Here is a 57,671-nt window from a genome sequence, read left to right as displayed (position 1 = left end):
GTGCAGGTGTTGTATTCTGCGCAGTAAAGACAAGCCACGACAGAGCAGCACCGATCCAGAAGCACTGCGTGACGATGCTTGCCATACCAACTTTGGCATACCACGGCCTGAGCTTTGCTGGAATGTGGTCCGCGTGCATCGGCATCACAGACAGCATCACCACTCCGAGCACCCAAAGCACCGAAGTAGCAACATACACCCCAGCGATGACTGGCTCTTCGGTCAGTGCGTACCCGGTCGAATCCATCACGCGAACAACAAGCGGGAGCATTGTCAACAACGGCACCGCAATCGCCATCATCGTCAGACCATTCCGAAGCACCTTCAACCGAGACTTTGGATACTCAAGCAACCGCTCGTGTTTCGAACGTGCGTGCGGGGTAGACGAGGTGCTTGCTCCGCTGGAGATTGACTGAATTGAGGTGCCGCACTCCGGACAAACCCCATCAACCTGAAGACCGATCAGGTCATACCCGCACTCACGACACGGACGATGATCGTCAATCGTCATCGCAGGGACACCGGCAGTCGCCGCCATGCGCTTCAGTTCTGCATCTGACAATGGGCTCACAACTCACTCCTTTGCGATTGTGATACTCCGCCACACTGTGCGGGTTCCATCCATCAGCACGCCTGCTGCGCTACGCCATTGTCTCGTACGGCATGCTCCGCAGCATATCTGACAGCGTTTCGAAATGATGCCAGCCCGGGTGCTTCGGTTGCAAGAAGTGACTGTGGCAGACGTGTCCAGTATGGATGGCGGGTCCACTCAAGAAACCGATCGGGATGCGGCATCAGCCCAAGCACAAGCCCCGATGGATCGCACAATCCTGCAATCGCACCATCCGAACCATTAAAGTTGTCCTCATACCGAATCACACCAAGATTTGCCGACTCAATCGCATCGAGAACCTTCCGATCATGTGCAACAAACCGTCCCTCGCCATGCGCAACCGGGAGCAGCCGTGCATCGTCACCCAGCGAGTCAAGCCCTTGTGTCCACACGCAATGTGTGTTTGGCTGATATGTCACACGCACCCACGAGTCAACAAAGTGCCCGCAGGCGTTGTCTGTCAGACCAGCCCCACGCTCGACACCCACACTGTCGTCTGATTCAAATCCCGGGAGTAAGCCACACTGCACCAATACCTGAAACCCATTGCAGATCCCAAGCATCGGGCACTTGCGATCAAGAGCAGCACGCAGCGCCGGGAGTAATGCACGCCGAACCTTCATTGCGAAGATCCGGCCCGATGCAACATCATCACCGTAACTGAACCCACCAGGAAACCCGATCAGATCGAACCCGTCGAGCATCGCTGGCTGTGCGCACACTTTTTCAAGATGGACCAGAGACACGTCGGCACCCGCAGCCGAAAACCCACGAGCCATCTCGCGATCACAGTTGATACCTGCGGTACGGATAACAACGGCGCGGGGTGCAGCTTGCCCATTTGATGCTGACGTAATGCCCATAACAAGAGTATATGGATGTCTGCGGACATCGTCACAAATGAGCACATGACTCGCCCCAAATATGAACTGGCCCATCTGTACCAGTTGTGAGGGATGCAGGCGCAAAGACAGCAGGAAATTCGCCCACCCGGTTTCGCATAAAGGCCACCCCAAACCGACAATGAACAATGCTTGACCCACCCACACTGGTCAGGCTGGCAAGTCCACAGGGACGTGAATGTGAGGTGTCGGATGCTTCGTGCCGCAGCAGTTTCGTACGCCAAGGGATTGGGATTGCTCTCGATCGCCCTCTGGGTTCTCCTGTCAGGGGCAGCAGGGCTGACAATCTATCAGGCGTATTCCGCCGAAATGCTGACACCCGATCTGCTCGAAAAGACCCTGCTGCGTATGGGATGGATCGCAGCGGCGTCTGGACTCGTCGCATGTGTGCTGGGTTTCAAAATAGTCAATATCGCACCATGGGTCTTCCTTGCATGGTTTGCAACGTTCGGAGTTTGGTTCCCCGCACTCAACATCGCAATCAAACCCCATCTTGGCGATGCCATACAGAAGTATCTCAGTTTCGCAAAGGGCATGACCGCATCGATTGAAATCGCGCTCACCATCCTTATCGCTGGGCTGACATCTTCGCTGCTACTGCTGATAGCAACCAGAAGGCAGAAGTCCTTCCAGCAGATGGCACTGCTGACCCTGCTCGTCTCCGTGGCCACACTCATCCCAGCATACAGCATGGAGATCCTCGCGATCAGCGCATTTGTATGGCTCTCAGGTGCAATCGCGTGCGTGCTGATGTGGGGCGTGAGCAGCGCAGAAGCACGGATGGGCCTCTCGTGCATGAACTGCGGCCTGTCGATGCGGGGTATCTCCGGCGAGCACTGCCCCGGTTGCGGCTGGAGTTCAAAGCGTCACCAGTCGCCGAGCTTCAAGAAACTCTCCAAACTGCAAGCCGAGGTGAAATCTGCGAAGAAGCAGGCAGCCTGACTTACGCATCGACTAAGTGCTCGACTGAAGGAACCTCGGATTCGATGCAAACTCCCTCCGGCAGATACGGGAGCAACTCTGTCGGAAGCCTTTTTAGCCCCCGACGCACAGCCTTCGCAACCGCGTAACGCATTGAGTCCTGCACCCGTTTCTCGACGCGAGCCGTGATGTTCAGCTCCCACGCGTGCATCTGTTCCAGAGAGAACATCCAGGCGTGGTACTCCTCAAGGCAACGAAGCTTGTACGTCCCGAACCCGATTGCGTGATGACCGACCTCGTGTAGGAACACCGCTGCAGAAACCGGCCCGCGCGGCTTCGGTGATTCGATCAATCGTGCCACCGTCCCATCAGCGTAAAATACCTGCCACGCAACACCAGACGTGCTTTGGCGCCACTTCCGCACACGGATCTCATAACGAGCAAGCATCTCCCGCTGCATCGTCTCATATCGCACCAGCGATGGCGACGCGCGAGACTGTTTCCGGGTGTGATCAACCGATTGTTGCTTTGTCTCAGGTTTTTTTCTGGCCCGAAACTTTGCAACAGGACCGCGTACACGCTCAACCATGTCCCACAATGTCAGCACTGGCTGGCTCGACCGTTTCACACGCGCTCCGAACATTACGACTTGATTGGCTGAACTGACACGAGCGTTTCACACGCCGATAGAGGGTATCCGCGTGCAAAGTCTTCCCAGTTCATCACGTGTTTCCCTGTCGGCTGCACCTGCAGCATCACAAGATCTCTGAAATCTCCGCAACGAACTCGACCTCGAACCACGTCAACCAGCTGTCCTGATGCTGCCTGAGGCATGATATCTGCATCCGCAGTGACACTGCGCACGACCTTAAACTCTATCCTGCCGCATCGAACAGCAACACCCGGCGATGGACTCAGCCCGTTGATTCTGCGTCTGCATTCATCCGAAGATCTTCCAAAGTCAATCCACGCATCCTCTCGGTGGATTTTGCGTGCATAAAACACATGCGCATCATTCTGCACATGACCAGCAATAGACAGCTGAGCACCGATCGCGTCAAGAACCTTGCGAACACACGCAGGGCCTTGCCTGGCAAGTTCATCGTGCAACTCGCTTGTCGTCCATCCTTGATCAATATGAAGAGTCGATGCCGTAATCACATTGCCTGCATCCATCTTTTCAACAACGTGAATCACACACACGCCGGTATGTGTGTCACCTCCAAGAATCGCGCGATGGATCGGCGCAGCCCCACGCCACTTTGGCAGGACCGAACCGTGCAGATTGATGCACGGACTGCTCTCGTAGATGCTCGCCGGAATCTTCTGTCCGTACGCGATCACAACGATGACATCCGCCCCTTGCGCGAGAACATCTTCCACAGCGTTCTTTGTACTGATCAATTCCGGTGTCACAACGGGCGTATCCGAGGCATTCTCAACAATCCATTGAGCTACAGGCGTGGATGTCAGTTTCTTGCCTCGGCCGGCTGGCCTTGCTGGCTGCGATACGACAAGCGACAGGTCATGATTGTCTCGCAGCATCTCCAGTGTCGGAAGACCGAACGCACCAGAACCAAAGAACACCACGCGCAATCGACGACTCCGCTCTGCGTCTGCCATCACCACTCCCCTGCTGCACGCTTAAGTGACTTGATTGCTGACCTGTTCTTCAGCCGGGAGAGTTGTGTGAACTTGTCGATAATCAGCACGCCATCCAGATGATCTGTTTCATGTTGGATACAGCGCGCGAGTAACCCCATCGCTCCCATTTCAAATGGCTCACCTGAAACATCCTGCGCTCTCACACGGATCAGTTCGGGTCGGAGCACATCCCCCCTGATCTCAGGCAAGCTCAAACATCCCTCCTCATAGGGAACCACAGGCACTCTCATGTGTTCGATCTGAGGGTTCACAAACACCACGGGCTTGGCCGTCGCACCGGGTGGATCGGTTGATACCAGTCTGTCCTCGTCCTCAGGATCCTCAGGAACATGGGCAACAAACATCCGTATACCGAGCCCAACCTGGGGAGCAGCAAGCCCGATGCCCCGCTGCTCAAACATCATTTCGATCATCCGATCTGCAACCGCAGCAAGATTTGCGTCGAACTCCGTGACAGCAACCGCCTTCTGCCGAAGACAGGGGTCCGGAAACAGGCGAAGCAGAAGAGTTGAGGGGTCAGCTATCACAGCCGATGATAGCGAGGGCGGCTGTAAAATCAGGTTCCACAGCCAACGACGGGCTGTCGGACCGCTTAGAATCCACCCCCGACCCATAGGCCCATCCGTTGCAAGCAGGGCCAAGGCAGTACATCGAGAGGCTACAACACACCGCGAAGGAGGTAGTGGTTGGCATTGTTCAAGAAAAAGACCGGCGAAGCATCGGAAGCAGACACATCGAAGCTGACGAATGCAGAAGCACAGGATGTCGGGGATGAGGCTGAGGTAGACGACGGCCCGATCACACCCGTCCAGTCAGAGCCTGACAAAGCAGCACGGTTCTTTGAACACGCAAAGACCAGCCATGAAGCGGGCAACTACGAGTATGCAATGCAGCTCTGGTTACGCGGGATGTCATTCGATCCAAGTGATATGAATGCCTTGGAATCATTCTTCAAGGCTGCGGCAGCGTTTCTGCGTTCCGGCAAGAAGGGTGTCAGCAAAGAAACGACCAAAGTCCTTGATGGCAAGGGGCCAACCAACAAGTTCACACTTGCCCTGCTCCAATGGGGCATCAAACCTGAGAGCGCCAGCTCAGCCGTCAGGGCCACAGATCTCTCATCAAAGCTCGGACTCCCCGAAACAACGTACTGGCTCGGTGAGCGTGCGGTCAATGCCGTCATACGGGACAAACGCCCGAGCGTGTCGCGATTGAAAACACTTGTAGCCAGCTTTGGTCGTGTTGGTGCATACGACAAGGCAGTGGAAACACTCGGACTCGCTGCACAACTCGATCCGAACGATTCCTCGCTCCAGAATGACATGCGCAATCTGGCGGCGCAGGCTGCAATGTCCAGCGGCGGGTACGAAGACTCCGACAAGGAGGGTGGATTCCGCAAAAACATCCGGAATCTGGATGAACAGCGTGCAATGGAAGAAGCCGACAAGCTCACCAAGACCGAAGACTCACTTGATCGTCTTGTCGGCATGACCGCGAGCAAGTACCAGGAAAACCCCGACGACCTTCCAGCCGCAACAAACTACGCCAAGCGCCTCATTGAGCGAGGCACCGAAGAGGACGAGGCAAACGCATTCCGTGTGCTATCGCGCGCGTACGAACAATCAAAGGAGTTCCGGTTCCGCCAGATGGCAGGAGATCTCAAGCTCAAGCGTGCCCGTCGCAAGCTCAGCGACTACAGAACCGCAGCCGAAGCGCCAAACGCATCGGATCAGGAAAAGCTCTACTACGCCAAGGCCCAGCGGAAATATGTCGAGATGGAGGCCGAGGAGTTCCAGCTTCGCGTCGAAGCGTACTCATCTGATCTCACACTCAAATACGAGCTCGGCAAACGCTATGTCGAACTCAGCCAATGGAACGATGCAATCCCACTGTTCCAGGCTTCACAGCGGGATCCCAAGGTGCGCATCTCATCAATGATGCTGCTTGGACGCTGTTTCTTCGAGATTGACTGGCTGGACGAGGCGATCCAGGCTTTCGAGGAGGCAAACGAAAACCACAAATCCACAACAGACGAACTGAGCACGGAGATCAGGTACAACCTGCTCATCGCACTCCAGAAGAAGGCGTCCGATACGCGCGATGTGAATGTTGCAGAACGTGCAGACAAAATAGCCTCATCTATCGCACTCCAGCAGTTTGACTATCGAGATATCCGCGAGCGCCGCAACGTGATCAAAGCACTCATCAAGGATCTCCGAGCAGCCTGATGATGCGCGCGGTCATCATTCCCGCTCGTCTCGGCTCTACGCGGTTCCCTGCGAAGGTGCTCGCATCCGATACGGGCAAGCCGCTTCTTGCGCATGTGATCGAGTCGGCGAGGCGAGTTCCAAACGTCGATGTGCTTGCTGTCGCAACAGACAACGAGCAGGTTGCAGATGCTGCTGCCATCGCCGGCGCGCAGGCGATTATGACTGACACATCACATCCCAACGGCACATCGCGCATCGCGCAGGCGTGCGATCTGCTTGGTCTCCCGCACGATGCAATCATAATTAACGTACAAGGCGATGAGCCGGAACTGGAACCAGAGATACCGATCAGTGCAGTCGATGCGTTGACAAGCTCAGATGCTCCAATGGCAACAGTCGCAGTCCCGATCACACGCGACGAAGACTACACCAATCCTAATGTTGTCAAGGTTGTTGTTGGCGTAAGCGGAAACGCGCTCTACTTCTCCCGTGCGTCAGTTCCTCATCATCGCGATGCTTCATCGAGCGGAGACGTGCTCGGCTATCGCCATATCGGTGTGTACGTGTATCGCCGGTCGTTCCTGCCGACTTATGTCGCGCTGAAACCAACCCCACTCGAACAGACTGAGTCACTCGAACAACTCCGCGTGCTGGAACACGGGTACAACATCGCAGTTGGCATCACAGACCACGATGCCCCAACCGGCATCGATACACCCGAGCAGTACCACGCCTTTGTCCGGCGCGTCATCGGACGTTAGCTGGCACTTGCTTGCAACGCGAGAACCCCCAAAGCTCCTTGAATCACATCGATTCTCTACGTCTGACCAAACCGACACTTGTGAAACTTCGCATATCGTGATACGATATTCGATGCCCCCCCAGAACAAACATGGCGATGACAGGTTCGCATCCATGACTCGCGATGAGACCGCGGACATGCTGGCTGCGACTGCGCACGCCACCGAAGAGTCTGAGTTCTACTCACCCATCCCACCGGGCTACAAGCGCGGGTTCCACAAGTACGTCGTTGTCTTTGGCACCGTCATGTCGGGGCTCGGCAAGGGCATCTTCGCTTCCAGCATCGCCAAGCTGCTCAAGGACAAGGGGCTCGTCGTTGCGCCGATCAAGATGGAGGGATACCTCAACATCGACTCGGGCACACTCAACCCGTATCGCCATGGCGAGGTGTTCGTGCTGGAGGACGGCACCGAGTGCGACATGGATCTCGGTACATACGAGCGCATGCTCGATCAAGACCTCACCACACACAACTTTACAACATCCGGCAGGCTCTTCTCCGAGATTCTGGAGCGGGAACGACTCGGTCGCTATCTTGGTCGCGATGTTCAGATGATCCCGCACGTCACCGGCGAAGTGAAACGCAAGATACGCCAGCTTGCGGTTGCTGGCGATGGGAACAAGCCAGCAGATGTTGTTATCGTCGAGGTTGGCGGCACTGTCGGCGACTATGAGAACGGGTTCTACATCGAAGCACTTCGCGAACTCGCATTCGAGGAAGGTCCTGAGTCCACCGCGTTTGTGGCACTCACATACATCATTGAGCCGAACGCGCTCGGCGAACAAAAGTCAAAGGCTGCCCAACTCGGCATCAAACGCCTCATGGAAGCGGGCATCCAGCCGCACCTCATCGGCTGCCGCGCCACCAACCCCGTGACAACGAAGGTCATGGAAAAAATCGCGATGTTCTCGAACGTCCCCATGAAGCGAGTTTTCTCAATGCACGATCGCAAGAGCATCTACACCATCCCCGAAGAGATGCGTCGCGACAGCCTTGACCGCGAAATTATCTCCATCATCGACGTGCATGATCGTGTGAGTATCGCAAAGGAAGACCACGCCCGCGAGCAATGGACCTCGTTTGTGTCCAAACTTGTCAGCCCGAAGAAACGCCACGTCACGATCGCGATCACTGGCAAATACGCTGCGCTGCGTGACGCATACGCCTCGATCGATAAAGCTGTCGAACACTGCGCCGCGCATCTCCGCACACGCGTTGATCTGCGCTGGACCGAGACAAGCGAGATCAATGAAACAAATGTTGCCGATCGACTTGAAGGTGTCGATGGCGTGATCGTCCCGGGTGGGTTCGGGTCGCGGGGTGTCGAGGGGAAGATCGAGTGCGTGAGGTACTGCCGCGAGAACGGTGTGCCGTATCTTGGCATCTGCCTTGGATTTCAGGTCGCGGTCATTGAGTTTGCTCGCAACGTGCTTGGATTGAAAGATGCTGGATCAACAGAGTTCGACCCAGATTGCGCAAACCCCGTGATTTCGGAACTTCCAGAACAGCGAAAGATCTGGGGACTTGGCGGCACCATGCGTCTGGGCGCTCAGGATGTTTCGCTCACACCCGGATCGCTCGCGCATTTTCTTTACGGCAAGTCGCCAACCATCCACGAGCGGTTCCGCCATCGATATGAGGTCGAGCCCGAGTTCATCGAGCGGTTCGAGCAGGCGGGCCTGCACTTCTCAGGTCGCCATCCAGGGCAGCCAATCATGCAGGTGCTCGAACTCTCGCCTGGTCAGACAAACGACGAAGGGCCGCGTGTGACCCATCCATACTTCATCGGCGCTCAGTTCCACCCGGAACTGACCGGTCGCCCGCTGCGTCCGCAGCCCATGTTTATGGGCCTGATCGCAGCCGCAGCGCGCAGACGCAACGCGATCGACGGCAAGGACGATCCCAAAGCACTCCTGACCGACCCCGATCTGGCACGCTGGTTCTACACACCGGAAATCACCGAACACTCGCACTGAGCATGTGTAGTGATTCTGCCGCATCGATCAGCAGCGCAGCTGCGCGATGATCGATCAGTCCGTGCGCATCCATTGAACTGACAACCGCATTGTGCAGAATCGTCTCAACGTGCATCGCTGCGGTTGTTGTCATCTCTTCGTTTTTCATCTGCTGAGCAACACATGACGCATATGCAAAAGTGTGACACGCCCACGGGATGTTTGTCGCGTTGTCTGGCTGGATCTCACGCACATGCCAACACGCAGCACGGTACAACCGGGCGAGCACGGATTCGTCCCTCCTTTGTATCGCAATGGTCGTCACAGCGTGAAGTACCGCGAGTTCGCGTTCGGTCCATTGCTCAATTGGATCGGTATCGAAGCCCTGTGTGAGCGGCTTTTCACGCAATGCTAGATCACACACATCAACAACTGCCCGAGAGATCAGATTCTCATTATTTGCTGCCAGTGCTTCCCACACCGTGACAGATGCTGCTCCTGATTGATCGACACTTTGCGACACTTTGAGCACGTGTGCCAGCACTGGACCATCGGTTGATCGCCGATGCTGGTAGTGATCCCTGTAGGCGTTGATCCATGCGATGCGATCAGCTTCCGGCTGAGTGCGCATCCCGACCAGTTCATGCCCAGCCTGACCAGCTGTGTGTGTGAGCAGGTCAGCCCAGTCTGTCAGCGTTCGTGTGCGCACCTCGGCTCCACTCTTTACGTCCAAAATAACTGTCCAATATGAACTGATCTGTATCAATACGACTGACGAACTGTCCGATGCAAGCCCCGACGATCGATACAAACACGACGAACCACGCAATCGTCATAAACCGACAGGTGGGCATGCATGGGTATTGCATATTCAGGATCACGACAGGGCAGGGACTGGAGTGAGTACGCCGATGTCGCACCCCCGCCGCGTCCACCGGAAGTCCGGACGTCGCTGGCCGGACGAATCCAGGACAGTGCCTCATCCAAACGACCACCCTCAAATCAGTCGTTGGACATCGGAATTCCAACAATTAACAACCGCAACGCTCCAGCTGGTAAACCGTTCACAGCAGAGCTGGACGTGTGCGAACTCGACGATCAGGGACGCCCTGGTCAAACGTGGACCTGCCGCGGACTCACACTGTCGCGATCCAGCATCTCGCTGCGGAGCCGTCGTATGTGCCACGCGGGCAGGCGTCTCCTGATTGCAATCCATCTCGTCGACGATAAGCCGATCGTGCTCCACGGTCAGGTCACCAACTGCGACTATGACACCAATAGCCAGCACACTGTGTCGATCGATCTGGAACCGATTCCGAACACCTCCGATGTTCGCAAGTGGATCCGCAAGATGACTTGACTTTCCGGCTTCTCCCCACCAGCCTTTGTACATGCGGATTGTCCACAGCCTCGCTGATCACGACCCGTCACACGGGTTTGTGTTCGTCCCGACGATGGGCGCGCTCCATCGCGGGCACGCAGCACTAATCCGGCAGGGATCAAAGCTCGCCCAGGAACGAGGATTTCACGGCGGCTGTCTCGTCAGCGTGTTTGTGAATCCGACGCAGTTTGATGAGAAAACAGACTACACACGCTATCCACGCACACTCGAGCGTGATGCCCAGATGTGCCGCGACTGCGGCGCAACGGTTGTGTGGGCACCCGATGCTGAAGAGATCTACCCCGCTGGCACTCCAAAGGAGTATGACGGGTTCCTGCCGCCACAAGCACAACACAAGGGGCTGGAAGATACCGCACGTCCCGGCCATCTTGAGGGTGTCGTACAGGTTGTCACGCGCCTGTTTGAACTCGTCCAGCCACGTGCAGCAATCTTCGGCGAAAAGGACTGGCAGCAGCTCCAGATGATTACTCAGCTCGCGCACCAGCTTCGCGAAACAAACGGCTGGGAGATCGATATTGTGCCGGGGCCAACTGTCCGTGAAGGAGACGGGCTTGCGATGTCGAGCCGGAATGTGTTCCTTGGACAGGTCGATCGAGTGAGAGCTGCTGGTCTCAGGCGTGCGCTTCTCAAAGCTGGCACCACGCATGATCCCATAGAAGCCGAGGCACTACTGCGGGACGAGATAGCATCTGCTGGGATTGATATCGATTATGTAGCTATCCGCGATGCGCACACCCTCGAACCAATCACATCGCACGATCCATCCAGAGCCGGACGGGCACTCGCTGCGGGCAGACTTGGAAACACGCGGATTCTGGACAACTGCCCGTGGCCGCTTGCCTGATCGGTCTCGTGCGCTGACGATTCAACTTACCCGACCATTCACACCTGATCCATTCAGGAGACCCAGATGCACACCACCCCGCTCCGCTCGTTCCATCTCGATCACCACGGAAAGATGGTCGACTTCACCGGGTGGGAGATGCCCATGATGTACACGGGCATCCACGAGGAGCACCACCAGGTCCGCACATCCGGTGGGTTCTTCGATGTCTCGCACATGGGGCGTGTGGTGTTCTCGGGTCGGCACGCTCGCCGACTGCTCGAACGCGTCTGCACGCGGTCCATCAGTTCCATGCAGATCGGGCAGTGCAGATACTCGCTCGTCTGCAACGAGCATGGCGGCGTGAAGGACGACGTGATCGTGATGCGCCGTGACGACGACGAGTTCCTCGTGGTCATCAACGCGTCTAACCGCGAAAAGATCATCAAGCACATTGAAGATGTGCGCGATACGAATGACTGGAAGTGCAAAGTTGATGACCAGACCTTCAAGACCGCGATGATCGCGATCCAAGGCCCGAAGGTCATGGATCTCATCGGCAAGGTCAGCAAGGAAGTGCCGACACTCAAACGCTATCGGTTCACAGTCAAGAACCTGCTCGTAATGAAGCTCATTGTCTCACGAACCGGGTACACAGGCGAGGACGGCGTTGAGATCATCCTCCCCTCGTCCGCGGTCGGGATGGCAATGAAGATGCTTCTGAAAGACATCGACATGAGTAAGGACGACGCGCTTATCAAGCCAGCAGGTCTTGGCGCACGCGACTCACTGCGACTGGAAGCGGGCATGCCGCTCTATGGCCACGAGTTGGGCGAAGACATCTGTGCACTGTCATGCGGCGTTGACTTTGCACTGTCCATGGAAAAAGACCAGGAAGAACGCGGCGAAGCGTTCATCGGCATGGACGCGCTGAAAAAGATCCGTGACAACGGCGGCCCTGACACACAGCTTGTTGGTCTCACACTTGACGGCAAGCGCACCGCTCGCCAGGGACACCAGATCAAACAGGGTGATGATGTTGTCGGCACCATCACCAGTGCGTGTATGAGCCCGACACTTGGTGTGCCAATCGCAATGGGGTTCGTCAAACGTGAGTGTGCTGAAGAGGGAACAACCCTCTCGATTGATCTGGGTCGTGCAGCGGTCGATGCAAAGGTCACAAAGCTGCCGTTCTACAAAGCACCGAAAATCTGACGCCTGTTATGAGATGAGCTGGCTATTCTCGACACCGAGGTTGCGATACACCTCGCGTGTTGCTGTAGACTTGTTCAGCGTGTAAAAGTGCAAACCCGCCACATCATGGTCGAGCAGATCGCGGCTCTGCTCTGTTGCCCAGTGGATACCAACCCGGCGGATCGCAGCAGCAGTATCTCGCGGGCTGGCGCTGATTGCACGCTGGACTGATCTGAGCAACGCTGCGGGGTATCGCATGCCAGCAGCGAGTTCTGCCATCCGCTCCATCCCAGCAACGGACGACACCGGCATCACGCCAGCAAGGATCGGGACTTTGATACCCGCTAATCTGCATCGATCGCGGAAGTCGTAGAAATCACGATTGTCGAAGAACATCTGCGTCACAATGAAATCTGCACCCGCATCAACCTTTGCTTTGAGCAGATCCATCTCGCGCATCCGATTCGGCATCGCGGGATGCCCCTCCGGATACCCAGCAACACCAATCGCAAACTGTTTTCTGTCGGTTGCGCGCGAATGTTCGTCGTTGAATGCACGAACAAACGACACGAGATCGGCTGCAAACTTGAAGTCCTTCCACGGCTCAACCATCTCGGTGTTGCCATTGGTTGGCACATCTCCACGCAACGCCATGATGCCGCTGATGCCAGCCTGTGCGTACTGATCAAGAACTCCACGGATCTCATCTCGTGTGTGTCCTACGCACGTGAGATGCGGGATCGGCTCCAGAGGCGAATCTTTTTTCAAACGGACAACAAGATCGTGTGTGCGCTCGCGGGTAGACCCACCCGCACCATAAGTGACAGACACGAACGATGGCCTGAGCGATTCGAGTTCCTTGATCGAATCGAACAGCGACGCAAAGCCGGATTCGTCCTTCGGCGGAAAGAACTCGAACGAGAACGTGGTCCTCGATCGTTCAAATGCTTCCGCCACTTGCATATATCGGTCCCTGTTCGTGAATACCCTCGTAGTGCTGTAAAGCGTAGAGCCATAGGCCCCGCGAGGACAGCAGCCACGGAGAACCATCGGCATGACAGCCCTAAGCCATGCAGTGAGAGTGCCCATCCTGACAGCACTAGCCTCCCTATGCCTCGCATCAGCGAACTCGCATGCGCAGAATGCCACCCCCTCTCTTGTCATCGACCCTGCGTCTATCACCGGCACGAGTTTCCAGGGCATTCTCCTGCCCGCATCTGAGATTCGGGGCATCATCGCCCTCAGCGCACAGACTGCGCATGTCTGGAACGAGCCGGACCCCATTGGTGGCGGCACCGTTCATCGCATCACGCTCGTCCGCGACGTGAAGATCGAGATCGGCTCGTATCTGTTTGACGCCGAGCGTGCGAGCCTCTGGCTGCAACCTATCGAAACCTCTAGCGAAGTGACGAGGTATCAGGTCTTCTGCTATCTTGATCGTGTGCGCACACCCCGTGCAAGCGCGGACGTTGCCGTCACAGCTGACAGGCTGCCAATCGAGGCTGTGGTTCTCGCACCAGAACCTGTCAAGCTGCGTGTGGGATTGCGCGAAACCGGACAACCCGAAGACGTGCGCACACTCGCATTCGTCCGTGAATCTGAGCGCGCACTTGCGAGCTACCTTCGGAGCATTCTCTCGAATGAACTTCCGGAGTATGTCAATGACCCGCTGCCGCCGGGGCTTGATCGCACTGGCATGCCAATGTCGCCGGAGTACCGCCACACGGACGAGATCCCGATCAAAGAGATTGCGGATGCTCTCCAGCCCTCATACGTGGACGATCCGATTCTGCCGCAGGATTCGATTGTCAGCGTTCAGGCGGGCAACGTCGAGCTGCGCGGCGGCGCCGATGAACGGGTTGCGGTCATCTCAGATGGTTTATACCTGCAGTACACAGATCTTAAAAAGAACTCAACTGTCAGCTTGTCCGCGCAGCGTGCGGTGCTGTTCATGACACCCGGCACGCTTGCAGATCTTGCATCGCTCGGCTCCGGCTCGTCGAACCTAGCGATGAAAGAGGTGACAGGAATCTACCTTGAGGGTGATGTCATCGCAGATACGCAGGACGATGATGGTCGAAAGTCGCGGTTCCGCGCTCCAAAGGTCTACTACGACCTGCAGCGGGATAGATCGCTACTGATTGATGCGGTGTACTGGGCAGTTGACGATGAGCGTGGTGTGCCGATCAACCTGCGTGCCGATGTCATCCGGCGTGAAGCAGCCAACCGGTTTGCAGCGGAGAACGTCACACTCACCAACACAGGATTTCGTGAGCCCATGCTGTCGCTTGCAGCGAGCAGCGTCACCGTTACAAGAACCCCCAATCCGGAAACGGGTCGCACAAGAACCGTCACAGACGCACGCAACGTCAAACTGAAACTTGGATCCATTCCATTCATGTATGTGCCGCGATATGTTGGCGATCCTCGTGATATCCCGCTTCGCCAACTCGCCTTTGAAAACTCATCTGGCTCGGGCAGCGCAATTAAGACCGCTTGGGATCTGCCGGGGCTTACGGGCATGCAACTGCCCGACGGTGTGAACGCAGATTTGCTTGTTGACGGATACTTCCAGCGAGGGTTCGCACTCGGTCTGGATGCGGACTGGCGCACCGACATTGGCAGAGGCAGCGGGTTTGCGTACACGTTGTTCAGCGATCAGGGAAAGGACCAACTCGCATCCGGCAGACGTATCTCAAACGATGGCGATCTTCGCGGCGTGTACATGCTTGAGCACATGCATCAGCTCAACGAGGAGTGGTCGCTCTGGATGGAGATGAACTTTCTGTCAGACCCAACTGTGATCGATGCGCTCTTCGATTCGTGGGCCCGCACGCGACGCGAGTTTGCAAACAGACTCACGCTGGAACGAATCGACCAGCAGACGCGGTTCAGCGCAAACATCAGCGGTTCATTCAACGATTTCACACCAAACCAGTACATCCTGCAGTCTGCTGGCGCCACAACAACAACCATGCCCGAGTTCCGGTACGATCGGGTTGGCGACACCCTCTCGTGGCTCTACGACAACTCATGGCTCACGTACACATCTTCGTATCGTGTTGGGGAAATCGGTCTCAACATGACCGAAGTTCCTGCAAGCGAGCTTGGGTACGCGGGTAATGTTGCAGCACAGCGTGCACTCGGTGTGAACGCAAACCAGAGTCCGGGGGACGGGTTAAGGTCACAGGGATTCAAGGAAGCCTACGTCACACGCTTTGACACAAGGCACGAGGTCTCGCTTGATCTGGGCAATCAGTTTGCCTCCTTCATTCCGTTCATTGCAGGCAGACTCACCGCATATGACGATGCGTTCATCGGCGTTGATCCGAATGAAACAGAACGCACTCGCTTCTGGGGTGGCATCGGTTTCAGACTTGCAACCGCATTTACTCGTGTGAACAACTCGTTCACCTCATCGGTCCTGGACATCTACAGACTGCGGCACATTGTCGAACCCAGTCTGCAGGTCATGATTGCCGGTACAAATATCGATCAGTCAAGCCTTCCTGTGTACGACCACGAGGTGGAGCGTCTGGCAGATGGCACCATTGTCAACTTCGGTATCAACCAAACGATTCAGACCCAACGAGGTGGACCTGGAAGATGGCGGACTGTCGATCTGCTCAAGGTGAATGCTGACATTACGTTGACGTCTGACGATAGTGACGTGAATCAGTCGACTGTCGGACGGTACTTTGATTTCAGACCCGAACTTGGCATGCTCGGTGATTTCGGCCGGTTTGATGCGGCATGGCAACTGACCGATGCAACAAGCTTTGTCTTTGATACAACGTATTCGTTCGACAACAGCCAAGCGGCGACAACAGCCGCAGGATTCGCTGTGTCGCACGGCGATTACTTCAGTATGCTCGCAGAAATGCGATTCGTGAATGCAGAGGATGCCACGTTCCTGAATCTCGACTCGCGATACCGCCTCACCGAGAAGTACTCAATGCGTACCGGGCTTACGTACGACACCGATCGCGGCGACTTCCAGCGCATCTCTACCGAGCTTGTCCGCAAGTTCCAGAGTGCAGAACTCGGGTTCGGATTTGCTGTCAACAACATCACGGACGAGACAGGTATCCTCTTCTCGATCGTTCCGACTGGATTTGACAGTCGGGTGCTGCGAGTCCGAGGTCTTGGAAGCAATGACAGATATCAGCAGGACACACGCTTTGGCGGCTGAACCATCGCGAGTTATCTCAAATCAAACGAGATGCCGGCTGTCGCGAGGATCGTCTGAAAGCTCTCGCCAAACACAAAGTTGTGCTCAGGAAACTGTTCGCCAGCCATGTTCTTATCGAGGTGGCTGAACACGAGATCAACCGTGCCTATCTGTTGGCCTGCTTCAGTCGAACCAGAATCCCGTAGTGCAACGGTGCCGGTTGTTGAGACTCCTGCCATACCAGCCTGCAGTATCTGTGCTGTATAGGTGATTGTCTGCCCGGGCACAACGTCATACGCAAGATCTGCTTTGCTGACCTTTGCAAGTACGACCTTCTCTTTGAATGCGCTCATGTGGCCGACAAGAATCCCGGCGGTTTGTGCCATGCCCTCCACAATGAGTGATGCAGGCATCACCGGAAACGCAGCCTGACGTTCCGTCGAAGAAAAATGATCGTGCAGATGTTCCTCCGCAAGCGAGACATTCTTGATCGTGACAATGCGCTTGCCCGGATCCAGTTCAATGATCCTGTCGATCCACATCCATCGCACGTTATGACACCGCTGCCAGTTTCTGCTGGACAAAGTTCACAACGGAGTTCACTGTAAAGATCTCCGCAACCCTGTCAACGCGGGGATCACCCTCAAGCTCCGAAAAGTCGGCGTGCGGCATGCGATTTTTCAGCGAGGCCATCCCTTTCTCGGTGACCTTACCGTCCTTGACAAACTCGGGATCCTGTGTGACGTTGTCCGGGAACAACTCTCCTGATGCAATTTCAAACCCGAACGTCTGCTGAAGTTTGAAACCAATATCAAGAAAGTCGATGGATTCTGCGCCGAGGTCGCGGGTCAGCGACGCGCTGGGCTCGACCTCTTCATCATCCACTGCGAGTGCATCAACCAGCAGTTCCTTTACCTTATCAAAGATTTCGTCTCGTGTCATGCATCGGGCTCCAGCACGCGTATTCACAGATCTGCGCGTATCGTGATCAAGCACACCGGATACGGTGCTCTCGTTGACAGTTTAGGATGCGATTGCACGGTTGTCGTGACCCAGATGGTTTCTTCAAGACAGGGCGGCTGAAACACAGGGTTTCATTGGTCGAAGCGAGAATCGACCAGAAGCCGCCACAGCGCCCGTCTCACTCACAATCACCTTCCCCTTAAACTCGCTGATACTGTCAGCTGATGTCGATTGTGACTGCACTTCGACCCGAATAACACATCCGGGGCGTACAAGCGTGCCATATTTCAAGGCCCGGACACTTCCCAGCACAACCCGATCGGCCTCTGGAAACCGAGACCCATACCAACGCCTTGCAGCCTGTACCATCGCCTCAAGCATCAACACACCCGGCAGGACAGGAAACCCGGGAAAGTGATCCTGCAGGTACTCCTCAGCATTTGAGACACACTTGTGCGTCACAATGCTGTCGGGGGTCAGTTCGATGACTCGATCCACAAGATTGAAGTGCATGGAGACAGGGTACGCCAGCCAGACACAGAGGCTCTACGCTCTGATTCATGCCACCGATTCATGACGAGGCGGTTTGCCTGCGACATTGGGAATGGTCAGAAACCAGCCAGACCGCGCTGCTGCTGTCGCGCGGACATGGTCTGGTACGTGTGCTTGCGAAGGGATCACGCAGACCAAAGGCCTCTTTCTCCGGCGGACTTGAAGTGCTCACCGTTGGCGCAATGCAGGCTATCCTGAAGCCGGACGGTGCTCTGGCTCTTCTCACAGTGTGGGAACTTCGTCAACCAATGCTCCATCTTCGGACCTCACTCGCGTCATGGCAGCACGCACAGATTGCAGGCGAGATTGCTGCGCGCATGCTCTCGGAGCAGGATCCACATCCGAGTGTCTATGACGCACTCGTCTTGCTGCTGTCGTCTCTCGACTCGACCAGGAATACGAGTGCTTCGCTTCTCTGCTTTGTCTGGACCACATTGTGTGACTGCGGTTACGAGTTGGAGTTGATCCATGATGTTCAAACTGGAGCAGAGTTGGATCGAGCGGATCGATATGGGTTTGCACCAAATCTTGGTGGTTTAACCACCGATCCGGGTCCCGACTCCGCATCCGCCTTTGATCAGCGGAACCCCATATGGCGAGTACGTGGAGAGACGGTATCAATACTCCAAAGACTGCGCGGTCCCAAAACCACCGGAAATGATGGCGCAATATTTGCGTCACCTAATGAAGCGACAAGGAACGATCTAACTCCGTCTTTTCAGCGAGCTTTGAAGCTACTGCTGTCATATATTCAGTATTTGATTGGATTCGAACTGGTCAGTGCCAGACAAACTCTCCTCTGACTCACATGATGGAAACTCCCCGGAAGTTCGTGAAACTTGTGTGCCTGTTGAACTCAAACGCGTTTCTGGCCGAGGAAGACGGTGTGGGAAGTCTCACTCATCGGATTATTCCACAAAGTTGTGTGTAACGGACTGCACACGGTCACTCATGGAGTGGGGTTCTGGTGGATACTGCACTGCTCGAAGAAGTTCTCGCGTGCCCTTCGCTGCCGTCACTACCGGCAGTCGCTGCACGCGTGCTTGAAATGACACAGAATCCAGATGTGTCATTGACCGAGCTTGCGCAACTGATTCAGAATGATCAGGGATTAACAGCGAAGATCCTGCGCACTGTCAACTCAAGTTTTTACGGATTAACAACGAAGTGCGGCTCGATTCAGAAAGCGCTTGTGCTCCTCGGTCTCTCGCCAGTCAAGAGCCTTGTACTGGGCTTCTCGCTCGTTGAAAGCGTGGGCAAGGGTGAAAAGGGAAGTATCTTCGATTACCAGTCACACTGGCGTCGTGGGCTGTACTCCGGAGTTGCTGCAAAGCTCCTCTTTGAAGTCGGTGAAATTGATGGCGATCGGGACGAGGCATTTGTCGCGGGCCTGCTGCAGGACATTGGTTCTGTTGCACTCTTCCGCGCACTCCCCGAGAAGTATTCGCCACTGCTGAAGGATGCGGAAGGAAACCACGCAAGGCTTCTCAAACTCGAACTTGAGCAGCTTGAGATCCAGCATCCCGATGTTGGCTCGCTCCTCGCCAGTCGATGGAAGCTCCCCGAAGAACTTGCGATGGCTGTGCGGTACCACGAACGCCCGTCAGCAGCTCCTGTGGAGTGGGCAAATCTGGCAAAGGCGGTTGCTCTTGGCAACATCGCAACAGAAATCCTGACCGTAGAAAACCCTGCGCCAGCAACAAAGCGTTTTTATGATCGCTTGCAGTCGTGGTTCCGTATTGAACCAGCGCGCGCAGACGTAATACTAACCGAGTTGCAGCGAACAGTAAAAGAACTTGCTTCCATCTTTAGCATCTCACTCGGTGAGACCACAGATCCGGAAGTCATTCTTGAAAAAGCTCGTAAGCAGATCGCAGAACTTGCAACAACCGAAGCAACCAAGACGGATGCAAGGGTTGAGTTTGCAGGCCTTGTCATCGGCGCTGATAGGCTCGATCCATTGACGGGGCTGATGACAAAGAGTGCATTCGAGAGTGTCATCCAGCACAGCCATAAAACAGCGATCGATAATGATGAGTGCGCAAGCTTACTGCTCGTTCACATCGATCAGTATGCAACGATTATGAAGGAGCGTGGCATCGACGCGGCGGATGAGGTGCTGGTGTCGACAGCTGCAATGCTCCGCCGACACTTTGAAACGTTTGGTGGTGCGCTCTGTCGATGGGCAAGTGATACATTTGGTGTGATTGTGGTCGGTGTCCCGAGCAACGATGTGCAAGCCACTGCCAAGGAGTTCTGCAAGGAACTCTCACGAGCCAGCCTTCACTGGAAGATTGCACCGTCGGATGATCCCATTCGCGCGACTGTCAGCATCGGCGGCGTCAACATGGAGTCTGACTCGTTCAGTATCTTCAAGGCACCCGAAACTCTTCGTATCGCAGCGCTGAAAGCGATCCACAACTCACGGACAGAGGGTGGAAACCGAGTGCGCTTCTACAGCGGCAAGAAAGCCGCCTGAGACGGGTACGCATCTACAAGCTCGCCTGATGGCAGGACATAGACGTGCCCTGCACAGATGTATGTTGCACCTCCGGTCATCGTCATATGCGATTGAGGATGCAGGTTATCCCAGGAAACACTGAGTTTACCGCCTGGAAGCTCAACACACACGTCGGTGTCGCACATTTCAAGAATGCGTGCCGCGACAACAGCTGCACATGCACCCGACCCACACGATCGTGTCAGGCCAACACCACGTTCCCAGCTCTGCATCCTGAGATGCGAGCGACTTACCACCTTGACAGCATGGACATTCACGTGCTCGGGAAAGGCCGGATGGATCTCGACGAGCGGACCGATCCACTCGAACGGCTTTGCATGCACCTGATCAAGATCATCGACAAGGAGCACCACATGCGGATTCCCGACCGACACTGGCACACACACGATGTTCGATATCGCGCCGACACTCCGCAGTCGCAGTTGGAACCCTTCAACTGCATCAACATGCGACTTGTCGATCAAGAAAGCGTCCGTGCCGAATCGCGGAGTTCCTATATCAACACACGCAACAAACGGTGCATCCTGCTCCGATGAAACTGTCCTTACACCAAGCACGCCCGCACCAGTATCAATGCGGAGCACTTCGTCGTGAATGCCAAAGCGTTCGCGACACAACCGCGCAACACAGCGAAGACCATTGCCACAGAACTCTGCGCTCGAGCCATCAGCATTCCATATCTGCATGCGCACATGGGCAAGGTTGCTCTCGGGCTTTGAAATAAGAATCAAACCGTCCGATCCAACACCCCGGTGCCGATCGGACATCGAGCGGGCAAGTGTGCCAAACGCATTCAGGTTGATTGGGAGTGGCGCATCCAGAGCGCTGACGAACACGTAGTCATTCCCAATCCCGTGCATCTTGACATAGTCGATCCGATTCTGCTTGTGCATCTCACACCCTGCCAGTGTTATTGTTCAGTAAATGCCTGCTGCAACTCGAGCCACGCTTGATGATCCAGTACAAGTATCAACCCAGCACAGATCATGAGCATCAGAACTCCCAACCGCAGCAGTCTTGCGTTGGTGAACGCTTTCCCTTTTCCAATGTCGGCATTTTTCAGCTTGTTGAGCCAAATTCCACGCTTGACAATAGAACCGTGGGTAAAACTGCGTCGATCCGGGGAGACCCCATTGATCTGTGACGTCCGGAGGAGCGTCGCTTTCATGATGCTGATGGCACGCTCGCGCGGCGTGCGAGCATCCTCCGGATCCGGTTCAGCAACAAACGGGGTCTTTGTAAGTGCGTCAACAGCCAGCGCGTCAGCCTCCCGCTCGAAAGTTCGACTGACAAATCCGAATGTCAACACAATGAGCATCGCATACGGAACAAAGATCCACCATTCCGGCAGGAGATGCAAGTACGCGGCGATCCTCTCCGAGTTGTGCAGCAAGGTATTGGCAGAGTCGAACACCCACGCGCCAATCCACGAGACAGACAACAGTGAGAACAGATACCACAATGGATGCCACTTGCGAATATGAGCACACTCGTGCAGGATAATCGCGGCAATGTGCTTTTCACGCATGAAGTTGAGAACAGCATCGGACAACAGCACACACCTGAACGGTGGCAACACCCCCACCACGGCGGCATTTGCCATAACACCGCGCGTATTCCATATGCGAACCGATCTCACACGAACCCGTTGAGATTGTGCCAGCATCTCGATCATCGTGCGCAGTTGTCCCGCCGGTAACGGCACGGTTGGTAGAAGTTTCGTGATGAGCATCGGACTGAGAAGCACAATAAATGCAAAGAGAGCAACCTGTACTCCCACATACCCGTCAGCAAGTCGCAAGAGCACGTACGCAACAATGATCGGGCCCAGCGTCACAACCAGTTGCGATCGTACACGATCCCATGTCAGTGCCAATCTTGAGGGAAGCGATGCGATTGGCTCTCCCCGGTCAAGGCGCGAGATCAATGACATCTCAATAACACGTCTCTGGATCCCCGACACAAACCACCAGAGTGTGACAAGGCATCCAAAGTAGGGCACCAGAGATGCGAGGCGAGTCAGACCGGTTGGTTTGCCAAGAGCCGCACCAACAATCTCCGGCCACCCGAGAAGCAGGCACGCCGCAACGTGCAATGCCAGGAGTGCAATCTGCGCCACGTGCGAGAACCTGTCGGCGCGCATGGCGTACTTCGCCTGTCCTGTGTGATGCAGAGCCTGAGTCCATCGCGCAAGCAACACACCTGTGACGAGCGTCACACACACACTCCCACCAAGCACCATCCACCACGCAACCGCAGCAGGCTGGTATCCGAACACGGAATCTGGTGGCTCAATGCCGATCAGCACGGGTGCTATCGCAAGCAGCACGATCAGCGATGGCATTCGTGTGCTCCAATAGAAGAAGGAACATCAATCGCGACGACGAATCGAGCCAAGATCGACCACTTCACTCGATGGAAAATACACATCGACATCCAACTCATCGCGAGAGATTCCTGTAAACACAACACATATACGTCCATGACGGAGCGCGTATTCGAGATCACCCCAACTCGGACCAGCATATCCACGATTCGACCATCGCTGAACGTGAAAGTGAAAGTGTGCCAGTGCATGATCTGACTGCTCGATCATATCACTTGATGCAACAAACACATCATCACCGCGCCGATGCGCTGGTCGTGGCGGATACAGGACCGAAACGTATGTATCCGGTGCATTTTCACTCGGACGGAGAATACCACCGTACTCTGTTGTTTCGTCCGAGTGGTCGAGTTCGGCATGACTGAAAAGTGCTTTACGAACGTCATCGTCACTGATGGCATCGTCAATCGCCATCAACGCGATCACATCGGCCCATGCGAGCTTATCCTGCCATGTTGAAAGACGATCGTCGGCGGGTGGTTGCTTGCCCTGCTCGCGCTCCGATCTACGGTAGGTTGATCGCTGGTTGATTCTTCCCCTCAACTCACTCAGCAGACTTGTTTTGGATTGGTTGAATCGATCGACGCGTGCTCGTGCTGTGTATCGCAGCGGCTCGGCATGGTACAGCTTCAACGCGAGTCTGCGGTCATCGTTGATCCCGGCAATCGCCGATGCAGCCTGGGTCCACCAGCGAACATGATCCGAATCGGGCTGCGCGAGCGAGAGCAACCACGCCAGTTCCTCGCCAGTCACCGGCACACAACCGAGGTCATTCCAGCACGCACGTAACGCGTTCACAACTGCATCATCGCGAGAGCCCGCACCAGTCGAGGGAGATCCAAGGATCGATGCGCGGATCGAGCCATCGTTGTCAAGTCTCGTAAGAAGTCCCCACGCATCGGCTCGGGTTCGTTCTGCCCAGTTGATTCCCGGAACTTCCGGCCGTTGCGGAGGGTGCAGGAACACATCAAAGATCGTCTGCTCAACCGACTGTTTGGGCCTGAGCAGTTGGAGGATCTGCCGTTCCGGTCTGTCAAGGTCGCTGTACACCTCGCTCGGTCGTGTGTAGCTTCGTACAAACGACGGCACGGTCTCCTGCCAGTTTCGGTCAACTGCTGTGCCACCAAGAAACCGCACGATTTCCGCACTCGGTTCATGTGGAAGCATGTCGACAGCGACCCGCTCATTCGCTTCGTCGGCGGACGGATCCTCGTCAGAGAACAACAGGCGGAGGGCCTCAACTCTGAGCTGTTCGTCGTTCGCATGAGCCATCGCGATCGAGACGAGCGCATCCCTTGTATTACGCCGTTCGAGTTCACCTTCCTGCATGCGCTTCCACGCCTCGCGCATCGCGACACGTCGATCCTCCACCGAGAGCGAGGGGCTGCGGGCATCGGTCAAAGGGAGACCGGATCGACCGCTTGCTGTCTGCGTTCTTGTAGATCCACACGCGCAAATCACGGGCGGCAAGAGAAAAAGGACCGATAGCTTGGAAATACGTGCGGCACACACTGCGAACCCTCTATGGAATCTCATCATTGTGTAGTGTATGAACCACGGGAAATCCGTGATCGTCAGCACGTTTCCGGGTACTAAGCGTCAGCATATAGTTCCACATGGTTCGTGAACCCGCCACAAACACTGGAAGTACACACTCACACGCCGATGCGGAGTTGGCATCGCGCGTCACGATGGTACTCGATCGGATTCGGCCGGCGATTCAGGCCGACGGCGGTGATATCGAGCTCGTTGAGATCACAGCGGAGCGTGTGGTACGCATTAAGTTTCTTGGTGCGTGCGTTGGATGTCCGTCGGCAACACTCACGCTGAATATGGGAATTGAACGAAATTTGAAGGCCCATGTGCCTGAGGTTCATTCGGTCGAAGCCATAAACTGAGCCGAGACATCAACTTAACATACACATCGTCCGAAAACATGCTATCACGCTCCCGAAAGACTACCACGATCCGGTGTATGTGGGCGGAATCAACTGACATGCAATAAATTCTGTTGTTCCCACGCCGGGTTTTCTCTACTTTAATGGGAGAGCCGGAACTGGTCCGGATCGCGAGGGAGAGACGGACAGGAGGTCCAGGTGCTGGTCATCACACGGAGAGAGGGTGAGGAAGTCGTCATTGGCGATCCTCGCAAACCACTCGGGATCATTCGCGTTGCCTCCATCAAAGGCGATCGCATCAGACTTGCTTTCGAGTTTCCCAAGGAGATTGACGTGCATCGCAGGGAGATCGCTGAGCAGATCCTTCGAGATCAACAGATCAAGCCCACAAACCCGTCGATAGAACAAGACCGCAGACCCGAATGAGACTGCGGTCAAGTTTGAACATCACTCGTCAGAAAGTACAGTCGTCTTACTCGGGCGTGCCTGAACTCATGTCGTACACCCACGTATCCCCTGCGCGCGAATAGCTGACTACTTCGCCTCCGAAGAAGAGATTGAGTTCGTGCGCCGCTGCCTCGGGGCTGTCGGACCCGTGAATCAGGTTGAACGAGTTTGAAACACCAAAGTCACCGCGAATCGTTCCAGGCTCAGCCTTGGAACCGAATGTCGCACCCATCATCTTGCGACAGATTGCGATTGCTCCGTTGCCGCTGATCGCCAGCACCAGAACGGGGCTGGAGGTCATGAACTTGACAAGCCCGTCGTAGAACGGCTTGCCCTGGTGGGCAGCGTAGTGCTTTGCTGCGAGTTCTGGCGAGATCTGCATGAGCTTCGCTCCGACGATTTGCAGGCCTTTTTCCTCAAAGCGTGAGATAATGCGGCCCATGAGACCGCGCTGAACCGCGTCGGGCTTCAGAATGATGAGTGTCGTTTCCATGTCGATGTCTCCGTCTGTGTTGTGCAAATGATCGGGTATTTGTGCGTGTTTGGGTCGAAAGGATAGACAGAAACCCTCAGGTGGCAACCGATCGTCACATATCTCCAAACAATGACGTACCACCCCACGTGGCTGCAGCAGCGAAGCCTACGAGCCCGCCAACAAATCCGACTCCAGCAGCACACAGAGCAATAGCAATACTCAGAATCAATGTATAAGGCAATGCTCGATTTGTTTTCAGCACAGCAAGCGATTCACACGATGCTCGCCAGCGAGAGTTCCACATAACCGGTGCAATCAACGCAAGTCCGGTCCAAACCAGAAACAATCCAGTTGCAATCGGAAATAACAAATGCGTCGAATTCAAGTTGAGAACATGGTACCCAAAGACACTGATCGCGCACACAATCATCGTGCAAGGACCAATCGCGAGCCATGGGATCTGCATTATCCAAAGATGCTTCATCCAGATCAAACGAGCAAGCTCATGATCTGACGGGTGGTGCAGAAAAGAGCCCAAAACACCCGCGAGCGCAGTGAGGCCGAACGCTGCTCCCAATATCAGCCCAGCAATCACCGTTGATTCAACACCATACCAGAACATGTTGCTGACGCCGTTGTGCGAAGCTGACGAACTACATATGCCCGCGCCAGTTGCATACAGAATAATGATACCGCTCCACACCAGCACTCGAATAGCAAGGGCTTTATATTCCTGACACACGAACTCAGCACGAAGCTGCCAAATATCCACTTCCGCAATCTCATTGTACTTTCCACACTCGGGGCACGGGCCGTAGGGAAGATTTCCAAGTGGATACCTGCATGCAAGGCACAGCATGGTATCGGCGTGGAGTGTTGGCTTTGCGTCTTGTTTACACATCGATAGATGCAATCATTTCCAGAAGAACTATGAAACACATACAACTGGCACGACCCATTATTTGCCACTGCTGCAATACCACTGGCAAACTCGACATCGAGTTACCAGTACGACCACCTGATGAGTGCTGCTGTTGGCAGAACGACATACAGAAACTGTCCAAGGACAATCATCCTTGCAAGCGAAGAGAATGAAACTCCGCGAATCTCTGTTTCCGTCACAAATGCATACTGAAGATCACTCTTCCAGCGAATTTCCCATCGTGAAGGAGTTGCCATAATGAGAAAAAGCCAAAGCACCACGCACGCGAGAACGCCGAACAGGGAGCCAACGACATAGGCTATCACAATCACCAAAGGTAGAACAAGGTATGGAAGAAGCAGTACATGCAAATACTGAGCCCAGATAGAAAACAACAGCCCTTTGCTATGGCTATCACAACTCCTCGCAACTACAAAGCCGGACAGACCCGCAACCAGAACGGGCAATCCCAATACGCTTGCGGCAACTGCTCCATATACAAGGAACCATCCAATGGCGCCAATACCCAGGTCTCTTGTCATACGCGCCCCCAGCGCACCAATACATATTGCCACGATGCCAATATACCATGCAAATCGAACGACGACTCGCTTTAGCCCTCGCTGAAGCAAGTATGCTCTGTGCCTGCACACTCTCAGTTCGTGTTCTGCATTTTCAACACCGCACTCGGGACACGAGCCGTACGGCAATCCTTTCAATGAATATCCGCATGACACGCACGTCATGTCGTCGCTATGCAATGGTGTCGCAGAAGAGAGCGTCTGATCTGTCACGCACGACCCCAGTCTAGAGAAACACTGCTGCCATCGCTATGACAATGAACATCCCACCCTGAAAGCCAACGACCAGCCCCATGCTGACCACGATCCCGGCAACAATCGCGTGGACCATGTGCGGCACGCTGGATTCTGGTACGCAGAGCGTTTCACGCAGTTCGTTCCACTCGCTCGCCCACATCGGCATCGCTGCAACGCTGAAAACGACCCACATCAGCAGCAGCACCAGTGTGGCAATCATTGATAGCCCGGCCAGCGGCACACCGAGTGTTGGTGCAGACACAATGAACAGCACAATCGCACACGGCCCCAGCAGTAACCACGGAAGTTGCAACCGCCACAAGAGACGTATCCACACGCGCCACATCATTATCCGGTACGGCTCTGCCACACCCCGCCCGACCACAATACCGCCCGCGAATCCGGCACAAACAACCACGACCATCGCAGTCGCAGCGACGAACGCTTCTTTCACACCAACAAACACAAGCGCCGGCAGCGAGTACAATCCAATGATCGGCAACCACATCCACGTCAGATACGGCGCCCAACGCTGAAGAGACAACGCGAGTTCGCGTCTTCCCTCACCTTGCTCGGCTTCGATGTGACCGTTGTACGTGCCACACTCAGGACATTCACCGTGTGGCAATCCTTTCAATGCATATCCGCATGACACACAGGTCATGTCATCATCATGGATCTGTGCTTTGTCCTGCTCCACATTGATCATTGGAGGAAAGCTTAGCTCACTCAAAAATACCACACGAACAGCACGACCACGCCAAAGCTCCCCACGATCGTTGCTGCGGTTGAGATAAACTCCAGCATCTCCATTCGCTTTGACGGCACAAGATCAAGACTCGATTCGAGACTGTTGACAAACGCCCAGAAGATCATCCATGCAAGTGAGACAAGCCCCAGCACACCGAAAACACCAAACACACCGACGATCACCATCGCCTCACGCCCAAACATGTCCTGGGCGATCTCGACCATCCACAAAAACCCTGCCAGCCCAAAGATCCACGGCAGATGGAGCAGGAACAGCCAGCGCATGCGGATGAGTGTGAGCAGGTTCCGCTGCGGTCGTGCGAATGCGGCCGGGCTCACAACAAAGAAGCTACCGATGATGATGGTCAGCGCAAAGAGAGCACAGCCAATCAGCTGCACGAATGTTGCACTGCTCCCCGTGAGCAGTTTGAGCAGGAAGAGAGCACCGGTCGCTGCAAGCACCAGTACGATCCCATCGCGCAGAGCCGCATCGCGCAGCTGCAGCGCATGATCGAGCCTTTTGGAGGCCATGTGGAGTGAACGCTTGTCGAACGGCTTTCCGCACTCCGGGCAGACATTTGTTTCGATCCCCTGAACGTTGTAGTTGCAGTGCGGGCAATGGTCGGTGTTGCTGTGCTTATTGATTGAATCAGGATCGAGCCCGAACCAACGACCAAAGCACTCGGCCGCGCGCGAAAAACCGCGCTGCAGGAGCGCGGTCAGCCGGTTGCTGGATTTCGCTAGAAACTCAAGCGGCGTTTCGCTCAGCTCCAACGAGGTTTGCGATGGCGGTCGGCGATCCAATGATGGTCTCCCGCAGCGTGTCGAGATCACTCGCGGGCGCCTTGGGGTCTACCAGTTCAAGCGGGATGCGGATACGCCCGGTCGGAACACCCCGTGCATCAATATCGGCACGTGCCAGCCCGAATTTGACATTGGGGCACCCCGTCTGGCTGCACACGCGTGCGATCTCGGTCTTGAGCGAACTATACAGGCTCGCTGCGCTCCCGTGAATTGTCGGTTCGTACTCGATCACGAGGTCGATGCTGGCGTTTGTGGTGTTGTTCATGTGTCGGGTATCGACTGCATCTGCCTGACTCGCTTGAATGTGATGCCAATGATCTGGCCTGCGGATATGAAGTCCGAAAAAGATCGGGTCTGTGTGTACTTCTGGACAGGACGGTTGATGACAACGACCATGGAAGCAAAGCCACGCGCAAAGTCTGCTCGCAAGGTTGATGCCGAGAGCATGGCAAAGAACCAGCGCGAGATCTCGGTGTCCGAGTTCTTCGCAAAGAACAGGCACCTGCTTGGGTTCGACAATCCGCGCAAAGCGTTGTTGACAACTGTCAAGGAGGCGGTCGACAACGCGCTCGACGCGTGCGAGGAAGCGGGCATCCTCCCCGATATCACGGTAAGACTGGAAGAACTTGTTGCTCCCCCATCGCCGAGCAAATCGGGCAGGTATCGGATCACCATCACGGACAACGGCCCCGGCATTGTGCGCAAGCAGGTCGAGCATATTTTCGGCAGACTGCTCTACGGCTCAAAGTTCCATAGGCTGAAGATGAGTCGCGGTCAGCAAGGCATCGGTATCTCGGCTGCGGGCATGTACGGGCTGATGACCACGGGCAAGCCGATGGTCATCCTGACGCGTCCCAGCAAACGCAAACCAGCCCATCACATCGAACTCGCGATGGACACGACGCGCAACCGTCCCGAGGTCACCATCGATCGCGAGACAGACGAGTTCCCGGAAACTTCGACCGGGACAGGAACGTCTGTCACCATCGAACTGGAAGCACGCTACACGCGCGGCAAGACGAGTATCGACGCGTATCTTGAGCAGACCGGTATCGCCAATCCGCACGCGCACATTGTGTTCTATCCACCAAAGAGCAAGGCAAGCGATGCCGATCCCACCGCACTGTCGGGCAAATCAGAGAACGCGTCGCCGCTCGAACGTGCTGCTAAGTCAGATGATGATGAATCAAGCCATCATCCCACAACGCAGGTGATGGACGATCACATTATCTATCCTCGTGCGGTGGATGAGCTTCCGCCTGAGACATCCGAGATCAAGCCGCATCCGTATGGCGTGGAACTCGGCACATTCCTTCGCCTGCTGAAACAAACAGACGAGAAGCAACTCGCTGGCTTCCTGAAGAACGAGTTCTGCCGTGTGCCACCGAGCGTGGTAAAAGAAGTTGCAAGCCAGGCGAGCACAAAGAAACTCTCCATCACCGGGCAAACGTATATCTCGCGCATTGATCACGCTGCTGCGGAACTCATCTACAACGCGCTACAGAACGCAAAGCTCAGGTCGCCTCCAACGGACTGTCTCGCACCAATCGGTGTGCGCACGATGCTCGCTGGCATGCTCAAGGGTGTCCGCGCGGAGTTCTACGCTGCAAGCACACGCGCACCGGCTGTGTATCGAGGCATGCCGTTCCAGATCGAGGTCGCGATCGCATACGGCGGCGATCTGCCGGGCGACGAGCCGAGTCGTGTCATCCGGTTCGCCAACCGAGTGCCATTGCTCTACCAGCAGTCGGCGTGTTGCTCGTTCAAGAGCGTCATTGAAGCGTCGTGGCGAAACTATGGACTCACCCAACCGCGTGGATCAGTTCCTGTTGCGCCGATGGTCGTGATGATCCATATGGCGAGCGTGTGGGTGCCGTTCACTAGTGAGAGCAAGGAAGCGATCGCTGACTACGACGATATCCGCAAGGAGATGAAACTCGCGTTGCAGGAGTGCGGGCGAAAGCTCGGCACATACATGCGCAAGCGTCAGAAGATGAAACGCGAGGGACAGCGGCGCGACGTGTTCGAACGATATATCGGCGAGATATCAAAGAGTTGCAACGCCCTGACCGGATACGATGCAAAGACGCTGTACGATGCGCTTCTCGAACAGGCCCGCCAGAAGACCGAGATCGCGGACGCTGTCCTCGATGAGGACGGCCAGATCGTGCGCGCAACCAAGGAAGAAAAAGTGGACGACGGTGTCATCATTGTTGGTGATGATGGCACTGTGCGAGGACTGGATGAGCCCAAGCCAGCACGTCCATTGAAGAAGAAAAAGAAGAAGCGCGCCGCAGTTGGTTCAACGCAGGATGCAAGCGAGCGTGTGCTGAAGAAGAAGCGAAAGAAGATCTCAGCAGACAGCACCCGCCCCGATCGACCATTAAAAAAGAAGAAAAAACGCAGCGTAACCTCACGCGATGACAGCTCTCTCTTTGGTTGAGCAAGTTCCATATCGGTGAACCTCTGGAGCAGCCATGCGATCGATCAACCTCGACACACCTGTGCCGACACGATTCGCGATCGCGGGTATCGTTGCTATCGCTGTCATTGTCATGCAGATCGTGCTGGTGCTTGGGAGATCAACCGACCCTGCGATGTCGTCGCTGTTTGTTGGGAGTTCGTGGGTTCGATCGGGCTGGCCGGTTGTGCTGTATGTGCTCGCAGGTGCAGGGTTCGGCACATATATAACTGGCAAACTGAAACTCGCTGACACGCACTGGACAATCTCGTGCGCTGTCGGGCTTGGACTGCTTCTGTTTCTAACAACAACACTGGGCACTTTCGGACTGCTTGTCGGATCATTGGGCCGAATCGTCGCGTGGCTCGTTGTTCTACTGGGCGCGGGATTGTTCGCACCAACCACTTTCGCATTTTTCCGAAAGAAACCGTCAAAGCACACATCGCTAGGGACGTGGATCCCTTTGTGTGCGATCGTCTGCTGTAGTCTTCCAGTTCTCATTGCAGCAACAAGCCCGCCGGGATATCTGTGGACCTCCGAGTTTGGCGGGTTTGATGCGCTGAGTTACCACCTTGAACTACCGAAGCGATGGCTCAATGCCGCTCATATCGCAGCATTCCCCGACAATATCTACTCCTTCTTCCCAAGTTGGATCGAGAGCAGCTACGTCCATCTTGCGATGCTCGCGGGCGATGTCAGCCGGGATACGCACGGCATTGATCGGTTCATTGCAGGCGATGCCAGATCACTCATCGGCGCCCAGCTCTTTACCGCAGCAACATGCGTCATCTGTGCGTGTATGGTTGGGCATATGGTGCATGCTGCGTGTAGGCACCTGAACTTTAAACCGCACACTGCACCAGCAATCGCATCATGCGTGTTTCTTCTCACGCCATGGTCGATCGTGATTGGATCGCTCGCGTACAACGAGTGTGGCATGATGCTCTTTGGTGTTGCATCGTGGGTTATCGCAATGCAACGCGGGACGCAATCATCCGCAAAGGCTGTGTGTATCGCGATTCTGCTCGGAGCGAGCTTTGGATGCAAGCCGACGGCCGCGTTCATGTTTGCACCTGTCACGATCGCGATTGCGCTTGCGACATCACCAAGAAAACACTGGATAGCATCTGGTGCGATCGTTGTGCTGCTCGGCGTAGTCACACCGACACCGTGGATTGTAAGAAATCTTCGCGTTTCGAGCAATCCGCTCATGCCGTTTGCAACGAGCGTCTTTGGTACGGGGCACTGGACGCAGGAGCAGGCGGACCGATTCTCAAAGGCCCACCACAACAGTGAACCAATAGGCGAGCGGCTGGCAATACTTGTTGGTCCTCAGTCCATCACTCCCACATCCTCGCAACCCGACACGCGTTCTGCTGTCGAAAAACACCGGGGATACTCGAATCCACAGTGGCTACCCGTGCCGTTATTTGCACTGATCGGGCTTGGCGCGGGTCTCACATCACGCTGGACACGGAAGATCACGATCATCGCGGGCGGAGCACTTGCGTTGCAGTTGCTCGCATGGATGTCTGTGACACATCTGCAATCGAGATTTCTTCTGCCAACACTCCCACTGCTGTGCAGCTTTGCTGTTGTTCCGATTGCCGTCCTTGCACGTGCACAGAAGGCGCAGTTCACCAGATTGCTCAGTGCTGTGATTGTCATCGTGACAGCTGTCGTCAGCGTGATGTTTCTTGCAACAGAGCGCAACGGGCAGGCATTTCAGTTGGCCGGCACCCCACCGTCGGCGTGGAACGGTAATGCGCTCCGCGACATTACGCAGAACACGAACATCTCGCCGGCAGATCGCGCAGCTGCACTGGCGCAGTCTCCTGCATCCGCGTGGATCAACACCATTGCGCCGCAGGATGCGGATGTGCTTGTTCTTGGGGACGCAGCAACACTCTATGTGCGATCGCCATACACCATGGCAACAACCTGGGACAGCTCAGCTATCGATGCCATCCTCCAGAGACACAACGAGTCAGCAATCAACTGGCACGCAGAACTCGCAGTTGCGGGGTTCGACATCGTTGTCATCAACTTCGCCGAGCTGGCGCGGTATCGTGAGAGCAACTGGAACATCCCGTCTCTCACGGAGGAACGTGTCAACGAGATCGGCCAGCAACTTAGCCCGCCCGCGTGGGTGCACGAATCGGGCAATATCGCCGCGTTCATTGTGCAACCAAGCAGGAGCACACCGCCCGAATGAACCGATATGAATGTGTCGAATCCTGACTCAGCGAGGCGTTCCGTTTGCAGCAATCCGCATCAGACAACTCCGCGCAGTCCCGATCAATCGGACGAACTGTCGTTCAGTTGATCGGGTATCTGATTGGGATTGCGCTGCTTGTGTGGTGTATCAGGCTCGCATTCTCAGAAGAAAACAGCGCACAACTCGCAACACTGAAGGACGCGCCGGCGCAATCGCTTATCCTCCTCCTTATGCTGTCGCTCGCATCGGTCGGTGTGAACGGCTTCCTGTTCTGGATCGCGCTGACGCCATTGCGCAGATTGCCGCTTGCCGATGTCCTGTGGACCAACGCGCTCGCAACACTGCTGAACTACCTGCCGTTCAAGCTGAGCGTTGCAAGCCGTGTGCTCGTGCACGCGCGCAAGCACAACGTCTCGATACCGCGCATCGGGGCATGGTTTGCATCTGTCGGCGCGGTGATGCTCTGCACGCTCGTGCCATTCAGCGCGGTGTGCAGATACTTTGGGAACGTGCACACCCAGTCAGTTCTGCTGGGCTTGCTCGCTGTATTGGGATGCCTTGCTGCGACACTCGTGTTCTTTCGAGTGCTCAAAGCAAAGCTTCCAACTGCAAACAATGAGCAGACACCAGCGGGACTTGCCCGGTTAGGCATGCAAATGACGGGCGACGGCACGCGCGATCTTGCAACGCTGCTCAGCTCGCCTGCACCCGTGTTCGTCGGCGCATTGTTCCGTCTGGTGGATCTTCTCCTGCTGGCATCGCGTATGTTCATTGCGGGAAAACTGCTCGGCATAGAACTGCACATGGAGCACGCCATCATGCTCGCGAGCGGGCACTTTCTCGCCGGCGTACTCAGCCCCATCGGCATGGTCGGCACACGCGAGGCTGCGACGGTTGCACTCGCAACCGCGATCGGTGTCGCAAACGCAGAGAATGTCGCTTCACTCCCATTGCTTGTTGCTGCGAGTGAGTTGCCCGTGCTGCTTGTGCTGTGCCCGTTCGCTGTGCTGTTTCTCCGATTCGACAGACTTCTCGCAGTGCGTAAGATGCCGATACCATCAGAAACACTCGCGCCATCCACGGATGAGACACCCGACGAAGCACGCACATGATCTCACACATCATCCCGCACACCATCGAACCTGTCTGGCCAGCAACTCGTCCCGGCCGCGCTGCACACGCATTCCTTGTTGACAAGCCGGGCGACGCACAGATCGGGCTCATCGGGCTTGCGGATGATCTCGGCATCGCACTCAACAACGGACGACCCGGCGCTGCAGAAGGCCCGAACGCGTTCCGTAACGCGCTCGCAACCTACGGCACCGCACATCCAATGCACGTAAATTGGCCCAAAGTCTTCGACGCTGGCAACATTATCTCGATCTCGCACGATTCGGGCATGTCTGACGAGGATCGACACTGCCACATCCACGATCGAGTGACGGAAGCAACCGCTGCGATGCTCAATCTCGGCCTGTTCCCTGTCGCGATCGGCGGCGGGCACGACCTGACGTTTCCGTTCATTCGCGCGGTTTCGCAACATCACAAGACTCCGCTGAACGGCGTGTACTTTGATGCACATCTCGACGTGCGTGACACAATCGGCAGCGGCATGCCGTTCAGACGACTGATTGAGAATAACTTTGCATCGCGTTTGCATGTGCTCGGACTCAATGCGCACGTGAACAGCAGAGAGCACGCAGACTGGTTCACGTCCCACGGTGGCACCATCTGCCTGCCAAGCGACGATCTTGCAACAGTGCTGGAATCATGGACTAGCGCAGGCTTTGCCAGCTTCGACATGGACGTGATCGACGCTGCGCACGCGCCGGGTGTCAGCGCACTTCATCCGTGCGGCACTGACGTGCGAACCGCAGCGACGTGGTGCGAAGAGATCGGCGCGTGCTCGCATATCAGCGCGTTCGATATCATGGAGCTGTCGCCACCATATGACAAAGACAACCGGACTGCGCGGGTTGCTGCGCACCTGTTCCTGAGTTTTCTTGCCGGATTCGCACGCAGATAGTTCTTACTGCAACGAGAGAGACAATGACACTGTTGATCCGAAACGCACGAGTCCTCACAATGTGCCCCGCTGATGCGCCGGCTGTGGGCAATGCACTCACAGGTGCGGATATGAACGATCTCGGCGTGATCGAGAAAGCTGACGTACTGATGGAGAACGGTTGCATTACCTCGCTCAGCCCGACATGCACCACCCAAGCGTCCAGGACAATCGACGCAAAGGGTCGGGTGCTGATGCCAGCGTTCGTTGACTGCCACACGCATCTGTGCTGGGCTGGCAATCGACTCGACGAATGGGAACAGAAACTGGCTGGCGCTGCGTATCTCGATATCCTCAAAGCGGGTGGCGGCATCATGAGCACCGTTCGTACGGTGCGCAGCGCTACCGAGGATCAACTCGTTGATCTGCTAGTCAAGCGACTGCACATCGCACTGCGCCACGGCACTACCACGGTCGAGATAAAGTCTGGTTATGGGCTCGACAAAGAAACAGAACTCAAGATGCTGCGCTCGATCAAACAGGCCGACGATATCTGGCCCGGCACGATTGTTCCCACCGCCTGCATCGGACACGCGCTCGATCCGGATGTTGACCACGACACGTTCATCAATCGCACAATCGATGAGACACTCCCAGCTGTCACGCGGGAGTTCCCGGGCATTTCGATCGATGCGTACTGCGAGACCGGCGCGTGGTCGTGCGACGAGTGCTGCAGGCTGTTCGATACGGCGCAGCGTGCAGGGCATCCGTGCCGTATCCACGCGGACCAGTTCAACTCGCTCGGCATGACGCAGGCTGCGATCGATCGAAACTTTGCCAGCGTTGATCATCTCGAAGCTGCTGTAGCCAACGATCTTCGCACGCTCGCACAATCAAGCACGTTCGGGGTGATGCTTCCGATTGCCGGGTTCCACACGGATGACCGGTATGGGAACGGCCGCGCCTTTGTCGATGCTGGTGGCAGGCTCGCGATCGCAACAAACTGCAACCCCGGCAGCGCACCAAGCGTGTCGATGCCATTGGCGATTGCGCTCGCAGTTCGCAAGAACAAACTCACACCGAACGAGGCAATCGTTGCATGCACACGCAACGCAGCCGCACTGCTCGGATTCACGGATCGCGGGATCATTCGCGAGGGAGCACGTGCTGACCTCATCCTGCTGAACACAATCGATGAACGCGAGCTTGCGCACACGCTGGGCGGCAATCCGGTATGCACAACAATCTGCCGAGGTGTGATTTTGTAAACTGCAATGAAAAACGGACACTCACGAGGAGTGTCCGTTCAATCATGCAGATTGCAGTCGTATTATGCGATCTCGACTGTTGCGCCAGCTTCTGAGAGCTTGGCCTTGATCTCTTCTGCTTCGTCCTTGGAGACACCCTGCTTGACTGGCTTGGGTGCGCCATCGACGAGCTCTTTGGCTTCCTTGAGACCGAGACCGGTGATCTCGCGGACAGCCTTGATGACCTGGATCTTGTTCGCGCCAGCGCTTGCGAGGACCGCATCGAAGCTTGTCTTCTCAACGGGAGCTGCGCCGCCATCACCAGCACCTGCAGCTGCAACCATCACAGCACCGCCACCTGCGGGCTCAATGCCGTAGTGATCCTTCAGGTAGTCGCCGAGGTCCTTTGCCTCTTTGAGCGTGAGACCGGCGATAGAGTCGCCGAGATCGGTAATCTTCTTGTCAAATGTCTTTGCTTCGTCGGACATGGAATCTTCCTTCCAATCACGATTGAGTTCTCACCCAACCACATGCTCATCCCAGAGGGGCCGAACCGTTCGACGCATTATCCCGGAACCCGGGCCAGTGGGATGCAGATGTTTCATTCACGCCAGGACGGCCTCAGCCAACCTTGGCGATGGTCTCTCCTTTTTCGAGTTTTTCCTCGATTGCCTTGATCTGGCCAACCAGTTTGCCACCAGGACCAAGTGCTGCACCAGCGATTTTGCGTGCTGGAGACAGCATAAGCGTGACAACCTGACCAATCGCCTCTTCGCGGGTCGGGTACTTGCTCAGTTCCTTGACACCATCGGTCCCCTTGAAGACCTGGCCATCAAGCACCGCTCCTGTGAGTTCGAGCTTTGGAAACTTCTTGAGCAGATCAACAATCTTGCGTGCAACATCGACGACGCTCTCTGCGCCATAGCAGATCGCATTCGGGCCGGTGAGCAGCGGCTCAATCGCCTCAAGCCCAGTGTCCTTGAACGCAACACGTGCGAGCGAGTTGCGGATCACCGTTACTCTGATGCCATCATCGCGAAGCGATGTCCGGATAGTTCCTGTGTCCTCGTGACCGATGCCACGAATGCTGATGAGCAGCGCGTTCTCGACTCCGTCGAAACGCTCCTTGTACTCACTTACGATCATGTCTTTCATTACTTTTGACATACGTCATTCTCCGACCTGTGTGCCGTGCGATCTACTCGCACGAGGCGGTGTGGTTTGTGTTCGAATCACTCGTCAGCAGCGGCAGCAACCGCGATCTGCACGCCGGGTGTCATTGTGCCCGAGACAGTGATCTTCTTGACATAGGTGCCCTTCACGGTCGAGGGCTTTGCCTTCTCGATTGTCGCGATAAAGTGGTTGAGATTCTCCAGCAGAGCGTCGTCATCGAAACTCATCTTGCCGAGAATTCCGTGGACATTTCCACCCTTGTCAGCGCGATACTCGAGCTTGCCAGCAGCAAACTCCCTGACCGCTCCGATGACATCCTTGGTCACGCTGCCAGCCTTTGGCGAGGGCATCAGCCCCTTCGGGCCGAGCACTCGGCCGAGCTTTGAGATGACTCGCATCATGTCGGGTGTCGACACTGCAACGTCAAAGTCAAAGAATCCCTTCTCGATTTCATCGACAAGGTCCTCTCCGCCAGCCTTCACAGCACCAGCTTCGAGTGCTTCCTTCACCTGATCGGACGGGCAGAACGCAACGACGCGCTTTGCCTTGCCGATACCGCGCGGCAACGACACAGAGCCGCGGATCGCCTGATCCGCCTGCTTTGTATCCAGACCAAGGTGCATCACGACGTTAACCGTCTGATCGAACTTCGGTGCTTTGAATGTGCGCAGTGTCTTGATTGCTTCCGCTGCTTCCACTGGAGCGGAGAGCATCAGCTTTGTATTTTCACGAACACGCTTGCTCAGTTTGGGCATGTGGTATCTCCTGTGTCTCCGTAGGTGCGATTAGTCCACCACCGTCACGCCCATGGAGCGTGCGGTGCCCTCAATGATGCGCATGGCTGCTTCGACGCTCGCGGCGGTCAGATCTTCCTTCTTCTCTTCCGCGATCTTCTTCACCTGCTCACGCGTGATCTTGCCAACCTTGTTCTTGTTCGGCTCACCGGATCCCTTGTCGACCCCAGCAGCTTCCTTGATCAGCACCGATGCGGGCGAAGCCTTGATCTCAAGATCGAACGTGCGGTCGGAGTAGGATGTCACAATGCACGCAACGACCTTGCCGTTCAGCTTGGACGTTTCGGCGTTGAACTTCTGGATGAACTGGCCTGGGTTGACACCCTTGGCACCGAGCACAGGACCAAGTGGCGGTGCAGGTGTTGCCTGCCCACCGGGAGCCATGATTTTGAACTTGTGGACAACTTCTCTCTGTGCCACTGCTGAGGACCTCCCACCCAAGACCTGAACGGCTCGGGTCGTACAAACGGACTGCAAGGCACGCCATGCACGATGCACGGCGCGAAACCTAATTGTGTGAGCCTGAAATCAGCCGGATTCAGCGAATCAGACTCGGGCCGAAATGATAGAGCCTCCAATCGACAAAGCAAACCCCAGCCTGAAACGTGACTGGCGTGCGATCAAGACCAGATTTCAGGGCAAGAGCAGGCTTATTGAAGCCCTCGACCAACTACACGTCTGCTGCCGGTGGCCTGAAGCATCGGACCAAGCACCCTTGTCTGGAGCCCAGCACGCTCTGCACGCTCAAGCATCTGGCGAGCGTGATAGTCGCGCCCCTCCGCCTGCATGAGGACCGCCAGTGTCAGCCAGCCCGATGGCGTGCCAGCCTGATTCGCATAGCCGGATACATCGCGCACAAGCTCTCGCAACGCGCGGTCGTTCCCGAGCCAGAACTGCCCGTCGATCGGCTTTGATGCGAGCGAAGGATCACGTTCATATACCAGCCCAATCAGCGCCACACCTGAAGCCGTGTCGCCATTGCGCAGCAGAGCGACTGCAAGTGCGCGGGACGCAAGGGTGTCCGTATCGTTCAATGCGACATAGTTGCGCAGTGTATCAATAGCCTGACCAGTATGACCGTTGCGGAGGCTCGCAGCAGCGCTTTGGATATCTTCCGGAATATTAGATGCTTGTGGTACTTGCTGCTGGGGCGCAGGTGCAGGGTGCTCGTATGTCGGCGCAACGGATGTTGCGCCAACGTACACCACTTCTGTCGAAGCAGTCCCCCAGTTCTCATTCGGATATGCAGAGGAATAACTGGTCCGTGGATAGCGCCAGCGGATGTCATACACACTGCCATACAACGGCGAATATACAACCGGCTCGCATACATACCGACGGTGGAGTGAGTGTCCATAATGGGAGTAGTATGGAGAGCCAGCGTGCAGCGACAGGTTGAAGTTGTCGTCGGAATATCCGATACGCAGGCCTACACCTGACCTGTGCACACCTCTGTCACGGAAATGCTGATGCTCATGCGCGTACGTCCACAACTCCGGCCCGTCGCATGCTGAGGTATTCCCTATGTACACAATCGGTTCATTGGTTTGATGCCGAGTCGGATACGGCTTATACACAAAACGATCCTGGTTTGTCCGAACCCGATTCTGTGGCGTTCCATAACTTGGACGGGTCAAAACTGGACGCGACATCGGACCTGTACTTGGTGCGGATGTTGTCCGTGGTCCGAATGGCTTGGTTGTGGGAAACTGCATCCGGGTCTGAGCGTTTGCTCCACCCGCCGCACAACCTGCCAGCACAAACCCTGCCAACACACCACTCGTCGAACGCTTGATTTGAATACGTTGAAGCACGCTCATCACCCCTCTCGGTTCATCGCACACATGGCTAGCGGGCCGCATGTTGTCTATTCAGAGGAATCCCGAAAGACATTTCAGTATTTCCCTACACTACGGACGCATGAGCACCATACATTGTTCCCATCCATCCCCAACCTTTCCCCAAACACGGCTTCAGGTATCGTTTCTGATGGTCCTCTGCTGTATCGCTGCCCTGCTTCCCTCATGCACCACTTCATCGCGATCTCAGATTATCTCTGCAGACGGCACGAGTACGCTCACCATCAAGCCGCAGTACGCTGTTTACATGGCAGGAGATTCGGGCACGGCTGACTTTTACATCACGGATATCCCGGCAGAGCATCTCGATTCGGAGTCGCTCCCTTCCACGCTCTCAGGCACAATCACACACGTGCAGTTGTTTCTTGAGCCGCGTATCGGCAAGACACCTCGCAACTCAAACGCATCAACCTGCACGATTGAGTTCTACATCGTCGCGAATGGACTCGTTGGTCTGTACGGCGGGGGTGGGTACATGCAGCCGGATGGACGCATCGGGGATCAGAACATAACTGCGTCGATCAGGAAGGCTTCGCTTGCGCCGCTACGCCACAGCCCGGGTTTCATGGATGTGCTTGGGCCTTCCCATTTCAATCTCACAGAAACATTTGACCGAAACACGCTTATGGCGCTCACACTCCGCGACGTCTGCAACACATTGTCTCAACGAGCGAATCAAAGCACGCGAAACTAACACGCTATGTTCTTGATGCCGTATCGTGCGCTCGAGTGAGCACGAGCTCGGACGCTGTGTACAGTGTGCGCAGCATGTCATGCGGCATGGATCTTCCAACCAGCCGCGGCGCGTCGAGTTCGGTAAACCGCTCGGGTTCAACCTTCGCAAGATCCGGGTCTGCGATCGGGCTTTGTCCGTCGTAATCGGTTTCGAACATTGTCCGTAGCGCCCAATATCTACTGGCATACAGATCAAACGCCTGCTCCCGTGTGCTCGCGAGAGCACCCATCGGATGCGAACCTCCATCTGTTTTCTCGATGTGCTGCTCTGTTGTCACGATATCCGAACCAAACAGGATTCGACCGTTCCATCGCGTAGCAAATCGCATGAAGTCATCGTGCGAGTGCTTGCTGAGTTCGCGTACCTGCCACTTCGTTGCAGAGCAGTCAAGATACAGGTTGTCGTGGCGTTCGAGCAATCCCGACAGAAACGCAAGGTCTTCGGGCCAGCCGCCCATATGCGCGGCTATCCATGGACAATCAAACCGATCGAGTGCGCGCTCAAGTGAAGCATATTGCTCGACCTTTGTACCGTATCGGCTCGCGTCTGCGTATGTGGTCTTGAACCACGTATCGGGATCGGCAACATGCACCATGATCATCATGCCAAGTTCTTGTGCAAGCTCCGCCTGCCGGATCCTCCACGGGCTGTCAAACCCGATCACATCCCTTGCATGCTCGGTAGGCACAAAGTCGTGGAGTCGCGGCGCATTCCAAAACTTGATCATGCGCGAGCCATGCACCTCACGAAAGTACCGGATGTCGTCGAGATACCCCTCCGTGAACGCATGAAATCGATCGGGCGAACCGAAGTTCGGCACTGCAATGAATCTGATCCTGTCGCCCAGTTTTCTGGCAACCGATTCTGCTAGCGGACGTGGTGTCATGGAGTACGTCCGCGCGATTCCGTACAGCTCAGCTGCCTCCGCATACACATCAACAGCCACATCTCCCGAGATATGTGAGTGGATGTCAATTATCGGGGCCACTGGATGTCCAAGTTTCCTAGCTTCCGCGCGGTAGTCGAGTTGCAGCAGGTTGGCTGCATGGGTCATGCGGGCGCTCCCTTCCAAGTGGAACAGTGGAATCTGCACAGAAATGGTCCCAAGCTCCGGATACCGGGGTTTGATGGTCCAACCATTGCATCAGTGACAGTATCCATCGCACCATCTTTGGGTCAGCCCGAATCGATCCGCGTGACCAGACAGGGCACGCGCGCGCAGGAAATCGAACATAAACCGCAGCACGGTGCATCCGGATCCTCATCAACACGGAAACCCCGCGTCGTTCTGGCCCATGACTGGACCGTTGGCGTTCGCGGGGGTGAGCACGTCCTCGAACGCATCGCAGGTGTCGTATCACGACGTCACGATGTTGCCGATCTGCTGACAATGTTTGATTCGGGCGTCTCGATCGGTCCATGTGTTGATGCGCTAAAACGCCATGTCTCAGATGTTGGAGAGTTGCCTGAAGCCAACCTCCTCCGTCGCTGGCTGCTCCCTGCATATCCGTTTGCGGTTGGTTCGCTCTCACGCACACTCTCGCATCTGCACGAACACACCCCCATTGATCTTGTCATCTCCACAAGTTCGTCAGCAATCAAGAACCTGCGGATCCCATCGGGGGTTAAGCATGTGTGCTACTGCCATTCACCAGCGCGGTATCTCTGGTCGCAGCGGGATGAATCCGCAGCGGGCATCGCACGATTCGGACTCAAACTGGCTGGTGCTCCGCTTCGATACTGGGACAAGCACGGCTCGCAGCACGTGACAAGGTTTATTGCAAACTCATCGCACGTGCAGCAGGAAATACAGCGATGCTTTCATCAAGACGCTGATGTGATCCATCCACCTGTACAGACATCCTTTTTTACACCCAGCAACGCTTCAGAAGTCGAGACCGACACCAAAGTGCTCACACATGAGCTGAGCCTGTCGCATGCGTTACTAAGCCAGCCCTTCTTGCTGTATGTTGCTGCACTCGAGCCATACAAACGTGTCGATCTTGCTATCGATGCTGCGCTGGTAGCGGGGCTCCCACTGCTGATCGCAGGCCACGGATCGCAGGCATCAGAACTACAGGCGAGGTACAACGGGATTCCCGGGCTCCATCTGCTTGGCAAAGTCAGCAACCCTGCTCTTCGCGCGCTGTACCGAAAGGCACATGCACTCATCTTCCCGCAGATCGAGGACTTTGGTATGATCGCAGCAGAAGCGCAGGCGTGCGGATGTCCTGTGATCGCCCGCCGAAAAGGAGGGGCTCTTGACATCGTGCGCGATCACGAAACCGGCATCTTCTTTGATGATCCGGACCCGAGTCAGATTGCTGCATGTGTTCGAGACGTCGCGAGGATCTCACGATCGGTGTGCTCAGTACATGCACAGCAGTTCTCAGAACACAGATTCGATACCGCGCTCATTCGCGTCATCAACACAATCTGAGTGTCAGATCCTAACCCCATACGCAGCGAGGTGCTGCCCAATCTGCAATGCAGGATCTCCGTCGTGGTTGATCTGCTCTGCGTGCCATCCAAGCGCTCGCGCTGCTTCAACATTCTTCGGAAGATCGTCAAAGAACAGAATCTCCGGGCCACGACACAACGTGGCTGACTCAACAGCACGATAGATTGTCTCGCTCGGTTTCATTGCCCCTACCTCGTGGCTGATGATGTGGTACTGAAGCAATCCGATTGTCGGAAAATCAGCCGCTTTCCCCTCGCTCGGCAGATGTCTGGCATAGTGCATCGGGTTTGAGTTGCTGAGCAGTGCGGTCCGCAGGAATGGATGCTGCACGATCGTTTGGACAAGCCCTGCCATCCCCGGATACTCCACAACCAGCACCGAATCATGCAGTGCGCGCATCTGCTGCTCGTCAATCATTCCATCGACATATGCACAGAGTTGCCGAATGTACTCATCCGGTAGCATCATGCCTGTTTCGAGTTCCGCATGCAGTTGGACGTAATCTTCATGCCGTTGCTCGAAAGCATCCAGAACTGCCTGAGCAAGTCTCGCGTCATGCAAAAAGTGCTCGCGAACAGCTTCCTGCCATGTCCGCCTGATACGCACAATCACACCGCCCCAATCAAAGCACATGGTTCTGATTCCAGTTGCCTTTGTCACGATACCACCCTGTCTGGTGCAGTGCTGTCCGCATTCGAACGCAGCGATGCATCACACTTGATGATCTCACGAAGCACGCTCGTCGCAAACGCGCCCTTGGGAAGTGTAAATGCACATCGCACATACGGACCTATCTCGTCAACTCCTCCCTCAACATCGGTCTCTGTCACTCGAACACGCATTGACCTGCGTTCACCCGCTCCCATGTCACCAGCAAGATCAATCATGTGAGTGAGATCATCATCCGCCAGCCCGAACTCGTGCAGCACGCCAAGTTCAGTCGCATCAACGTCGCTAGCAGCGCGTTGCATCTTTGGGCCCCACATCGGGCCTGTAGTGCTCACCTGCATTGCTTCGACATCTCGCAGCAGATCGGCATCAGCCATTGAAGACTCGGTGACAAGAAAAGTGTTGTGCTGCCCTTCTCTTTGCGCACGATCGCCCTTGACCAACATGCCAAGCGTCCCTGCGCCGATCCGCCTGCTCAGAATCTGGTTGAACATCGCTGACTGCAACGCCGAGACAAAGATGGATCGCTCGTTCGGACGGATCATCCGGCACGCTCGCTCGTGCGAATCGCCGCGTGCAAGAGCTTTCGTCAGCGCAGTCTCAAGTCGAGCTGATTGCGGCGGTACTATCCGATCCTTTTCAGGTCCCAGCAGCAGATCTATCGCCTCCGCCCAGCTTTGCATGACCAGGGCAAGCCCGACACGGTGATTGTTCATCCCAATACCAAACCGCTGTGGACCAAAGTAGTTTGGCACACCCGCTCGCTCAAGCACCCTGAGACACTGATGCGCAAGCACCGCAGACGATGGATCGACGTTGCGAATCCTGATCGAGAACCGGTTGCCAGCAAGGTGTCCGCGCCGAAGCTTGTTGGTGTGCCAGTCAGACCACAGCACCTCAATCCGATCGTGTTCAAGTGACGAAAAGGCTTCACGACGTCGTCCCGGCAGATGCACGGAAAACATCTGACGTGTGATTGCTTGTGTGTCCTTCAAGCCAGCGTATCCCACGCTCAGCCCATCGACTCGAAAATGCTCCGCGAGTATTCGTGCGCACGAGTGCGTTGTAAGTCGTGACTTCTGCACGTACAGATAAAGATGTTCGCCATCTCCACTCGGATGGTAGAGCGCTTGCTCTTCAACAAGAAAATCACTCGGCTGCTGCTTAATCACTGGTACAGTGCCGTCGTGTACTGCACACGCGATTCCCGACAGATCCTGTGTTGCCAAAGCAAGCCCGTCGAACGGGTGCGGCAGGTCATGTGCCGCGTTCATACATCGTGCCTCGTGATGTTATCAAGCACGTGTTCTTCGACGTAAATAGGCACTTTTCCAGCGATACCAATTGCAATCGCATCGCTTGGCCGGCAATCGATGTGAATCTCGTTCTCGCTCTGGTCCCTGATGTCAAGCGTGGCAAAGAACGTGTGATCAGAGAGATCGTTAATAGTAATCGAGAGCAGTTCGCCGCCGAGTTCCCGAATTGTCGTTGCAAGCAGGTCGTGTGTTTGCGGGCGTTTGATGTGGAACCCTTTGAGCCGGCGATCAATGGCCATCGCTTCCGGCAGCCCAATGACGATGGGAAACGATCGAGCTTGATGGCCCGCGTCTCGATCATCGTCATCAACGACTTCCCGAAGCTCGATGATCTGATACTCGTCGAGTTCACGAATCAGGATTCTGGACAGCTCCATGAGTATCTGCACTCAACCCTCCCGGCGCTGCCGTCATACTAACAAAATACGTACATTATATCGGATCTGCTGGAGTATGGTAGCAATCGGATTCGCAGCCCGTCTTAGGAGAATCTGCTACTTGCCTAGACATATGCACATCATCCTCATGTTCGATACAGACAGAGATGAGCGGCTACAAGCAAGCCAAGAAAGCAACTCCACCACCACGTGCGTGGGGGTTTTCTTTATTCCCATTTCCGACATCTGTAAGACTTGATCGATTTTTCACAATGCCCCGTGTAACGCCTTGTGAGACAGGGAAGATCATGTAGTATGGTACCTGTTCACATGATCTGAATAGTTCATGTGGCACAGAGTCCGGATGTTCTCCGCGGAGGTTGCGCAACCTTTTTCGACGGCGGCAGACGGCACTCTTTGGCAGAGCATCCGTGCGGTGGAGCATGGATTCTCACACTGGTCGAAGTGCATCACGTGATCACTTCGGCCCGGTTGCTTTGTTCATGCGCAGCTGCGATGGGCAGAGTATGGAGTTTCTGTTCGTTTCAGAACACTGTTGAGAAAGGGAAGTATCAATGCGGACATCAACAATTGCGTGCATCGCTGGTTCACTCATTGCAGCAACAGCATTTGCTGGTCCTGACACAACGCCGAATGCAAATCCCGGCAAGTTTGTCCAGACCAACAATCCTCACACCAACGTTGGTATCGATGCCGTCCTGACACAGGATGACTTCGAAAGCTACGCACTCGGTGGAGGTATTCAAGGTGCCAACGGCTGGCAGGGCTGGTTCAGCACAGGTGCGGATCACACAGTTACAAACGCACAGGCAAGCAGCGGCGCCCAGTCCATCCAGTACGGAACAGCTTCTGGTGACTGCGTGCAGGATTACCAGAATGTGCTCGGCAACATGCCGACCTCCGGTATGGTCACATTCTCATGCATGTCCTATGTCGCGTCATCATCCGCGGGCACAGGTTACACCATCCTCTTGAACAACTACGGTCAGGCAACCGCAAACTGCGACTGGTCATGGCAGATCAGCTTTGAAGGCCTCATTGGTCTCGTCGGCAACAACCTCAATGCAAACCCGAACTTCCTTTCGCAACCGATCGTGTACGATCAGTGGGTGGAGATCCGCTGCGAGATCGACCTTGATAACAACTCGTACATGGACTTCTACAACAACACACCCCTCGCCACAGCACCGACCGGTTGGTTCGGCAATGGCAACCTCTTCTCAGGTGGTGGCGCAATCGGCGGCGTGCAGGTTGCATGTCTTGACATGTACAGCGATGCTGCAACTGACATCTTCATGGACGATGTCCTTGTTGAAACCGATGGCGCAGCTCCCTGCTACGCTGACTGCGATGGCAGCGGCGCGTTGAACATCTTCGATTACATCTGCTTCGGTAACGAATACGCAGCAGGTAACGCATACGCCGATTGCGATGGCAGCGGCTCACTGAACATCTTCGATTACATCTGCTTCGGTAACGAGTACGCAGCAGGCTGCCCGTAATCCAAAGTCTGAGTTCTTCGCCTGAGATGCTGCACACAGTTGCAGCATCTCATGGTGAGTGAAAACTCCCTCTTGTTCTGCTCGGGGATGTATCGCGACAGCGGTGCATCCCCGTATGCAATTCTGGGCACAAGAAGTGTCTAGTGAATACATGAACCGACGGACACTACTTGCTCAACACATCATCGCGTTCCGGAAGGACGAACTCAATCGAATAACCAAGCATCTCGGCAAGCAGATTTTCCTTTCGCTTTGCACCCCAGACCTCCGCTTCTGCGTGTCCATCGGTAACAAGGGCCATGACAATCAATCGCCTTTGCTTTGTCGCATCGACCTGAACATCACGGACCACACTTGTCCGTGTGCGATTCAGTCCGGCCGCTATGCGAAGAACTCCGGCAAGCAGACGCACAAGGTGTTTCGCGTCATCGTCAAGTGCCTGAAAAGGCGCGTGCGTTTTCTTTGGTTCGGACTTGCGATGGTACCGCGCTATGTTCGCGATTATCTCGACCTGGCGCTTTGAAAGCCCCTCAAGATCGGCATTCGAGATGAGGTGGTAGCTGTGCTTGTGATGAGCACTGTAGTTCACAAGGTAACCGACATCATGCAGGATTGATCCTGCTTCGAGCATCATGCGAGCTTCTGCTTGCTCATGTGCATCATGGAAGAGCGCAAGTTGCTCGCAGAGTTGATCAAATATTCTGCACGCAAGCAGCATTGTGTGCTCTGCGTGCTCCTTGTCGTATCCGCACCGCTCGGCAAAGCGTCGAACCGAGCGGAGCCTGTCCCTCACCGGATCTGCATGCTGGCCCCTGCTTCCAAGCAGATCACGAATCATCTCGTTGATCAGCCCGTCGCGCACGCCACCCTCATGAACGCGCACCCTGTTGATCCCGAGAACTTCCATTGTTTCATCAACAACGCATAACCCATGCACAATGATGTCAGCACGATCGGCTGGCAAACCGCTCACACCACGACGTTTCTCAAGTGGCAGCATCAGAAGACGATCAACAATGTGGTGCAGTTGCGCGCGGGACAACTCAACACCCTGTACACCTGCAGACGACGTTCCACCAGAAACCGATGCATTGTGGATCGCTCCCAATGTTGTAAAGGTGCCTCCGGTGCCGATGAGCACTTCCGGATGGAATGGAGGCTCTGTCAGCTTTGAGAGCAGTTGCTCACGCACATGGGAACGCAACTTATCGTATTGTTGAATGTGAGGCCGCTTATCAAAGGGAAACTCACTCGCAAGCCGAACTGCCCCCAGCTTGAAGGGGTAGACGTTCTCGACAACAGAACCAGCAGCAAGGATCAGCTGCGCGCTTCCCCCGCCGATATCCATGGCAGCAACAAGGTGATGTTGCAGGTTGTGCTGACGCGAGATGGATCTGAACGCAAGCCTCGCCTCGCGCTCTGCTGAAATCACTTCAAGCTCAAGCCCGATCTCAGATCTGACACGATCAACAAAGGCTTTACCGTTTGTGGCATCGCGGACAGCAGACGTTGCTATGCATCGAAGCTGGTTCACCTTGAATGCATCGGTCAGATCGCGCATCCGCTTCAGCGCGCCCATCGCAACTTCCGTTGCTGCCTCTGGCAACCGGCCAGTAATTGGGAGTTCGGAACCAAGTCGCGCAAGCTCACGCTCATCATCAAGCACGCGGTACGAACTGTCTTCATGCACATCGGCGACAATAAGCCGGATGCTGTTGCTGCCCACATCGATCGCAGCGATGCGAACAGGAAACTGGAGCGAAGGTGCCGTCACCTCGTCGGATTGAGCGGATATCGATGATGAGTGCGTCGTCATCAACTCCCCCTCAACAACTCCAGGCAAATCCCGACGACACGCGTTGTTTCAAGCTACTGGCTTGGTCATGGACATGGGATCGAGCAGCCTGTCGAGTTCCTCGTTTGACAGCACGCCGAGCTCTCTTGCGAGTTCGCGAACTGTCTTGCCTTCCTTGTATGCCCGCTTGGCAAGTGCAGCCGACTGGTCATATCCAATTGCCGGCACCAAGGATGTACACATTGCCAGTGATCCCTCGATGAGCTCCTTGCACCGATCAACGTCTGCCTGCAACCCGCCGGACCCTTCGGGACCATCAAGCAAATTATCAACGAACACGTGGCATGCACGAGAGAGCAAATGAATGGAGTCCAGCACATTTGCTGCCATCACAGGCATCGCTACGTTGAGATCAAGGATGCTACCAATACCACCTAGACCACCCATGGTTACAGCTGCGTCGTTCCCTATCACCTGGCAGCACACCATCATGACCGACTCGCACAACACCGGATTCACCTTCCCGGGCATAATTGACGAACCGGGCTGCACAGCCGGGAGCTTCAACTCACCAATGCCACATCGCGGCCCGCACCCCATCCAACGAATATCGTTTGCAATCTTTGACAAGCTGACCGCAACTGTGCGCAGCATACCTGATGTCTCAACAATGGCATCCTTAGCGTGTTGTGCTTCGCAATGATCCTCAGCCTCTCGAAACTGGACACCGGTATGTGCTGCCAGCTTTTTCGCAACCAGCGATCCGAACTTCCCGTGTGTATTGATGCCTGTCCCAACAGCTGTGCCGCCCAGTGCGAGTTCACCAAGCGCTGCAAGTGCCCGCTCAAGTCGCACTCTCGCGTGCTGCATCTGCGATGTATAACCTGCAAACTCCTGCCCCAGACGTATGGGTGTTGCGTCCTGGAGATGCGTGCGCCCGATCTTGACGATCTCATCGAAGGATTTGGCTTTACGATCAAGTGACTGCGTGATCTTGTCAATCGCTGGAATCAACTCATTGGCGATCGAAAGAGCAGCCGCTATGTGCATCGCAGTCGGGAACGTGTCGTTTGAGGACTGCCCCATGTTGACGTGATCGTTCGGATGAACGCCACCTGCTTTGAGATACTCTGCATCTTTGGAAGAGCCAATTGGTTTTCCTCGCGCAATACAGACGAGGTTTGACACAACCTCGTTCACATTCATATTGGTGGATGTGCCCGAACCTGTCTGGAAGATGTCAACAGGAAAATGACGCATCAGACCGCCATGCTGGGGAAGCCCATGCTTTATCGCATCACACGCGGTCTGGATTGCCTTGGATCGCTGCGCATCGAGCAAGTCCAACTCTTCATTTGCTTGAGCACACATGGACTTAAGAAGGGCGTACGCCTGGATGACCTGCTCTGGCACCGGTCTACCGGACACCGGAAAGTTCAATACGGCCCGTTGCGTGGACGCACCATACAGCAGATCGGCGGGCACCTCCATCGTGCCCATGGAATCAGCTTCTACACGAGTTGCAGTACCTTGCGACGCTTCCAGAACAGATGCCCCACCTGCATGTTGTGCCACGCTGACCTCCCGGATTGGACTGTGGAATACCTCATCCCAAAGACGAGTCAATCATAGCGTTGCTGATGAAATACATGCTGTCAATCCGCATTTCTGCACGAAAAGCCGGCCTGCTCTCAGCCTTCCGTCCACTTTCACATATTCCGGGAACAAGGGTGATGTCCGGGCGTATGCTCTGGTGAGGGGGTGATCGACCAGATCACCAGTACATGGAACACCGAAAGGGAGAGCGATCGTGACTTCCCACGCACATCGGCTTACTTCACACACAGCATCTGTCTTGTCGCTGTTTGTTGTTGCCATTGCAGCGCTTGGTCTTGCAGTACCTGCCCATGCGCAGCGGCAGCGACCACAACCAACCATCACAAAGGATCAGCTTGGGCCAAAGGATGCCCCACAACATGCAACACCCGGAAGCACCGACTCCGGCGCTGTACCAGTACCGTCGCAGGTTCAGAGTCCTTTCCTCACACAGGAACTTCCCAAGAGTCTCACGCTCATGGTTCGTCTTGGTATCAGGCAGGCGGACCTCGTCGATGGCAAGGGCATGCCAACTGAGTCAGACTTTACCTTTGAAGAGGCAACAGTCGTGTTTCCTGTGCTTGATCGCACCGCGTCAAGCAGTGGCTCCGATGTCACTAAAGCGAAGGCTGAAGTAAGCGTGGGCGATACACAGTTCCCGGGCAATGTCACAGTCAAACCGAACATGAACTCCGGCGCTCGGTTTGGATACTGGCACATTCCTGCAGCAACCGGCGCATCGGTCAGCTTCACGCTCGAATACCCGATGTTCTGCTTCAACACGGTGTTCGACGAAGAGGCTGCGATGAAGGTCGCATGGCCGACTGGAAAATGGCCCACTGTATGTACATCCACCTTTGAACCTCAGTTGTATCTTGATTATGGCCCGGTCAACGGAAAGGTTGGACCCTACGACACGAAGCCGATCGACGACAACATCACAAAGTGGTTGAAGGGGCAGAGTCCCGACTCTATGCCGCCCGTGCTGCTTGCCAAGACACTGGCGGGCGCTGTCCAGGGATCCGTACAGATCTCAACACAAGGCTTGAACTTCAACAAGAACGGTGAGATTGAGGGTCTCGATCTCAAATCACCAGCCGAAACGCTCACAAGCAGACGCGGCTCTCAGTTTGAGATGTCGGCACTCCTCACCGCTGTGTATAGACGGGCAGGCCTTCCGGCACGTGTTGTCGTTGGCTTTGATGTTGGCGAGGATGATGACAAACTGTTCACGGGAAAGAAAAAGGAAAACGCACTTCGTGCCTGGACCGAGTTTGCATTGTGGGATGAATCAACAAAGACACTGACGTGGGTTCCTGTTGATGTGCCGCGCATGCGTAAATCAAGCTCTCGTCCGCGCGGTGTTGATCGTGAGTGGCCGTTCTTTGGAACACACGATGAACTGAACCGTGTCGTTCCGATTGCGCATCATTTCCATCCGCCAGCACCCATAAACACACGCGCCTACGGCTCGCCTGCATTCTATGGGTTATGGTTTAGGCCAGATGCACCCGGGATTGCGATCCAGCACATCGCGTTCAGTGCGATCAGCACTGCACAGCGCGGAAGTGACAAAACCAACTCGCGGTAATCCGTACGAGGAAACTCGTATCTACTCATCTGGCTGGAGTGGTTCGGGCACTGGAAGAAACGTGTAGTCCTTGGTCGTGTTTGTCGGCTCGCCCGGTGTGTATGGCACACGCAGACCAGCTTTCACGTGCAGATCAACAAACAGAATGTTCGCTTTGATCTGCCGCTTGTCGAACCAGTATGTCTCGCGATCGCCATCGTCATCATAGTTGTAGACCGTGTGTGTTGCGATAGCGATTGTTCTCGACGGCTGGGCAATACGCGGCATACGCCCACCAAAGTCTGGAACCAACGTCGGGATTGTGTCAACATACGGCACCGTATCGAGTGCATGATCATTGATTGTGTAGCTTGAACCAAGCAGGTCGTACATCGATTCGACCGGTCCGACACCGGGAACATTCGCGCCAGAATCGAGAGGCGAATGGTACTCTTCCAGTTCCACAACGCCGGTCTCATCGTCTTTCGGCACGTCGCGATTCATGAGATACTGGTTCAACGGTCTGCGTTCAGCGCCAAACTCGTTGATCCCGAACGCGGGCAGCGTCCCCTTCTTGCCACCGAAGAGCGCACCAACAGGCTTCGGCACCCCAGCACCCACATCAACGAGCACCTGCGGCATCATTCGCTCATAATCGTTCCAGTACATTGCGAGACCAATGCCCATCTGCTGAAGCTTCGTCGCGCACACGGTCACCCGCGCTGCGTGCCGGGCAGCCCCCATAGCGGGGAGCAGAATGCCAATGAGGATCGAGATAATCGCGATTACGACAAGCAGTTCGATCAATGTGAAAGCGCGGCGTGTACCCATATGCAAGTGTAGCGTGAAAAAATTGGAACTATTCGCCCTTTTGTACAACTCCACTGGATCCCGCATTACTTGGCGCACGAGCACGCGCCAGCTTGTTCAAGCACAGGCACAATCGCCTGCAGGATGTTCAGCAGCACATACGCGGGTGAGCCAACTGCCTCGACGTCATGGACAAGTTCGGGCGTGTAGTGTTCGAGCATCGGCCGTGTTTCGTTCTGGTACACCTCAAACCGGCGCCGAATCGTCTTCTCGTCCGCGTCGTCAACACGGCCCTCTTTCAACGCGCGGTCGCGGAGCCGTTTCACCATCACCTCTGGATCGGATGTGGTGAGATGGACGATACCGAGCACCTCAATGCGCCCCTCCATCAGCCGAGCCTGCGCAGTGGTTCGAGGAATCCCGTCGAGCAGGAGAATGTCTCGATCAGGCTTGTACAAACCCAACGTACGACGTGCGTTGACGTTCTCACCCCACAAGCGGATGGTCAGTTCGTCCGGCACAAGCTCGCCGCGATGGGAGTACTGCGTAAACACACGCCCAAGCTCACTCCCACGATCCATATTGCGGAACATCTCACCGGTCGACAGGTGATGGAATCCGGGGACTTTGGCAAGCAGCGCCCCCTGCGTTCCCTTGCCAACACCTGGTGCACCGAACAGCAGAATTGACTTGTACCGGTCACTCATGTCCTTGCGTCGCTCCAGTCCGTTCCACACGCTGCTGACCTCCACTTGACGGCATCCGGCCAATCTTCGACATCAGCATCGTCTCAATAGAACGTCCACTGGGATTATCTTGCGTTCCAGCCCGCAGATACCCGTTCGCATCGTAGAAACGAAGACGAAAAAACACACTGCCGAAGCAAAAAAACACAGACCTGTCCCGACGTCGTCACGGGTGAATAGAAGCCTGAGAGCTATACAGCCGCGGGCTGTGGCTCGTTCACCACCCAGCAGGCCACGGCTTGGCCGTTCGAATGCTGCTTCAGAGGGGGCATCTCGGTCCTGCAGCGTGGCTCCACAAGCGGGCACCGACCAGCAAATGGACATCCCTTGGGCATATTGAATGGACTCGGTACATCCCCCTGAAGCACGGTCAATGGCCTGCGTTCGTCTGGGTCGTTGATGGGGTTGGCCCCGAGCAGCGCCTTTGTGTACGGGTGCTTTGCATCCTCATGCAGATTATCGCACGAGAGCGTTTCGACCAGATGCCCAAGATACATCACCAGCACACGATCACAGAAGTGCTCAATGACCTTCAGGTCGTGGCTGATGAACATCATCGTCAGCCCGAACGTTTCCTTGAGCTCCATCATCAGGTTCAGCACCTGCGCCTGGATGGACACGTCGAGCGCACTGACCGGCTCATCAGCGATAATGAACTCTGGCTTTAAAGCGAGCGCACGAGCGATACCGATACGCTGGCGCTGACCACCTGAAAACTCGTGCGGGAAACGATCAACCGCATCGGGACGAAGCCCAACCGTCTGCGCAAGATTGACGATGTAATCATCCATCTCCTGTGGCGGCACAATGTTGTGAAGTCGGATCGCTTCCTTGAGCAGCGCACGCACTGTAAGACGGGGATTCAGAGACGAATACGGATCCTGAAAGATGATCTGCATGCGCTTGCGCAACGGCATGAGTGCTGCATGATCAAGATCGGTCACTTCCTTGCCATCATACTTGATGCTTCCACTTGTGGGTTCGATCAATCGAATAATGACCTTGCCGAGCGTGCTCTTGCCACAACCAGACTCCCCCACCACACCAAGAATCTCACCTTTGTTAATATCGAACGACACATCGTTGACAGCATGCACCTTGCGCACTATGCGATTGAGCATCCCGCCTCTGACGGGAAAGTGCTTGACAATGTTGCGAGCTTGGATCAACGGTGGCATATGTTTTTCCGAATCCCTGTCTGTTCTGGCGTGTTCATGTGGTTACTGCGTCTGGCCGATTGTCAGAGTCATCGGAGACGGCACTGGGAAAAAGCATCGATATTGCCTGCCATCGGCTCCGGTTGTCAGATCCGGCTCCTCTGCAACACATCTGTCCTGTCTGAAAGCGCATCGCTCGTTGAAACGACATCCCTTTGGCAGATTTCGGAGACTCGGCACGATACCGGGAATCGTCGCAAGCCGTTTGCCCTTTTCCTTCTTTCCAGACTTGGGAATCGAATCGAGCAGTGCCTTGGTGTATGGATGCTGGGGACGCTTGAACAGATCGCGCACGGGCGCCTGCTCAACAACACGCCCGGCATACATCACGACAACACGATCGCAGACCTGTGCAACAACACCGAGGTCGTGCGTAATGAGCACAATTGCAGTGTTCAGTTTCTCCTTGAGCTGGTTCATCAGGTCAAGGATCTGCGCCTGGATCGTCACGTCGAGCGCGGTCGTTGGTTCGTCAGCAATAAGAATATCCGGCTCACAACACAGCGCGATCGCGATCATCACACGCTGGCGCATCCCACCAGAAAGCTGATGCGGATACTCATCCACCCGGCGCTCCGGATTTGGCATCTCGACGAGCCTGAGCATCTCGATCGCACGATCGCGACGTTCCCGCTTGTTGAGCTTTGTGTGATACTTCAGCGCCTCATCAAGCTGCCAGCCGACGGTGAACACCGGGTTCAGACTTGTCATCGGCTCCTGGAATATCATGGCGATTTTGTCGCCACGAACCTCTCGCATCTCGTTTTCAGTGGCATTGACGAGATTGTTCCCCTCGAACATGATCTCGCTCTTTGGATCAATGATGGTAACGTGCTCGGGCAGGAGGCGCATGATGGTCTTGCTGGTCACGGTTTTGCCGCAGCCGCTCTCGCCAACAATGCCAACAGTCTCACCTGCAAAGACATCGTACGAGACATCATCAATCGCGGTCACAATGCCATCGTCCGTGCGAAAACGGGTTGTGAGATGACGCACCTGAAGCACCGGTGCCCCGGCTTTGGCACGGGCTCTGTCAGTTGTTTTGGAAGCAAACGCAGTCATGAAGATCCTGTTACTCCGATATCAACGCCTCACATCACGACACATGCTTGGGATCGAACGCGTCCTGCAGTGCATCGGTCAGAATATTGAACGCGAGCACGAGCACAAACATAAAGAACGTTGCAGTGCCGATCTGCCAGAAGAAATCCTGCACGATCTGCGACTTTGACTGGTTGATCATGAGACCCCAGCTTGCGCCATCCTTCAAACCGAGTCCTAGGAACGTGAGAATAACCTCACCCTTGATTGCAGCAATAAAGAGCAGGCTGAAGTTGATGAACATCAGATGCAGTGTGTTAGGGATGATGTGTCTGACAAGGATATAGAACCGTCCAAACCCAATTGCGGTGGCAGCCTGCACATACTCAAGTTCTTTGATCTTCATCGCCTCGCCGCGAATCACACGGCACGGTCCAATCCAGTATGTCATTCCAAACGCGACATACAACGGCACGAGTGTGCCGTCAACGTCGCTCCCCATAAACATGAACGCGAGCACTGCAAGCAGCACAAGACTGGGGATTGACGAGAACGTTGAATAGAGCCAGTTTACGGAATGATCAACCCAGCCCCCAAAGAAAGCTGCAGCAGCTCCGAGCAGTGAACCAAACAGCACCGCACTTAAACCCGTCACAACACCCACCTGGATCGCAATCTTCGCCGAATAGATTGCACGCACAAGCACAGATCGTCCCTGGCCATCCGTGCCGCAGATCATCTTGAGTCGATAGACCAATCCGGCAAACCCACTCGGCATCGGAATAACGCGAGAAACAAGCTCATTGACGCGTCCGATCTGCACATCGATCACATCGCTGACTTTCGTCTGCTGAGCTGCTGCTGCT

At 55.5% G+C, this 57,671-nt stretch carries 56 protein-coding genes (2 of these 56 running past the window's edge); 21 read left to right on the top strand and 35 right to left on the bottom strand.

Going from position 1 to position 57,671, the window contains the following annotated elements; all coding sequences use genetic code 11:
* A protein-coding gene (locus tag H6815_10225; GenBank protein ID MCB9860815.1) for a hypothetical protein crosses the window boundary here: on the bottom strand, window positions 1-571 show its 5' end (the start). Its footprint begins 632 nt before the window's first position; only the first 571 of its 1,203 coding nucleotides appear in the window; the start codon lies at window positions 569-571; the stop codon falls past the left edge of the window.
* Window positions 572-624: 53 nt separating this feature from the next.
* The gene (locus H6815_10220) at window positions 625-1,476 is read right to left on the bottom strand and encodes a phosphoribosylformylglycinamidine synthase subunit PurQ (protein MCB9860814.1); all 852 of its coding nucleotides are present in this window, start codon (window positions 1,474-1,476) and stop codon (window positions 625-627) included.
* A gap of 231 nt (window positions 1,477-1,707) precedes the next feature.
* Between H6815_10220 and H6815_10215 the strand changes: the two genes are divergently transcribed.
* Entirely contained in the window at window positions 1,708-2,457 is a 750-nt protein-coding gene (locus H6815_10215) for a hypothetical protein (protein ID MCB9860813.1), read from the top strand.
* A gap of 1 nt (window position 2,458) precedes the next feature.
* On the opposite strand, the gene H6815_10210 is transcribed toward H6815_10215, so the two are convergent.
* From H6815_10210 to def, 3 genes are read right to left on the bottom strand one after another with little or no spacing between them, the layout of a single operon-like run.
* The gene (locus H6815_10210; protein ID MCB9860812.1) at window positions 2,459-3,064 is read right to left on the bottom strand and encodes a hypothetical protein; all 606 of its coding nucleotides are present in this window, start codon (window positions 3,062-3,064) and stop codon (window positions 2,459-2,461) included.
* A 14-nt stretch (window positions 3,065-3,078) separates the two neighbouring features.
* Window positions 3,079-4,059, bottom strand: coding sequence for a methionyl-tRNA formyltransferase (gene fmt / locus H6815_10205; GenBank protein MCB9860811.1), 981 nt, complete (start codon window positions 4,057-4,059; stop codon window positions 3,079-3,081).
* A complete protein-coding gene (gene def / locus H6815_10200) occupies window positions 4,059-4,628 on the bottom strand; it encodes a peptide deformylase (protein ID MCB9860810.1) in 570 nt (189 codons plus the stop codon). Before def ends, fmt begins: the two co-directional genes overlap by 1 nt.
* Before the next feature lie 159 nt (window positions 4,629-4,787).
* Between def and H6815_10195 the strand changes: the two genes are divergently transcribed.
* The 3 genes from H6815_10195 to pyrG all read left to right on the top strand — a co-directional run bounded on the left by H6815_10195 (window position 4,788) and on the right by pyrG (window position 9,086).
* Window positions 4,788-6,326 carry a hypothetical protein gene (locus H6815_10195; GenBank protein ID MCB9860809.1) on the top strand — a complete coding sequence of 513 codons (1,539 nt, stop codon included), beginning with the start codon at window positions 4,788-4,790 and terminating at the stop codon, window positions 6,324-6,326.
* Window positions 6,326-7,069 carry a 3-deoxy-manno-octulosonate cytidylyltransferase gene (gene kdsB / locus H6815_10190; protein MCB9860808.1) on the top strand — a complete coding sequence of 248 codons (744 nt, stop codon included), beginning with the start codon at window positions 6,326-6,328 and terminating at the stop codon, window positions 7,067-7,069. The genes H6815_10195 and kdsB overlap by 1 nt, the downstream gene beginning before the upstream one ends.
* Window positions 7,070-7,247: 178 nt before the next feature.
* The gene (pyrG, locus tag H6815_10185) at window positions 7,248-9,086 is read left to right on the top strand and encodes a CTP synthase (glutamine hydrolyzing) (GenBank protein ID MCB9860807.1); all 1,839 of its coding nucleotides are present in this window, start codon (window positions 7,248-7,250) and stop codon (window positions 9,084-9,086) included.
* Here the strand turns inward: pyrG and H6815_10180 are convergent.
* Window positions 9,067-9,774 carry a hypothetical protein gene (locus H6815_10180; GenBank protein MCB9860806.1) on the bottom strand — a complete coding sequence of 236 codons (708 nt, stop codon included), beginning with the start codon at window positions 9,772-9,774 and terminating at the stop codon, window positions 9,067-9,069. The two genes, pyrG and H6815_10180, sit on opposite strands and share 20 nt — an antisense overlap.
* Before the next feature lie 147 nt (window positions 9,775-9,921).
* On the opposite strand from H6815_10180, the gene H6815_10175 reads away from it, so the two are divergent.
* From H6815_10175 to gcvT, 3 genes are all read left to right on the top strand, one after another.
* Window positions 9,922-10,425, top strand: a complete 504-nt coding sequence (locus tag H6815_10175; GenBank protein ID MCB9860805.1) for a hypothetical protein — start codon at window positions 9,922-9,924, stop codon at window positions 10,423-10,425.
* A 31-nt stretch (window positions 10,426-10,456) separates the two neighbouring features.
* On the top strand, window positions 10,457-11,311 hold the full coding sequence (panC, locus tag H6815_10170; protein ID MCB9860804.1) for a pantoate--beta-alanine ligase: 855 nt from the start codon (window positions 10,457-10,459) through the stop codon (window positions 11,309-11,311).
* 66 nt (window positions 11,312-11,377) lie between these two features.
* Complete coding sequence (gene gcvT / locus H6815_10165; protein ID MCB9860803.1) at window positions 11,378-12,505, top strand: glycine cleavage system aminomethyltransferase GcvT; 1,128 nt, start codon at window positions 11,378-11,380, stop codon at window positions 12,503-12,505.
* Window positions 12,506-12,511: 6 nt separating this feature from the next.
* On the opposite strand, the gene metF is transcribed toward gcvT, so the two are convergent.
* Window positions 12,512-13,447: a methylenetetrahydrofolate reductase [NAD(P)H] gene (gene metF, locus H6815_10160; protein ID MCB9860802.1), complete on the bottom strand. Its 936-nt coding sequence runs from the start codon at window positions 13,445-13,447 to the stop codon at window positions 12,512-12,514.
* Window positions 13,448-13,538: 91 nt separating this feature from the next.
* On the opposite strand from metF, the gene lptD reads away from it, so the two are divergent.
* Window positions 13,539-16,676 (top strand): LPS assembly protein LptD, encoded by a 3,138-nt coding sequence (gene lptD, locus H6815_10155; protein ID MCB9860801.1) that lies wholly within the window; start codon window positions 13,539-13,541, stop codon window positions 16,674-16,676.
* A gap of 11 nt (window positions 16,677-16,687) precedes the next feature.
* Here the strand turns inward: lptD and H6815_10150 are convergent, their stop codons facing one another.
* From H6815_10150 to H6815_10140, 3 genes are all read right to left on the bottom strand, one after another.
* A complete protein-coding gene (locus H6815_10150) occupies window positions 16,688-17,206 on the bottom strand; it encodes a beta-hydroxyacyl-ACP dehydratase (protein MCB9860800.1) in 519 nt (172 codons plus the stop codon).
* Window position 17,207: 1 nt separating this feature from the next.
* A complete protein-coding gene (locus H6815_10145; protein ID MCB9860799.1) occupies window positions 17,208-17,597 on the bottom strand; it encodes an acyl carrier protein in 390 nt (129 codons plus the stop codon).
* Between the two features lie 123 nt (window positions 17,598-17,720).
* Window positions 17,721-18,131, bottom strand: a complete 411-nt coding sequence (locus H6815_10140) for a hypothetical protein (GenBank protein MCB9860798.1) — start codon at window positions 18,129-18,131, stop codon at window positions 17,721-17,723.
* 47 nt (window positions 18,132-18,178) lie between these two features.
* On the opposite strand from H6815_10140, the gene recO reads away from it, so the two are divergent.
* Window positions 18,179-18,973 (top strand): DNA repair protein RecO, encoded by a 795-nt coding sequence (gene recO, locus H6815_10135; protein ID MCB9860797.1) that lies wholly within the window; start codon window positions 18,179-18,181, stop codon window positions 18,971-18,973.
* A gap of 164 nt (window positions 18,974-19,137) precedes the next feature.
* On the top strand, window positions 19,138-20,649 hold the full coding sequence (locus H6815_10130; protein MCB9860796.1) for a GGDEF domain-containing protein: 1,512 nt from the start codon (window positions 19,138-19,140) through the stop codon (window positions 20,647-20,649).
* On the opposite strand, the gene H6815_10125 is transcribed toward H6815_10130, so the two are convergent.
* The 3 genes from H6815_10125 to H6815_10115 are packed head-to-tail and all read right to left on the bottom strand — an operon-like array spanning window position 20,625 to window position 24,478.
* The gene (locus H6815_10125) at window positions 20,625-21,584 is read right to left on the bottom strand and encodes a diaminopimelate epimerase (protein ID MCB9860795.1); all 960 of its coding nucleotides are present in this window, start codon (window positions 21,582-21,584) and stop codon (window positions 20,625-20,627) included. The two genes, H6815_10130 and H6815_10125, sit on opposite strands and share 25 nt — an antisense overlap.
* A 17-nt stretch (window positions 21,585-21,601) precedes the next feature.
* Entirely contained in the window at window positions 21,602-23,035 is a 1,434-nt protein-coding gene (locus tag H6815_10120) for a M48 family metalloprotease (protein ID MCB9860794.1), read from the bottom strand.
* Between the two features lie 27 nt (window positions 23,036-23,062).
* Complete coding sequence (locus H6815_10115) at window positions 23,063-24,478, bottom strand: hypothetical protein (GenBank protein ID MCB9860793.1); 1,416 nt, start codon at window positions 24,476-24,478, stop codon at window positions 23,063-23,065.
* A 272-nt stretch (window positions 24,479-24,750) separates the two neighbouring features.
* Between H6815_10115 and H6815_10110 the strand changes: the two genes are divergently transcribed.
* On the top strand, window positions 24,751-24,975 hold the full coding sequence (locus H6815_10110; protein ID MCB9860792.1) for a NifU family protein: 225 nt from the start codon (window positions 24,751-24,753) through the stop codon (window positions 24,973-24,975).
* Window positions 24,976-25,173: 198 nt separating this feature from the next.
* Window positions 25,174-25,401, top strand: a complete 228-nt coding sequence (locus H6815_10105; protein ID MCB9860791.1) for a carbon storage regulator — start codon at window positions 25,174-25,176, stop codon at window positions 25,399-25,401.
* A gap of 46 nt (window positions 25,402-25,447) precedes the next feature.
* Here the strand turns inward: H6815_10105 and ndk are convergent, their stop codons facing one another.
* The 6 genes from ndk to H6815_10075 all read right to left on the bottom strand — a co-directional run bounded on the left by ndk (window position 25,448) and on the right by H6815_10075 (window position 29,456).
* Window positions 25,448-25,915 (bottom strand): nucleoside-diphosphate kinase, encoded by a 468-nt coding sequence (gene ndk, locus H6815_10100; protein ID MCB9860790.1) that lies wholly within the window; start codon window positions 25,913-25,915, stop codon window positions 25,448-25,450.
* A gap of 94 nt (window positions 25,916-26,009) precedes the next feature.
* Window positions 26,010-26,798 carry a hypothetical protein gene (locus H6815_10095; GenBank protein MCB9860789.1) on the bottom strand — a complete coding sequence of 263 codons (789 nt, stop codon included), beginning with the start codon at window positions 26,796-26,798 and terminating at the stop codon, window positions 26,010-26,012.
* Between the two features lie 101 nt (window positions 26,799-26,899).
* Entirely contained in the window at window positions 26,900-27,361 is a 462-nt protein-coding gene (locus H6815_10090; GenBank protein MCB9860788.1) for a hypothetical protein, read from the bottom strand.
* Window positions 27,362-27,626: 265 nt separating this feature from the next.
* A complete protein-coding gene (locus tag H6815_10085; GenBank protein MCB9860787.1) occupies window positions 27,627-28,346 on the bottom strand; it encodes a hypothetical protein in 720 nt (239 codons plus the stop codon).
* 20 nt (window positions 28,347-28,366) lie between these two features.
* A complete protein-coding gene (locus H6815_10080) occupies window positions 28,367-29,191 on the bottom strand; it encodes a hypothetical protein (protein ID MCB9860786.1) in 825 nt (274 codons plus the stop codon).
* Window positions 29,136-29,456: a hypothetical protein gene (locus H6815_10075; GenBank protein ID MCB9860785.1), complete on the bottom strand. Its 321-nt coding sequence runs from the start codon at window positions 29,454-29,456 to the stop codon at window positions 29,136-29,138. The genes H6815_10080 and H6815_10075 overlap by 56 nt, the downstream gene beginning before the upstream one ends.
* 129 nt (window positions 29,457-29,585) lie before the next feature.
* Between H6815_10075 and H6815_10070 the strand changes: the two genes are divergently transcribed.
* The 5 genes from H6815_10070 to H6815_10050 are packed head-to-tail and all read left to right on the top strand — an operon-like array spanning window position 29,586 to window position 37,143.
* Entirely contained in the window at window positions 29,586-31,634 is a 2,049-nt protein-coding gene (locus tag H6815_10070; protein MCB9860784.1) for a DNA topoisomerase VI subunit B, read from the top strand.
* Between the two features lie 34 nt (window positions 31,635-31,668).
* Window positions 31,669-33,867, top strand: a complete 2,199-nt coding sequence (locus H6815_10065) for a hypothetical protein (protein ID MCB9860783.1) — start codon at window positions 31,669-31,671, stop codon at window positions 33,865-33,867.
* A gap of 44 nt (window positions 33,868-33,911) precedes the next feature.
* A complete protein-coding gene (locus tag H6815_10060; protein ID MCB9860782.1) occupies window positions 33,912-34,982 on the top strand; it encodes a flippase-like domain-containing protein in 1,071 nt (356 codons plus the stop codon).
* Window positions 34,979-35,896, top strand: a complete 918-nt coding sequence (locus H6815_10055) for a formimidoylglutamase (GenBank protein ID MCB9860781.1) — start codon at window positions 34,979-34,981, stop codon at window positions 35,894-35,896. The genes H6815_10060 and H6815_10055 overlap by 4 nt, the downstream gene beginning before the upstream one ends.
* A 23-nt stretch (window positions 35,897-35,919) precedes the next feature.
* Window positions 35,920-37,143, top strand: coding sequence for an imidazolonepropionase (locus H6815_10050; protein MCB9860780.1), 1,224 nt, complete (start codon window positions 35,920-35,922; stop codon window positions 37,141-37,143).
* 62 nt (window positions 37,144-37,205) lie between these two features.
* On the opposite strand, the gene rplL is transcribed toward H6815_10050, so the two are convergent.
* The 5 genes from rplL to H6815_10025 form a co-directional block, all read right to left on the bottom strand.
* Window positions 37,206-37,610 (bottom strand): 50S ribosomal protein L7/L12, encoded by a 405-nt coding sequence (gene rplL, locus H6815_10045; protein ID MCB9860779.1) that lies wholly within the window; start codon window positions 37,608-37,610, stop codon window positions 37,206-37,208.
* 133 nt (window positions 37,611-37,743) lie between these two features.
* The gene (locus H6815_10040) at window positions 37,744-38,289 is read right to left on the bottom strand and encodes a 50S ribosomal protein L10 (GenBank protein MCB9860778.1); all 546 of its coding nucleotides are present in this window, start codon (window positions 38,287-38,289) and stop codon (window positions 37,744-37,746) included.
* A gap of 65 nt (window positions 38,290-38,354) precedes the next feature.
* Window positions 38,355-39,050, bottom strand: coding sequence for a 50S ribosomal protein L1 (locus H6815_10035; protein ID MCB9860777.1), 696 nt, complete (start codon window positions 39,048-39,050; stop codon window positions 38,355-38,357).
* Window positions 39,051-39,080: 30 nt separating this feature from the next.
* The gene (gene rplK / locus H6815_10030; protein MCB9860776.1) at window positions 39,081-39,473 is read right to left on the bottom strand and encodes a 50S ribosomal protein L11; all 393 of its coding nucleotides are present in this window, start codon (window positions 39,471-39,473) and stop codon (window positions 39,081-39,083) included.
* 266 nt (window positions 39,474-39,739) lie between these two features.
* Complete coding sequence (locus H6815_10025) at window positions 39,740-40,537, bottom strand: hypothetical protein (protein ID MCB9860775.1); 798 nt, start codon at window positions 40,535-40,537, stop codon at window positions 39,740-39,742.
* Between the two features lie 658 nt (window positions 40,538-41,195).
* On the opposite strand from H6815_10025, the gene H6815_10020 reads away from it, so the two are divergent.
* A complete protein-coding gene (locus H6815_10020) occupies window positions 41,196-41,642 on the top strand; it encodes a hypothetical protein (GenBank protein MCB9860774.1) in 447 nt (148 codons plus the stop codon).
* A 4-nt stretch (window positions 41,643-41,646) separates the two neighbouring features.
* Here the strand turns inward: H6815_10020 and H6815_10015 are convergent, their stop codons facing one another.
* On the bottom strand, window positions 41,647-42,738 hold the full coding sequence (locus tag H6815_10015) for an amidohydrolase family protein (protein MCB9860773.1): 1,092 nt from the start codon (window positions 42,736-42,738) through the stop codon (window positions 41,647-41,649).
* A gap of 93 nt (window positions 42,739-42,831) precedes the next feature.
* Between H6815_10015 and H6815_10010 the strand changes: the two genes are divergently transcribed.
* Window positions 42,832-44,124, top strand: a complete 1,293-nt coding sequence (locus tag H6815_10010) for a glycosyltransferase (protein MCB9860772.1) — start codon at window positions 42,832-42,834, stop codon at window positions 44,122-44,124.
* Between the two features lie 3 nt (window positions 44,125-44,127).
* On the opposite strand, the gene H6815_10005 is transcribed toward H6815_10010, so the two are convergent.
* Genes H6815_10005 through H6815_09995 form a run of 3 tightly spaced genes read right to left on the bottom strand, consistent with a single transcriptional unit; the run spans window position 44,128 to window position 46,507 of the window.
* Window positions 44,128-44,805 (bottom strand): HAD-IA family hydrolase, encoded by a 678-nt coding sequence (locus H6815_10005; GenBank protein MCB9860771.1) that lies wholly within the window; start codon window positions 44,803-44,805, stop codon window positions 44,128-44,130.
* A complete protein-coding gene (gene truD, locus H6815_10000; GenBank protein ID MCB9860770.1) occupies window positions 44,802-46,088 on the bottom strand; it encodes a tRNA pseudouridine(13) synthase TruD in 1,287 nt (428 codons plus the stop codon). The genes H6815_10005 and truD overlap by 4 nt, the downstream gene beginning before the upstream one ends.
* Window positions 46,085-46,507, bottom strand: coding sequence for a bifunctional nuclease family protein (locus H6815_09995; protein MCB9860769.1), 423 nt, complete (start codon window positions 46,505-46,507; stop codon window positions 46,085-46,087). The genes truD and H6815_09995 overlap by 4 nt, the downstream gene beginning before the upstream one ends.
* Window positions 46,508-47,082: 575 nt before the next feature.
* Between H6815_09995 and H6815_09990 the strand changes: the two genes are divergently transcribed.
* Entirely contained in the window at window positions 47,083-48,030 is a 948-nt protein-coding gene (locus tag H6815_09990) for a hypothetical protein (GenBank protein ID MCB9860768.1), read from the top strand.
* Between the two features lie 166 nt (window positions 48,031-48,196).
* Here the strand turns inward: H6815_09990 and H6815_09985 are convergent, their stop codons facing one another.
* Together H6815_09985 and H6815_09980 are read right to left on the bottom strand one after the other, a co-directional pair.
* On the bottom strand, window positions 48,197-49,846 hold the full coding sequence (locus tag H6815_09985) for a Ppx/GppA family phosphatase (protein MCB9860767.1): 1,650 nt from the start codon (window positions 49,844-49,846) through the stop codon (window positions 48,197-48,199).
* Between the two features lie 48 nt (window positions 49,847-49,894).
* Window positions 49,895-51,325 (bottom strand): class II fumarate hydratase, encoded by a 1,431-nt coding sequence (locus H6815_09980; GenBank protein MCB9860766.1) that lies wholly within the window; start codon window positions 51,323-51,325, stop codon window positions 49,895-49,897.
* A gap of 310 nt (window positions 51,326-51,635) precedes the next feature.
* Here H6815_09980 and H6815_09975 point away from each other — a divergent pair, with 310 nt between their 5' ends.
* Window positions 51,636-53,012, top strand: a complete 1,377-nt coding sequence (locus tag H6815_09975; protein ID MCB9860765.1) for a transglutaminase domain-containing protein — start codon at window positions 51,636-51,638, stop codon at window positions 53,010-53,012.
* A 21-nt stretch (window positions 53,013-53,033) separates the two neighbouring features.
* On the opposite strand, the gene H6815_09970 is transcribed toward H6815_09975, so the two are convergent.
* The 5 genes from H6815_09970 to H6815_09950 form a co-directional block, all read right to left on the bottom strand.
* On the bottom strand, window positions 53,034-53,822 hold the full coding sequence (locus H6815_09970; protein MCB9860764.1) for a prepilin-type N-terminal cleavage/methylation domain-containing protein: 789 nt from the start codon (window positions 53,820-53,822) through the stop codon (window positions 53,034-53,036).
* Between the two features lie 65 nt (window positions 53,823-53,887).
* On the bottom strand, window positions 53,888-54,508 hold the full coding sequence (locus H6815_09965; GenBank protein ID MCB9860763.1) for a nucleoside monophosphate kinase: 621 nt from the start codon (window positions 54,506-54,508) through the stop codon (window positions 53,888-53,890).
* A gap of 230 nt (window positions 54,509-54,738) precedes the next feature.
* Window positions 54,739-55,725 carry an ATP-binding cassette domain-containing protein gene (locus H6815_09960; protein ID MCB9860762.1) on the bottom strand — a complete coding sequence of 329 codons (987 nt, stop codon included), beginning with the start codon at window positions 55,723-55,725 and terminating at the stop codon, window positions 54,739-54,741.
* A 42-nt stretch (window positions 55,726-55,767) separates the two neighbouring features.
* The gene (locus tag H6815_09955) at window positions 55,768-56,826 is read right to left on the bottom strand and encodes an ABC transporter ATP-binding protein (GenBank protein MCB9860761.1); all 1,059 of its coding nucleotides are present in this window, start codon (window positions 56,824-56,826) and stop codon (window positions 55,768-55,770) included.
* Between the two features lie 34 nt (window positions 56,827-56,860).
* Window positions 56,861-57,671 carry the 3' portion of an ABC transporter permease gene (locus tag H6815_09950; GenBank protein ID MCB9860760.1) on the bottom strand. Its footprint extends 809 nt past the window's final position, so 811 of the gene's 1,620 nt are visible here — the last part of the coding sequence; its start codon lies off the right edge, out of view; its stop codon occupies window positions 56,861-56,863.

Source organism: Phycisphaeraceae bacterium (genome assembly GCA_020639155.1).
In the GTDB taxonomy this organism is placed as follows: domain Bacteria; phylum Planctomycetota; class Phycisphaerae; order Phycisphaerales; family UBA1924; genus JACKHF01.
This window is presented reverse-complemented; position numbering and strand designations above follow the sequence as displayed.

Coding starts and splice junctions, on each gene's coding strand:
- H6815_10220 (MCB9860814.1), bottom strand. CDS start 1,476: ATGGGCATTACGTCAGCATCAAATGGGCAAGCTGCACCCCGCGCCGTT.
- H6815_10215 (MCB9860813.1), top strand. CDS start 1,708: ATGCTTCGTGCCGCAGCAGTTTCGTACGCCAAGGGATTGGGATTGCTC.
- fmt (MCB9860811.1), bottom strand. CDS start 4,059: ATGGCAGACGCAGAGCGGAGTCGTCGATTGCGCGTGGTGTTCTTTGGT.
- kdsB (MCB9860808.1), top strand. CDS start 6,326: ATGATGCGCGCGGTCATCATTCCCGCTCGTCTCGGCTCTACGCGGTTC.
- pyrG (MCB9860807.1), top strand. CDS start 7,248: ATGCTGGCTGCGACTGCGCACGCCACCGAAGAGTCTGAGTTCTACTCA.
- H6815_10175 (MCB9860805.1), top strand. CDS start 9,922: ATGGGTATTGCATATTCAGGATCACGACAGGGCAGGGACTGGAGTGAG.
- panC (MCB9860804.1), top strand. CDS start 10,457: ATGCGGATTGTCCACAGCCTCGCTGATCACGACCCGTCACACGGGTTT.
- gcvT (MCB9860803.1), top strand. CDS start 11,378: ATGCACACCACCCCGCTCCGCTCGTTCCATCTCGATCACCACGGAAAG.
- metF (MCB9860802.1), bottom strand. CDS start 13,447: ATGCAAGTGGCGGAAGCATTTGAACGATCGAGGACCACGTTCTCGTTC.
- lptD (MCB9860801.1), top strand. CDS start 13,539: ATGACAGCCCTAAGCCATGCAGTGAGAGTGCCCATCCTGACAGCACTA.
- H6815_10145 (MCB9860799.1), bottom strand. CDS start 17,597: ATGACACGAGACGAAATCTTTGATAAGGTAAAGGAACTGCTGGTTGAT.
- H6815_10140 (MCB9860798.1), bottom strand. CDS start 18,131: ATGCACTTCAATCTTGTGGATCGAGTCATCGAACTGACCCCCGACAGC.
- recO (MCB9860797.1), top strand. CDS start 18,179: ATGCCACCGATTCATGACGAGGCGGTTTGCCTGCGACATTGGGAATGG.
- H6815_10125 (MCB9860795.1), bottom strand. CDS start 21,584: ATGCACAAGCAGAATCGGATCGACTATGTCAAGATGCACGGGATTGGG.
- H6815_10120 (MCB9860794.1), bottom strand. CDS start 23,035: ATGCCATCGCTGATCGTGCTGCTTGCGATAGCACCCGTGCTGATCGGC.
- ndk (MCB9860790.1), bottom strand. CDS start 25,915: ATGGAAACGACACTCATCATTCTGAAGCCCGACGCGGTTCAGCGCGGT.
- H6815_10095 (MCB9860789.1), bottom strand. CDS start 26,798: ATGTGTAAACAAGACGCAAAGCCAACACTCCACGCCGATACCATGCTG.
- H6815_10090 (MCB9860788.1), bottom strand. CDS start 27,361: ATGACAAGAGACCTGGGTATTGGCGCCATTGGATGGTTCCTTGTATAT.
- H6815_10085 (MCB9860787.1), bottom strand. CDS start 28,346: ATGATCAATGTGGAGCAGGACAAAGCACAGATCCATGATGATGACATG.
- H6815_10075 (MCB9860785.1), bottom strand. CDS start 29,456: ATGAACAACACCACAAACGCCAGCATCGACCTCGTGATCGAGTACGAA.
- H6815_10070 (MCB9860784.1), top strand. CDS start 29,586: ATGGAAGCAAAGCCACGCGCAAAGTCTGCTCGCAAGGTTGATGCCGAG.
- H6815_10065 (MCB9860783.1), top strand. CDS start 31,669: ATGCGATCGATCAACCTCGACACACCTGTGCCGACACGATTCGCGATC.
- H6815_10055 (MCB9860781.1), top strand. CDS start 34,979: ATGATCTCACACATCATCCCGCACACCATCGAACCTGTCTGGCCAGCA.
- H6815_10050 (MCB9860780.1), top strand. CDS start 35,920: ATGACACTGTTGATCCGAAACGCACGAGTCCTCACAATGTGCCCCGCT.
- rplL (MCB9860779.1), bottom strand. CDS start 37,610: ATGTCCGACGAAGCAAAGACATTTGACAAGAAGATTACCGATCTCGGC.
- H6815_10040 (MCB9860778.1), bottom strand. CDS start 38,289: ATGTCAAAAGTAATGAAAGACATGATCGTAAGTGAGTACAAGGAGCGT.
- H6815_10035 (MCB9860777.1), bottom strand. CDS start 39,050: ATGCCCAAACTGAGCAAGCGTGTTCGTGAAAATACAAAGCTGATGCTC.
- rplK (MCB9860776.1), bottom strand. CDS start 39,473: ATGGCTCCCGGTGGGCAGGCAACACCTGCACCGCCACTTGGTCCTGTG.
- H6815_10020 (MCB9860774.1), top strand. CDS start 41,196: ATGGCAGGAGATTCGGGCACGGCTGACTTTTACATCACGGATATCCCG.
- H6815_10015 (MCB9860773.1), bottom strand. CDS start 42,738: ATGACCCATGCAGCCAACCTGCTGCAACTCGACTACCGCGCGGAAGCT.
- truD (MCB9860770.1), bottom strand. CDS start 46,088: ATGAACGCGGCACATGACCTGCCGCACCCGTTCGACGGGCTTGCTTTG.
- H6815_09995 (MCB9860769.1), bottom strand. CDS start 46,507: ATGGAGCTGTCCAGAATCCTGATTCGTGAACTCGACGAGTATCAGATC.
- H6815_09990 (MCB9860768.1), top strand. CDS start 47,083: ATGCGGACATCAACAATTGCGTGCATCGCTGGTTCACTCATTGCAGCA.
- H6815_09985 (MCB9860767.1), bottom strand. CDS start 49,846: ATGACGACGCACTCATCATCGATATCCGCTCAATCCGACGAGGTGACG.
- H6815_09980 (MCB9860766.1), bottom strand. CDS start 51,325: ATGGGCACGATGGAGGTGCCCGCCGATCTGCTGTATGGTGCGTCCACG.
- H6815_09970 (MCB9860764.1), bottom strand. CDS start 53,822: ATGGGTACACGCCGCGCTTTCACATTGATCGAACTGCTTGTCGTAATC.
- H6815_09965 (MCB9860763.1), bottom strand. CDS start 54,508: ATGAGTGACCGGTACAAGTCAATTCTGCTGTTCGGTGCACCAGGTGTT.
- H6815_09960 (MCB9860762.1), bottom strand. CDS start 55,725: ATGCCACCGTTGATCCAAGCTCGCAACATTGTCAAGCACTTTCCCGTC.
- H6815_09955 (MCB9860761.1), bottom strand. CDS start 56,826: ATGACTGCGTTTGCTTCCAAAACAACTGACAGAGCCCGTGCCAAAGCC.